The organism is Pseudomonas fluorescens (genome assembly GCF_041354075.1).
In the GTDB taxonomy this organism is placed as follows: domain Bacteria; phylum Pseudomonadota; class Gammaproteobacteria; order Pseudomonadales; family Pseudomonadaceae; genus Aquipseudomonas; species Aquipseudomonas fluorescens_CE.
On sequence record NZ_JARZGC010000004.1, the window covers coordinates 345078 to 399048 of the forward strand.

59 protein-coding genes, 1 tRNA gene and 1 riboswitch (2 of these 61 only partly in view) are annotated in these 53971 nt (G+C 61.1%); of the genes, 24 read left to right on the top strand and 36 right to left on the bottom strand.

Annotated features, from left to right (window positions below; all coding sequences use genetic code 11):
• Positions 1–128, bottom strand: partial view of a cysteine synthase A gene (cysK, locus tag QIW53_RS07580; RefSeq protein ID WP_371049013.1) — the start only. Its footprint begins 847 nt before the window's first position; only the first 128 of its 975 coding nucleotides appear in the window; its start codon is at positions 126–128; the stop codon falls past the left edge of the window.
• Positions 129–256: 128 nt separating this feature from the next.
• Between cysK and QIW53_RS07585 the strand changes: the two genes are divergently transcribed.
• The 3 genes from QIW53_RS07585 (at position 257) to QIW53_RS07595 (ending at position 3546) form a co-directional block, all read left to right on the top strand.
• Positions 257–1333 carry a DUF748 domain-containing protein gene (locus QIW53_RS07585; RefSeq protein ID WP_371049015.1) on the top strand — a complete coding sequence of 359 codons (1077 nt, stop codon included), beginning with the start codon at positions 257–259 and terminating at the stop codon, positions 1331–1333.
• Between the two features lie 163 nt (positions 1334–1496).
• Positions 1497–2342 (top strand): AAA family ATPase, encoded by an 846-nt coding sequence (locus QIW53_RS07590; RefSeq protein WP_260522592.1) that lies wholly within the window; start codon positions 1497–1499, stop codon positions 2340–2342.
• Positions 2343–2367: 25 nt separating this feature from the next.
• Complete coding sequence (locus QIW53_RS07595; protein WP_371049017.1) at positions 2368–3546, top strand: vWA domain-containing protein; 1179 nt, start codon at positions 2368–2370, stop codon at positions 3544–3546.
• Between the two features lie 51 nt (positions 3547–3597).
• Here QIW53_RS07595 and QIW53_RS07600 read toward each other — a convergent pair whose 3' ends face one another.
• The 3 genes from QIW53_RS07600 to QIW53_RS07610 are packed head-to-tail and all read right to left on the bottom strand — an operon-like array spanning position 3598 to position 5459.
• Positions 3598–4143 carry a DUF2937 family protein gene (locus QIW53_RS07600; protein WP_371049018.1) on the bottom strand — a complete coding sequence of 182 codons (546 nt, stop codon included), beginning with the start codon at positions 4141–4143 and terminating at the stop codon, positions 3598–3600.
• A gap of 11 nt (positions 4144–4154) precedes the next feature.
• Positions 4155–4931, bottom strand: coding sequence for a class II glutamine amidotransferase (locus QIW53_RS07605; RefSeq protein WP_371049020.1), 777 nt, complete (start codon positions 4929–4931; stop codon positions 4155–4157).
• Positions 4932–4961: 30 nt separating this feature from the next.
• A complete protein-coding gene (locus QIW53_RS07610) occupies positions 4962–5459 on the bottom strand; it encodes an MFS transporter (RefSeq protein WP_371049022.1) in 498 nt (165 codons plus the stop codon).
• A 208-nt stretch (positions 5460–5667) separates the two neighbouring features.
• Here QIW53_RS07610 and QIW53_RS07615 point away from each other — a divergent pair, with 208 nt between their 5' ends.
• Positions 5668–7722 carry a S9 family peptidase gene (locus QIW53_RS07615; protein WP_371049023.1) on the top strand — a complete coding sequence of 685 codons (2055 nt, stop codon included), beginning with the start codon at positions 5668–5670 and terminating at the stop codon, positions 7720–7722.
• A gap of 88 nt (positions 7723–7810) precedes the next feature.
• A complete protein-coding gene (locus tag QIW53_RS07620) occupies positions 7811–8284 on the top strand; it encodes a Crp/Fnr family transcriptional regulator (RefSeq protein ID WP_371049025.1) in 474 nt (157 codons plus the stop codon).
• On the opposite strand, the gene QIW53_RS07625 is transcribed toward QIW53_RS07620, so the two are convergent.
• Entirely contained in the window at positions 8281–8574 is a 294-nt protein-coding gene (locus QIW53_RS07625; protein ID WP_371049026.1) for a hypothetical protein, read from the bottom strand. The two genes, QIW53_RS07620 and QIW53_RS07625, sit on opposite strands and share 4 nt — an antisense overlap.
• 89 nt (positions 8575–8663) lie before the next feature.
• Between QIW53_RS07625 and QIW53_RS07630 the strand changes: the two genes are divergently transcribed.
• From QIW53_RS07630 to QIW53_RS07645, 4 genes are all read left to right on the top strand, one after another.
• Positions 8664–9350 carry a spermidine synthase gene (locus QIW53_RS07630; protein ID WP_371049027.1) on the top strand — a complete coding sequence of 229 codons (687 nt, stop codon included), beginning with the start codon at positions 8664–8666 and terminating at the stop codon, positions 9348–9350.
• Between the two features lie 48 nt (positions 9351–9398).
• Positions 9399–9770 (top strand): YajD family HNH nuclease, encoded by a 372-nt coding sequence (locus QIW53_RS07635; RefSeq protein WP_007944009.1) that lies wholly within the window; start codon positions 9399–9401, stop codon positions 9768–9770.
• A 195-nt stretch (positions 9771–9965) separates the two neighbouring features.
• On the top strand, positions 9966–10436 hold the full coding sequence (locus QIW53_RS07640) for an RNA methyltransferase (RefSeq protein ID WP_095171660.1): 471 nt from the start codon (positions 9966–9968) through the stop codon (positions 10434–10436).
• 88 nt (positions 10437–10524) lie between these two features.
• Entirely contained in the window at positions 10525–10902 is a 378-nt protein-coding gene (locus QIW53_RS07645) for a YgaP family membrane protein (protein WP_371049028.1), read from the top strand.
• 103 nt (positions 10903–11005) lie between these two features.
• On the opposite strand, the gene QIW53_RS07650 is transcribed toward QIW53_RS07645, so the two are convergent.
• On the bottom strand, positions 11006–12235 hold the full coding sequence (locus QIW53_RS07650) for a hypothetical protein (RefSeq protein ID WP_371049029.1): 1230 nt from the start codon (positions 12233–12235) through the stop codon (positions 11006–11008).
• Between the two features lie 18 nt (positions 12236–12253).
• On the bottom strand, positions 12254–12703 hold the full coding sequence (locus tag QIW53_RS07655; RefSeq protein ID WP_192302264.1) for a YcgN family cysteine cluster protein: 450 nt from the start codon (positions 12701–12703) through the stop codon (positions 12254–12256).
• Positions 12704–12975: 272 nt separating this feature from the next.
• On the opposite strand from QIW53_RS07655, the gene QIW53_RS07660 reads away from it, so the two are divergent.
• Complete coding sequence (locus QIW53_RS07660) at positions 12976–13569, top strand: nitroreductase family protein (protein ID WP_371049030.1); 594 nt, start codon at positions 12976–12978, stop codon at positions 13567–13569.
• A gap of 131 nt (positions 13570–13700) precedes the next feature.
• Here QIW53_RS07660 and QIW53_RS07665 read toward each other — a convergent pair whose 3' ends face one another.
• The 5 genes from QIW53_RS07665 to QIW53_RS07685 all read right to left on the bottom strand — a co-directional run bounded on the left by QIW53_RS07665 (position 13701) and on the right by QIW53_RS07685 (position 19519).
• On the bottom strand, positions 13701–14633 hold the full coding sequence (locus QIW53_RS07665; protein ID WP_371049031.1) for a D-2-hydroxyacid dehydrogenase: 933 nt from the start codon (positions 14631–14633) through the stop codon (positions 13701–13703).
• A 119-nt stretch (positions 14634–14752) separates the two neighbouring features.
• Complete coding sequence (locus tag QIW53_RS07670) at positions 14753–15046, bottom strand: YcgL domain-containing protein (RefSeq protein WP_015093929.1); 294 nt, start codon at positions 15044–15046, stop codon at positions 14753–14755.
• Positions 15043–16176: a ribonuclease D gene (rnd, locus tag QIW53_RS07675; protein ID WP_371049032.1), complete on the bottom strand. Its 1134-nt coding sequence runs from the start codon at positions 16174–16176 to the stop codon at positions 15043–15045. Before rnd ends, QIW53_RS07670 begins: the two co-directional genes overlap by 4 nt.
• A 141-nt stretch (positions 16177–16317) precedes the next feature.
• Entirely contained in the window at positions 16318–17967 is a 1650-nt protein-coding gene (locus QIW53_RS07680; protein ID WP_371049033.1) for a phosphoethanolamine transferase, read from the bottom strand.
• 169 nt (positions 17968–18136) lie between these two features.
• On the bottom strand, positions 18137–19519 hold the full coding sequence (locus QIW53_RS07685; protein WP_371049034.1) for a glutamine synthetase family protein: 1383 nt from the start codon (positions 19517–19519) through the stop codon (positions 18137–18139).
• Between the two features lie 425 nt (positions 19520–19944).
• On the opposite strand from QIW53_RS07685, the gene QIW53_RS07690 reads away from it, so the two are divergent.
• Positions 19945–21129: a cyanate transporter gene (locus QIW53_RS07690; protein ID WP_371049035.1), complete on the top strand. Its 1185-nt coding sequence runs from the start codon at positions 19945–19947 to the stop codon at positions 21127–21129.
• A 124-nt stretch (positions 21130–21253) separates the two neighbouring features.
• Positions 21254–22189, top strand: a complete 936-nt coding sequence (locus QIW53_RS07695; protein ID WP_192302272.1) for a LysR family transcriptional regulator — start codon at positions 21254–21256, stop codon at positions 22187–22189.
• Positions 22190–22192: 3 nt separating this feature from the next.
• On the opposite strand, the gene QIW53_RS07700 is transcribed toward QIW53_RS07695, so the two are convergent.
• The 9 genes from QIW53_RS07700 to dapA form a co-directional block, all read right to left on the bottom strand.
• Positions 22193–22558: a 5-carboxymethyl-2-hydroxymuconate Delta-isomerase gene (locus tag QIW53_RS07700; RefSeq protein ID WP_192302273.1), complete on the bottom strand. Its 366-nt coding sequence runs from the start codon at positions 22556–22558 to the stop codon at positions 22193–22195.
• Between the two features lie 58 nt (positions 22559–22616).
• Entirely contained in the window at positions 22617–23543 is a 927-nt protein-coding gene (locus QIW53_RS07705; RefSeq protein ID WP_371049036.1) for a LysR substrate-binding domain-containing protein, read from the bottom strand.
• 126 nt (positions 23544–23669) lie between these two features.
• Entirely contained in the window at positions 23670–23861 is a 192-nt protein-coding gene (locus tag QIW53_RS07710) for a YegP family protein (RefSeq protein ID WP_371049037.1), read from the bottom strand.
• A gap of 243 nt (positions 23862–24104) precedes the next feature.
• Positions 24105–24812 carry an SOS response-associated peptidase family protein gene (locus QIW53_RS07715; protein ID WP_371049038.1) on the bottom strand — a complete coding sequence of 236 codons (708 nt, stop codon included), beginning with the start codon at positions 24810–24812 and terminating at the stop codon, positions 24105–24107.
• Positions 24813–25083: 271 nt separating this feature from the next.
• A tRNA-Ser gene (locus tag QIW53_RS07720) sits at positions 25084–25173 on the bottom strand.
• Between the two features lie 83 nt (positions 25174–25256).
• Positions 25257–25970: a phosphoribosylaminoimidazolesuccinocarboxamide synthase gene (gene purC / locus QIW53_RS07725; protein ID WP_110966859.1), complete on the bottom strand. Its 714-nt coding sequence runs from the start codon at positions 25968–25970 to the stop codon at positions 25257–25259.
• 28 nt (positions 25971–25998) lie between these two features.
• Positions 25999–26757: an MBL fold metallo-hydrolase gene (locus tag QIW53_RS07730; RefSeq protein WP_192302323.1), complete on the bottom strand. Its 759-nt coding sequence runs from the start codon at positions 26755–26757 to the stop codon at positions 25999–26001.
• A 4-nt stretch (positions 26758–26761) separates the two neighbouring features.
• Entirely contained in the window at positions 26762–27877 is a 1116-nt protein-coding gene (bamC, locus tag QIW53_RS07735) for an outer membrane protein assembly factor BamC (RefSeq protein ID WP_371049039.1), read from the bottom strand.
• A 17-nt stretch (positions 27878–27894) separates the two neighbouring features.
• Complete coding sequence (gene dapA / locus QIW53_RS07740) at positions 27895–28773, bottom strand: 4-hydroxy-tetrahydrodipicolinate synthase (protein ID WP_371049040.1); 879 nt, start codon at positions 28771–28773, stop codon at positions 27895–27897.
• Positions 28774–29099: 326 nt separating this feature from the next.
• Between dapA and QIW53_RS07745 the strand changes: the two genes are divergently transcribed.
• Together QIW53_RS07745 and QIW53_RS07750 are read left to right on the top strand one after the other, a co-directional pair.
• Entirely contained in the window at positions 29100–29660 is a 561-nt protein-coding gene (locus QIW53_RS07745; protein ID WP_371049041.1) for a glycine cleavage system protein R, read from the top strand.
• Positions 29661–29670: 10 nt separating this feature from the next.
• Positions 29671–30144, top strand: coding sequence for a peroxiredoxin (locus QIW53_RS07750; protein ID WP_371049042.1), 474 nt, complete (start codon positions 29671–29673; stop codon positions 30142–30144).
• A 93-nt stretch (positions 30145–30237) separates the two neighbouring features.
• Here the strand turns inward: QIW53_RS07750 and QIW53_RS07755 are convergent, their stop codons facing one another.
• On the bottom strand, positions 30238–31308 hold the full coding sequence (locus QIW53_RS07755) for an AI-2E family transporter (RefSeq protein ID WP_371049043.1): 1071 nt from the start codon (positions 31306–31308) through the stop codon (positions 30238–30240).
• Positions 31309–31339: 31 nt separating this feature from the next.
• The gene (locus QIW53_RS07760) at positions 31340–31579 is read right to left on the bottom strand and encodes a sulfurtransferase TusA family protein (RefSeq protein ID WP_371049044.1); all 240 of its coding nucleotides are present in this window, start codon (positions 31577–31579) and stop codon (positions 31340–31342) included.
• A 98-nt stretch (positions 31580–31677) separates the two neighbouring features.
• Between QIW53_RS07760 and QIW53_RS07765 the strand changes: the two genes are divergently transcribed.
• Complete coding sequence (locus QIW53_RS07765) at positions 31678–33111, top strand: M48 family metalloprotease (RefSeq protein WP_371049045.1); 1434 nt, start codon at positions 31678–31680, stop codon at positions 33109–33111.
• Between the two features lie 78 nt (positions 33112–33189).
• On the opposite strand, the gene QIW53_RS07770 is transcribed toward QIW53_RS07765, so the two are convergent.
• The 4 genes from QIW53_RS07770 to rpoE form a co-directional block, all read right to left on the bottom strand.
• A complete protein-coding gene (locus QIW53_RS07770; RefSeq protein WP_371049046.1) occupies positions 33190–34614 on the bottom strand; it encodes a DegQ family serine endoprotease in 1425 nt (474 codons plus the stop codon).
• Positions 34615–34795: 181 nt separating this feature from the next.
• Positions 34796–35752: a MucB/RseB C-terminal domain-containing protein gene (locus QIW53_RS07775; protein ID WP_371049047.1), complete on the bottom strand. Its 957-nt coding sequence runs from the start codon at positions 35750–35752 to the stop codon at positions 34796–34798.
• An 8-nt stretch (positions 35753–35760) separates the two neighbouring features.
• Positions 35761–36348 carry a sigma-E factor negative regulatory protein gene (locus QIW53_RS07780; protein WP_371049048.1) on the bottom strand — a complete coding sequence of 196 codons (588 nt, stop codon included), beginning with the start codon at positions 36346–36348 and terminating at the stop codon, positions 35761–35763.
• 31 nt (positions 36349–36379) lie between these two features.
• On the bottom strand, positions 36380–36961 hold the full coding sequence (gene rpoE / locus QIW53_RS07785; protein ID WP_003172477.1) for an RNA polymerase sigma factor RpoE: 582 nt from the start codon (positions 36959–36961) through the stop codon (positions 36380–36382).
• Positions 36962–37516: 555 nt separating this feature from the next.
• On the opposite strand from rpoE, the gene nadB reads away from it, so the two are divergent.
• Positions 37517–39133 carry an L-aspartate oxidase gene (gene nadB, locus QIW53_RS07790; protein ID WP_371049050.1) on the top strand — a complete coding sequence of 539 codons (1617 nt, stop codon included), beginning with the start codon at positions 37517–37519 and terminating at the stop codon, positions 39131–39133.
• Here the strand turns inward: nadB and QIW53_RS07795 are convergent.
• Both QIW53_RS07795 and QIW53_RS07800 read right to left on the bottom strand, forming a co-directional pair.
• Positions 39102–39554: a protein YgfX gene (locus tag QIW53_RS07795; protein WP_371049052.1), complete on the bottom strand. Its 453-nt coding sequence runs from the start codon at positions 39552–39554 to the stop codon at positions 39102–39104. The two genes, nadB and QIW53_RS07795, sit on opposite strands and share 32 nt — an antisense overlap.
• Positions 39538–39792: an FAD assembly factor SdhE gene (locus QIW53_RS07800; RefSeq protein ID WP_003184348.1), complete on the bottom strand. Its 255-nt coding sequence runs from the start codon at positions 39790–39792 to the stop codon at positions 39538–39540. The genes QIW53_RS07795 and QIW53_RS07800 overlap by 17 nt, the downstream gene beginning before the upstream one ends.
• 149 nt (positions 39793–39941) lie before the next feature.
• Here QIW53_RS07800 and ygfZ point away from each other — a divergent pair, with 149 nt between their 5' ends.
• Together ygfZ and QIW53_RS07810 are read left to right on the top strand one after the other, a co-directional pair.
• On the top strand, positions 39942–40883 hold the full coding sequence (ygfZ, locus tag QIW53_RS07805) for a CAF17-like 4Fe-4S cluster assembly/insertion protein YgfZ (protein WP_371049054.1): 942 nt from the start codon (positions 39942–39944) through the stop codon (positions 40881–40883).
• Between the two features lie 34 nt (positions 40884–40917).
• Positions 40918–41739, top strand: coding sequence for an HDOD domain-containing protein (locus QIW53_RS07810; protein WP_371049055.1), 822 nt, complete (start codon positions 40918–40920; stop codon positions 41737–41739).
• Between the two features lie 69 nt (positions 41740–41808).
• Here the strand turns inward: QIW53_RS07810 and QIW53_RS07815 are convergent, their stop codons facing one another.
• Positions 41809–43194, bottom strand: coding sequence for a sensor histidine kinase (locus QIW53_RS07815; RefSeq protein ID WP_371049057.1), 1386 nt, complete (start codon positions 43192–43194; stop codon positions 41809–41811).
• Positions 43187–43858, bottom strand: coding sequence for a response regulator (locus QIW53_RS07820; RefSeq protein WP_371049058.1), 672 nt, complete (start codon positions 43856–43858; stop codon positions 43187–43189). The genes QIW53_RS07815 and QIW53_RS07820 overlap by 8 nt, the downstream gene beginning before the upstream one ends.
• Before the next feature lie 408 nt (positions 43859–44266).
• On the opposite strand from QIW53_RS07820, the gene QIW53_RS07825 reads away from it, so the two are divergent.
• The 4 genes from QIW53_RS07825 to QIW53_RS07840 are packed head-to-tail and all read left to right on the top strand — an operon-like array spanning position 44267 to position 48307.
• A complete protein-coding gene (locus tag QIW53_RS07825) occupies positions 44267–45244 on the top strand; it encodes a Bug family tripartite tricarboxylate transporter substrate binding protein (protein ID WP_371049059.1) in 978 nt (325 codons plus the stop codon).
• A gap of 58 nt (positions 45245–45302) precedes the next feature.
• On the top strand, positions 45303–45761 hold the full coding sequence (locus tag QIW53_RS07830) for a tripartite tricarboxylate transporter TctB family protein (RefSeq protein WP_371049060.1): 459 nt from the start codon (positions 45303–45305) through the stop codon (positions 45759–45761).
• Between the two features lies 1 nt (position 45762).
• Positions 45763–47277: a tripartite tricarboxylate transporter permease gene (locus QIW53_RS07835; protein ID WP_371049061.1), complete on the top strand. Its 1515-nt coding sequence runs from the start codon at positions 45763–45765 to the stop codon at positions 47275–47277.
• Positions 47270–48307 carry an AbrB family transcriptional regulator gene (locus tag QIW53_RS07840; protein ID WP_371049062.1) on the top strand — a complete coding sequence of 346 codons (1038 nt, stop codon included), beginning with the start codon at positions 47270–47272 and terminating at the stop codon, positions 48305–48307. Before QIW53_RS07835 ends, QIW53_RS07840 begins: the two co-directional genes overlap by 8 nt.
• 60 nt (positions 48308–48367) lie before the next feature.
• Here QIW53_RS07840 and QIW53_RS07845 read toward each other — a convergent pair whose 3' ends face one another.
• The 3 genes from QIW53_RS07845 to ung form a co-directional block, all read right to left on the bottom strand.
• The gene (locus QIW53_RS07845) at positions 48368–48826 is read right to left on the bottom strand and encodes a hypothetical protein (protein ID WP_371049063.1); all 459 of its coding nucleotides are present in this window, start codon (positions 48824–48826) and stop codon (positions 48368–48370) included.
• A gap of 217 nt (positions 48827–49043) precedes the next feature.
• Positions 49044–49688, bottom strand: a complete 645-nt coding sequence (locus QIW53_RS07850; RefSeq protein ID WP_371049064.1) for a hypothetical protein — start codon at positions 49686–49688, stop codon at positions 49044–49046.
• Entirely contained in the window at positions 49664–50359 is a 696-nt protein-coding gene (ung, locus tag QIW53_RS07855) for a uracil-DNA glycosylase (protein WP_371049065.1), read from the bottom strand. Before ung ends, QIW53_RS07850 begins: the two co-directional genes overlap by 25 nt.
• Before the next feature lie 132 nt (positions 50360–50491).
• On the opposite strand from ung, the gene QIW53_RS07860 reads away from it, so the two are divergent.
• On the top strand, positions 50492–51604 hold the full coding sequence (locus QIW53_RS07860) for an enoyl-CoA hydratase/isomerase family protein (RefSeq protein ID WP_371049066.1): 1113 nt from the start codon (positions 50492–50494) through the stop codon (positions 51602–51604).
• Between the two features lie 54 nt (positions 51605–51658).
• Here QIW53_RS07860 and QIW53_RS07865 read toward each other — a convergent pair whose 3' ends face one another.
• Together QIW53_RS07865 and QIW53_RS07870 are read right to left on the bottom strand one after the other, a co-directional pair.
• Complete coding sequence (locus QIW53_RS07865) at positions 51659–52132, bottom strand: hypothetical protein (RefSeq protein WP_201196167.1); 474 nt, start codon at positions 52130–52132, stop codon at positions 51659–51661.
• Between the two features lie 167 nt (positions 52133–52299).
• The gene (locus tag QIW53_RS07870) at positions 52300–52542 is read right to left on the bottom strand and encodes a hypothetical protein (protein WP_192302349.1); all 243 of its coding nucleotides are present in this window, start codon (positions 52540–52542) and stop codon (positions 52300–52302) included.
• A gap of 281 nt (positions 52543–52823) precedes the next feature.
• A riboswitch (guanidine-I (ykkC/yxkD leader) is annotated at positions 52824–52924 on the top strand.
• A 64-nt stretch (positions 52925–52988) separates the two neighbouring features.
• Here QIW53_RS07870 and QIW53_RS07875 point away from each other — a divergent pair.
• Positions 52989–53971, top strand: partial view of a putative urea ABC transporter substrate-binding protein gene (locus QIW53_RS07875; protein WP_371049067.1) — the 5' portion only. It continues 85 nt past the right edge of the window; the window shows 983 of its 1068 coding nt (coding positions 1–983); its start codon is at positions 52989–52991; its stop codon lies beyond the right edge, outside the window.

Genomic DNA, 53971 nt, shown 5'->3' on the forward strand with positions numbered 1-53971 from the left:
ACCGAGTAACCGGGGTTGCGGCCTTCGATCTTGGCCAGGATGGTCACACCGCGAGGCGCGATGCGGTTGATCTGCACCAGCGGCGTGTTGCCGATGGAGTGAGCGTTGTCAGCAAAAATACGACTCATGACCGGGTCCTTGATGGAGCGTTGAATTAGCCCATCACGGTAAGCCTGTTGCCGGTGCTCGTCCAGTCGGGTCGAACGTCAGCGAGCCGGCACAGTCAATGCAGTACAACGCTGGAGATTTTGCCACCATGAAACGTCGATACAGCTGGCCCCTGTGGATATTTGTCGGCCTCGTTGCCGTGTTGATTGTGCTGCACGTCGCCCTGCCCTATATGGTGCGCGACTACCTGAACGAAAAACTCGCCAACATGGGTGATTACCGTGGCCAGGTGACGGATGTCGACCTCGCCCTGTGGCGGGGCGCCTACAAGATCAACGGACTTGAAATCGTCAAGGTCGACGGCAAGGTCCCCGTGCCGTTCGTCAAGGCGCCGCTGATTGATTTGTCGGTGAGCTGGCCTTCGCTCATCCGCGATCATGCGGTCGTGGCTCAGGTCGAGTTTTTCAATCCCGAGGTGAATTTTGTCGATGGCGGCGCCAACAAGCAGAACTCGCAAACCGGTGAAGGCACCGACTGGCGGGAGCAACTGGGCAAGCTGTTGCCGATCACCCTGGACGAAGTACGCATCAACGACGGCAAGATCAGCTTTCGCAACTTCAATTCCAAACCGCCCGTGAACATGAACGCCACCCAGGTCAACGCCAGCATCTACAACCTGACCAACGTCGTCGACAAGCAAGGCAAGCGCGACGCCCGCTTCGATGGCAAAGCCCTGCTGCTGGGCCACGCGCCGCTTGAAACCACCGCGACCTTCGATCCACTGAGCAATTTTGAAGACTTCGAATTCCGCCTGCGCGCCAGGGACATCGAGCTTAAACGCATGAATGATTTCGCCTCGGCCTACGGCAAGTTCGATTTCAATGCCGGCCACGGCGACGTGGTGATCGAAGCCAAAGCGAAAGACGCCCAATTGACCGGCTACATCAAACCCCTGTTGAAAGACGTCGATGTCTTCAACTGGCAGCAGGACGTCGAGAACAAGGACAAGGGGCTGTTCCGCTCCATTTGGGAGGCCGTTGTCGGCGCGTCCGAAACCGTGCTGAAAAACCAGGGCAAGAATCAGTTTGCAACGCGCGTGGAATTGAGTGGCAACGTGCATCGGCAAGATATCAGCGCGTTCCAGGCGTTTTTGCAGATTCTACGGAACGGATTCGTCCAGGCGTTCAATGCCCGCTATGAACGGCCGAAGCCGGAGGCAGGTTAACCGCCTCTGCCACCGAGACTGAGTCAAGTTGTGACGCTCCATTCAGAGACTGAATAAGCCGTCTGCGTTCACAGTCGCCCGGCCTGCGCGTTATAGTCGAACCCTTGTCTATTGCGACCCGCCCTGCCCTGTCAGGCCGGCTTTACCGTTCGAGGATTCGCAGATGAAATTCGAAGGCACCCAGGCCTACGTCGCCACCGATGACCTGAAGCTGGCGGTCAACGCCGCCATCACCCTGGAGCGTCCGCTGCTGGTCAAGGGCGAGCCGGGCACGGGCAAGACCATGCTGGCCGAGCAACTGGCGGAGTCCTTCGGCGCCCGGCTGATCACCTGGCACATCAAGTCCACCACCAAGGCGCACCAGGGTCTCTACGAATACGATGCCGTGAGCCGGCTGCGCGACTCGCAACTGGGCAATGAAAAGGTCCACGACGTCCGTAACTACCTGAAAAAGGGGAAGCTCTGGGAAGCGTTCGAGTCCGAGGAGCGGGTGATCCTGCTGATCGATGAAATCGACAAGGCCGACATCGAGTTCCCGAACGACCTGCTGCAGGAACTCGACAAGATGGAGTTCTACGTCTACGAGATCGACGAGACCATCAAGGCCAAGCAGCGGCCGATCATCATCATTACCTCCAACAACGAAAAGGAGCTGCCGGACGCCTTCCTGCGCCGCTGTTTCTTCCACTACATTGCCTTCCCGGATCGCACCACCCTGCAAAAGATCGTCGACGTGCACTACCCGGACATCAAGAAGGACCTGGTCAGCGAAGCGCTGGACGTGTTCTTCGATGTGCGCAAGGTGCCAGGGCTGAAGAAAAAGCCGTCGACCTCCGAACTGGTGGACTGGCTGAAGCTGCTGATGGCCGACAACATCGGCGAAGCGGTGCTGCGCGAACGCGATCCGACCAAGGCGATTCCGCCGCTGGCCGGGGCCCTGGTGAAAAACGAACAGGACGTGCAATTGCTCGAACGCCTGGCGTTCATGAGCCGTCGCGGCACTCGCTAAGCACGGGTCAAAGGGGGCTGATGCCATGCTGCTCAACCTGTTCAACGAAATGCGCGCCGCCAAGGTACCGGTCTCGGTCCGTGAGCTGCTGGACCTGATCAACGCGCTGAAACAACGCGTGACCTTCGCCGACATGGACGAGTTCTATTACCTGTCCCGGGCGATCCTGGTGAAGGACGAACGGCATTTCGACAAGTTCGACCGAGCCTTCGGCGCCTACTTCAACGGCCTGGAAAAGCTCGACGACCACCTCCAGGCGCTGATTCCTGAAGACTGGCTGCGCAAGGAATTCGAGCGCTCGCTGACCGACGAGGAGCGGGCGGCAATCCAGTCCCTGGGCGGGCTGGACAAGCTGATCGAAGAGTTCAAGAAACGCCTGGAAGAACAGAAGGAACGCCACGCCGGCGGCAACAAATGGATCGGCACCGGCGGCACCAGCCCCTTCGGTTCCGGTGGTTTCAACCCCGAAGGCATTCGTGTCGGCGATGCCGGCAAACGCCAGGGCAAGGCGGTCAAGGTCTGGGACCAGCGCGAGTACAAGAACCTCGACGACTCGGTGGAACTGGGCACGCGCAACATCAAGGTGGCCCTGCGCCGCTTGCGCAAATTCGCCCGCCAGGGCGCGGCCGAAGAACTGGACATCGATGGCACCATCGACCACACCGCCAAGGACGCCGGCCTGCTGAACATTCAAATGCGCCCGGAACGGCGCAACACGGTGAAGCTGTTGCTGCTGTTCGACATCGGCGGCTCGATGGATGCGCACGTGAAAACCTGCGAGGAGTTGTTTTCGGCCTGCAAGACCGAGTTCAAGCACCTGGAGTATTTCTACTTCCACAACTTCATCTATGAGTCGGTGTGGAAAAACAACATGCGCCGCACCTCCGAGCGCACCTCCACCCTGGATCTGCTGCACAAGTACGGCGCCGACTACAAAGTGATCTTCATCGGCGACGCCGCCATGGCCCCCTACGAAATCACCCAGCCCGGCGGCAGTGTCGAACACTGGAACGAAGAAGCCGGCTACGTGTGGATGCAGCGGTTCATGGAGAAATACAAGAAGCTCATCTGGATCAATCCGTATCCGAAGGACACGTGGGGCTATACCTCATCGACCAATATCGTGCGCGATTTGATCGAGGACCAGATGTACCCGCTGACGTTGCGCGGGCTTGAGGAAGGGATGCGGTTTCTGTCCAAGTAGAAAGGCCAGCGGCTGATTGATCGTTCCCGAGCCCGGAAACGATCAACCCAGTCACTGCAGCCCGCGAACGTCCCGGTCCTCGATCGGTCGGCTCTGGCGCAGGCGTCGGCCACCCAGCACCACCCAGTCGATCAGCCGGAACAGGCACTCGATGCCAAACGACAGCAGCAACGCGCCGCTCATGCCCCAGATCATCGCTTCCGGCGTCAGCAGGATCTGGTAGCTGTAGCCGTTCCAGGTTTCCTTGCGGATATCCGGTTCGGCGGCCAGGACCACCTGCAGGAAGCGGATGTACCACGGCCCCTGCATGGCCTGGAACTGTTTATCCAGGGCCAGCTGTCGGGTCAGCAGGTTGCTCAGGCTGTCGGCGTCGCTGCGAAAGATCGGGTCTTCGCTGGCGCGGTAATGGGCGACCAGCGCCTGCATGTCGCCCTTGAAGAACTGATTGGCGGTGCCCTGGAAACCACTCAGGCTGGTCTGCGCCTCGATCAGATGGGCTTCGACGCGCTTGGCATAGTCGTTGATGAACCCCGGCACCTGGACGCCAATCAACAATCCCGCCGCGAACAGCACCAGCCGTAGATAACTGAGCAACATGAGAGCGTCCTTTAGTCGGTCTTGCCCTGGCGGACGCATTCACCGCGTCGCCACAGGCTCCATTGGCCCGGCTCGTAGCGGGTCCAGGTTTCGTTTTCGGTCAGGGGTTCGGTGGCGATCACCGTCACCACGTCGTTGGGTGTGGTCTCGGCCTGAAAATCGACGATCACGTCGACATCCTTCAGGCGCGCCGGGCCAAACGGCGCGCGACGGGTAATCTGCGCCAGCTTGGTCGAGCAGTAGCAGAACAGCCAGTCACTATCGCTGAGCAGACAGTTGAACACGCCTTTACCGCGGTATTCGGCGCAGGCAGCGACCAGGTCGGGCAACAGCGCCTCGATCTCGACCGGTTCGGGGAACGCGGCGCGCACCCGGTTGAGCAGATCGCAGAACGCCGCTTCGCTGTCGGTATCGCCGACGGGGCGGTAGAAACTCTTGATCGGCTGAAAATCCGCCAACTGGCCGTTGTGCGCAAAACACCAGTTGCGCCCCCACAGTTCGCGCACGAACGGATGGGTGTTGGACAGGCAGACCTTGCCCACATTGGCCTGGCGGATGTGCCCGATCACCACTTCGCTCTTGATCGGATAACGCTGCACCAGGTTGGCGACTTCCGACTCGCTGCTCGCCGCAGGATCCTGAAACAGGCGCAGGCCACGGCCCTCGTAGAACGCAATGCCCCAACCGTCACGGTGCGGACCGGTGCGGCCACCGCGCTGCATCAAGCCGGTGAAGCTGAACACGATATCGGTCGGGACATTGGCGCTCATGCCCAATAACTCACACATGCTCGGACTCTCTGTAAGGCAGGGGCACGGTTACAAACGCGGCTCGACCCGCATGCGCTGCGGGTTGCTCGGGACCGGCGGACGACCGTAGCGGTCATCACCAGCGCCACCGAAGGGCTGGTCGTCCTCGGGTTCGTCGGCGCGGACCGCCGCCTTGGCCGCTTCCGCCCTTTCCCGGCGGGCGCGGGAGGCGCGCTCGATCGGGAAACGGATCGCCACGAACACCAGGTAAACGCCAAAGGCAATCATGCCGTACATGAACAGGTCGGAAATGGCCCGCCAGGCGTTGTTGCCGACCTTGAACGCCAGGTCCAGTGCGGTAATGGCGATGGCCGGGGCGACCTTCTCTTTCACCGGATCGATGATCGTCGGGCTGAACAGCAACACCGCAACCAGCAGCCGCAACGGCTCGCGCAGCCAGCGCCACATCCAGCGGGTAATGCGCATCCATACCAACAGGCAGCCCAAAGCGGCAAAGGCGTAAAGGCCCCAGGCGATCAGATAGTCGTTCTCGGTCATGGTGTCCATGGCAAGGCAGGCAAATAGACGCTTATAGTAACGACTTTTCGCACGTCAGGCTTGTCCCAATACCTGACAGCTACGCCTCACCTGTGGGAGCGGGCTTGCTCGCGAAGGCGTCCTGTCAGCCAACATCGCTCTGGGACAGCGCTTTCGCGAGCAAGCCCGCTCCCACCGGCTGCAAATCCCTCATTCGTACATTGTCCGAGAGCCCTTCATGCCCCAATCCGCCAACGTCACCAGCGCCCCGATTGCCCACAAGGCGCCAGGCACTGACCCGTATGCCTGGCTGCAGGAACGCGACACCGACGCGGTACTCGACTACCTGAAAGCGGAAAACAGCTATCAGGAAGCGCAAACCGCCGATCAGGCCGGGCTGCGCGAAACCCTGTTCGAAGAGATCAAGGGCCGCATCCTCGAAACCGACCTGTCGCTGCCTTCGCCGTGGGGCCCCTATCTGTATTACACGCGCACCACGGCCGGCGACGAATACGCCCGACACTACCGCTGCCCGCGCCCGGACGACGACAGCCTGCAACTCGACGAAACCCGGGAACAGCTGCTGCTGGACCCGAACGAACTGGCCAACGGCGGCTTCTTTTCCCTGGGTGCGTTCAGCATCAGCCCCGACCACCAGCGCCTGGCCTACAGTGTCGACGCCACGGGCGATGAGATTTACACCCTGTTCATCAAGGAATTGTCCGACGGCCGTGTCAGCGAACTGGCGTTCGAGAACTGCGACGGCAGCATGACCTGGGCCAACGACAGCCTGACGCTGTTTTTTGCCGAACTGGACGACACCCATCGCCCGCACAAGCTGTTGCGCTACCGCCTGGACGGCACGGCAGCCGAAGAAGTGTTCCATGAGCCCGACGGCCGGTTCTTCCTGCATTGCTACCGCTCCAGCTCCGAGCTGCAATTGCTGCTGGCCCTGGGCAGCAAGACCACCAGCGAAATCTGGGTGCTCGACGCTTCCCAGCCACAACAGGCCTTCGCCTGCATCGCCCCCCGGGTTGAAGACCATGAGTACGATGTCGACCACGGCGCACTCGACGGCCAGTGGACCTGGTTCATCCGCACCAACCGCGACGGCATCAACTTCGCCCTCTACACCGCCGTCGACACCGGCACAGCGCCTGGCGAAGCGGACTGGCGCAACCTGATCCCGCATCGCGACAGTACGATGATCGATGGCATGAGCCTCAATGCCGGGGCCATGACCCTGAGCCTGCGCGAAGGCGGCCTGCCGATCATCGAAGTGCACCCGCAGGATCTACCCAGCTATCGCGTGCAATTGCCGGATGCCGCCTACAGCCTGCACGTGCAGAACAGCCTGGAATTCGTCAGCGAGCAGATTCGCCTGCGCTATGAAGCGCTGAATCGGCCGGCGCAGATCCGCCAGCTGGAGCTGGTCAGCGGCGAGCAGAAAGTGTTGAAACAAACCCCGGTACTCGGCCCGTTCGACGCCGATGCCTACGTCAGCCAGCGGCTTTGGGCGACCGCGCCGGACGGTACGCAAGTGCCGATCAGCCTGGTGGTCAAGCGCGAAGCGCTGGGCCAACCCACACCGCTGTACCTGTACGGCTACGGCGCCTACGGCCAGAGCCTCGACCCGTGGTTCTCCCACGCCCGCCTGAGCCTGCTGGATCGCGGCGTGGCCTTTGCCATCGCCCATGTGCGCGGTGGCGGCGAACTGGGTGAAGCCTGGTACCGCGCCGGCAAGCAGGAACACAAGCACAACACTTTCAGCGACTTCATCGCCTGTACCGAGCACCTGATTGCCAACGGTTACACCACTTCGCCGCAACTGGCGATCAGCGGTGGCAGTGCCGGCGGTTTGCTCATCGGTGCCGTGCTCAACATGCGCCCGGAACTGTTCGGCGCAGCGATTGCCGAGGTGCCGTTCGTCGATGTACTGAACACCATGCTCGACCCTGACCTGCCGCTGACCGTTACCGAATACGACGAGTGGGGCAACCCTGAGGAGCCGGACGTCTACGAGCGGATCAAGGCCTACGCGCCGTACGAAAACGTCAGTGCGCAAGCCTATCCGGCGACGCTGGTGATCGCGGGCTATAACGACAGTCGCGTACAGTACTGGGAAGCGGCCAAGTGGGTGGCCAGGCTGCGCGCCAGCAAAACCGATGACAATCCGTTGCTGCTCAAGACCGAACTGGGCGCTGGCCACGGTGGAATGAGCGGTCGTTATCAGGGATTACGTGACGTAGCGCTCGAATACGCATTCGTTTTCAAGGTTTTGGGCATCGCCTGAGGAACTTGGCCTCGCGGCCCGGTCTTAAGGCCATAGCGCTCCCACAAAAAGCTGATCAAGACAGACACAACAAAAAAGACCGCACGACATGTCAGAACCGACCTTACTGAACAACGAAATTCGCGACTGGCTGATGGATTGTGGCCTGTTCGCTCAATTACAGCCCGCCGACTTCGCCGCAGCGTCCGGCTATTTCAGCATCAGCACGGTGGCCGAGGGCGAAGAGATTTTCCACGAAGGTGATGCCGGCAGCTTCATGTGCATCATCCACACCGGCCAGGTGGCGGTGCAGAAAACCAACAGCGACGGGCAGCGGGTGACCATGGCCACCCTGCGCAGCGGCCGGGCTTTCGGCGAAATGGCCGTGCTCGACGGCGAGCGCCGCTCGGCCAGTTGCGTGGCCGCGAGCCATTGCCAATTGCTCAATCTGGGCAAGGACTCATTGGAAAAAATGCTCAACGACGCGCCGAAGATCGCCGCCAAGATCATTCGTGCCCTGGCGGTGTCCCTGTCCAAGCGCTTGCGCATGGCCGACGGGCAACTGCTCTCGCAACAGGTCTAGCCACCCGGCGACTTGCTCTTCGGGGTGGTCGGTTCAAGACCTGGCAAGGGCTGATCCCTGGGCGGCGGGCTGGGGACGTCGATCGGTGGCAACAACGGTGGCCCGCCACTGCCCGGGCCAGCCTTGGGCACGCTGTTGGGGGTGATCTGCGGGTAAGGTGTCGGCGTCGCGGTACCGGGCGAACCGGGCAGCGGCGCCGGGCTGGTCGGGATGGTTTGCAGCTCCTGGGCCGACGCTGCAGTTATCGAGAGCGCGGCCAGGGCAATGACCGTTAGAATGGTGCGCTTCATCAGGGCTCCGTTGACAGGTTGTCTGCTTGCAGGCTACTCCCAACGGCGCTTCTTCGCCTCCCCAATGCCAATCTTCTCAAGAGATCTCCATGAAACGTTTCGTCCTGCTCGACACCGCCCCCATCCCCGGCAACGGCGGCGCCTTGTGCCTGTTCGAATACGGCGAAGATTTCGTGATCAAGATCCAGGGCGGCGACGGCGGCCAACTGATGAACACGCGCATGCACGGTTCGGAAGATGCACTGGCCGAAATTCCCTGCCGCAAGGTCGCAGGGCGGCCGAATTCGCGGGTGCTGATCGGTGGCCTGGGCATGGGGTTCACCCTCGCGTCGGCCCTGAAGCATCTGGGCAAGCGCGCCGAGGTGGTGGTCGCCGAACTGGTGCCCGGCGTGGTCGAGTGGAATCACGGGGCGCTGGGCGAAAAGGCCGGCAACCCGTTGCAGGATCCCCGCACAGTGATCCGCATGGAGGACGTCGCCAAGGTCCTGCAAGCCGAGCCGCAAGGGTTCGACGCGATCATGCTCGATGTCGATAACGGCCCCGAAGGCCTGACCCAGCGCGCCAACAGCTGGCTCTACTCGGCGGGGGGCCTGAGCGCCTGCGCCAAGGCCCTGCGGCCAAAAGGCGTGCTGGCCGTCTGGTCGGCCAGCGCCGACCGGCAGTTTTCCGACAAACTGAAGAAGGCCGGATTCAAGGCCGAAGAAGTGCAAGTCTTCGCCCACGGCAACAAAGGCACCCGCCACACCATCTGGATTGCCGAGAAGCTCAAGGGCTGAGCTAAACTGCCCCCATAACCGTCATCAGTCTTTTACAGAGGTGAACCCATGAGTTCGTCCACCCCCACCAACACCTCGAAGCTGGACCGCATCCTCGCCGACAACCAGCGCGACAAGGAAATGGGCTATCGCGACAAGGCCCTGAAGATGTACCCGCATGTGTGCGGCCGCTGCGCCCGCGAGTTTTCCGGCAAGCGCCTGAGCGAACTGACCGTGCACCACCGCGATCACAACCACGACAATAACCCGCAGGACGGCTCGAACTGGGAGCTGTTGTGCCTGTACTGCCACGACAACGAACACTCGCGCTACACCGACCAGCAGTATTTCGGCGAAGGCTCGCTGAGCACGCCGAAGATCGCCAAGGCCACGCACAACCCCTTTGCGGCGCTGGCCGGGTTGATGAAGAAGGAAGACTGAGGCTGTTTTTTTGGGGCCGTTATTGGCCCCATCGCGAGCAGGCTCGCTCCTACACTGGATCCGTTAAACCCATGCCCCCCTGTGGGAGCGAGCCTGCTCGCGATGACGCCGGCACAGACAGCAAAAAAACATCAGGCCCGCCGCCCTGCCCCATTCCCCGTATAATCGCCGTTTTTTCCCGAAGGCACCCCGCTCGTGGCAGACAAACGGTACAGCTGCATTGGTTTGTATAACCCCAAATCACCGGAAAACGTCGGCTCGGTCATGCGCGCCGCCGGCTGCTATGGCGTGGCGTCCGTGTTCTACACCGGCAAGCGTTATGAACGCGCCGCCGATTTCGTCACCGACACCAAGCGCGTGCACTACGACATCCCGCTGATCGGCATCGACGACCTGAAAAAGATCTTGCCGCTGGGCTGCGTCCCGGTCGCCGTGGAGCTGGTCGAAGGTGCCCGCTCGTTGCCCGAATACACTCACCCGGACCGCGCGCTGTACATCTTCGGGCCGGAAGACGGTTCGCTGGATAAAGAGATTCGCGACTGGTGCGAAGACGTGGTCTACATCCCGACCACCGGCTGCATGAACCTCGCCGCCACCGTCAACGTTGTGCTCTACGACCGCATGGCCAAGGGCCTGAACACCCGCTCCGGGCCGAAATTTCGCTGAACCGCCCACATTCGATGGAACAAGCCGCCTGCCTCGGCAGTCAGCTTAAATATCCATCGAAGCAGTCATTTGCGCCAGGAGACAGATCATGAGCCAACTCAAACGCGTGGAGCGTATCGAAACCACTCCGTTCCAGAGCCCTTCCGAGCAGAATGTCCACGGCTGGGAACGCCTCGGCTCTCTGGCGGGCGGCGTGGTGATGGTCGGCAAGGGCCTGCGTCGCGGCGGTATTTTCGGTCTGATCCAGGTGGCCATCGGCGGCGTGGCGTTGGCCCGGGGCATCACCGGCCACAGTTCGGCCAAAAGCCTGCTGGAGAAAAGCCGCCAGGACATGAACAACGTGCGAGCGAAGATCGAACGTGCGGGAGAAGAGTTGGTACGCATGAAGGCGAATGCCGAGGCGGCGACCAGCACGGCGACCGTGACCGGCAATGATTCGTTGAAGTCGCCTAAAGCCGGGGTTTGATTGTAAATTATCTCTGCGGCTGATGACGCCATCGCGGGCAAGCCCGCTCCCACAAGGGTTATTCATACTCTGTGTGAGAGCGAGCCTGCTCGCGATAGCGGTGTTACTGAAGCAACTCGGTATCGAGCACCCTGGATGACTCGCCGATCACGCTCTCGGCGAGTTGCACGAACTCCTTGGTGTCCACCCGTTCCAGCCGCATCGCCCCACGCATCACATCATCGAGCGAGCGCTTGTTGCGTGTTTTCAGGCGAATCTCGCGATCCAGTTCCTGCAGCAACAACACCGCCTTGGCCACCTGCGCCGGGCTGGCCTGGGCGCCACGCAAAGTGGTGACTTTCTGACTGACCTTCACCATCTTGCGATGCAGGTTTTCATAACGTTCATCACTCATCCCACCCGCGCGCCGCACCAACTCGACCGCGTAGTACTCCGCCAACCCTTCGCTGATCCAGTCGCTGCGCTGCGCATCGTTGACACGCCCCAACAGTTGGGCCAATTCGCGGACCAGCGCGCTGCTGCCACTTTCACTCACCAGCGGCAGACGCGTATTGAGGTAGATCGATTCGCGGGCGGCGAGGCTGCCACGCCACATCGGGTCATTGGCGCCGACGATCAACAGTTTGCCGGGATGCCGCGGGAACACCGCCTGCACCTGCGGCCAGACAAACGTCAGCAGGGTCAGCACGTCCATGCGGTGCATGCCCTGCCCCCTCGGCGACGCGACGGTCACCTCGGTTTCCCCCAGTCGTGTGCGACGGCTGCCGAGGTGACCGGCGAGCATCCAGCCCGTGGGCCGGTCGAACAGGCGCGAGACATTGTCGATGCGGAATTTGTTCTTGCCGATGCGCGGCCAGGCGGTTTCGACGCTGTTCCAGCCCTCGGGCAATTCGAACTCCAGGCGTGCCACCAACTCGATGCCGTCCTGCTGATCGAGCCGGGCGGCCGGTACCAGATCGTCGCCGCGCATCAACGCCCAGGCCGGCGTCATGCGCGTTTCGAAGCTGCCATTCTTGCGGTTGTGACTGACGCGAACGCGATAGGTCAGGCTGGCTTTGTCAGCCGCCGGGCGCCAGATGCCACGCGTGGTTTTGCCGGGGGTGAGCTGCCAATTGCCGTCGGCCTTGAAGTCGCTGTAGCGATTGCCGTCACCGAGGTCGAAATCCAGGCTGCGCACCGCCGAACCCTGGGCCAGGGTCAGGCGCACTTCAGCCTGACCGCTTTGCGGCAGCAGGCGCACCTGATAATCCAGATCGACCTTCTTCGCCGCCCACACCGACGAACTCAGGGCCACCAGCCCGATGGCCAGCGCCAGGCGCAATCCCACAGCCATACACGCTCCTTGTCGAAATCAACCTGCGCGGAAAATCAGATGATCTTCCCAATCCTCTTCGGCCACGCTGCCTTCGGCGAGCATGCGCCCGGACTGGGAAATGCGTTCATGGTGCACGGCGTCACGATCACCGCAAACCAGATGATGCCAAAGTGGCAAATCCTTGCCCTCACTGACCAGGCGATAACCGCAGGTCGGTGGCAGCCACTTGAATTCATCGGCCTTGCCGGGCGTGAGTTGAATGCAGTCCGGCACAAATTCGCGACGGTTGGGGTAATCGCTGCACTGGCAGGTCTTCAGGTCCAGCAGCTTGCAGGCGATGCGCGTGTAATAAACGCTGTTGTCGTCTTCATCCTCGAGCTTTTGCAGGCAGCACAATCCACAACCGTCACACAACGATTCCCACTCCTCCTGATCGAGTTGATCGAGGGTTTTGCGTATCCAGAACGGTTCGACTTTGGCGGCCATGGCTCAAGCATCAACATCAGGTGGTGAAAAGGCCGCCAGTCTAGTGCCCGACGCCCCGCCGGCCAAGCATTGGCGACTGCCGGTAGAACGGGACTTGTCAGTTAATGCGTCGCCCAGTAGCTTTGCCAGTCGCAAGGAGCCAGGAACTGCGTGCCATTAACGCTCGACCGCGTTGCATTCAGATGAACGACCAGGCTCACGAAAAACCCATCGCCCAGCCTACCTGTGCCCGCCGGTTTTACATCGACTCTTTGACTGCAAGGAATCTCCGCATGAGTGCCAATCCACGCGTTGCCGATTATGCCATCCACCCGCAATTCACCGATCGCTGGTCGCCCCGCGCCTTCACTGGCGAAGCCATTCCCGAAGAAACTCTGTTGAGCTTCTTCGAAGCCGCACGCTGGGCGCCATCGGCCTACAACTCGCAACCCTGGCGCTTCCTGTACGCCCGTCGCGACACGCCTAACTGGGAGCGTTACCTGGGGCTGCTCAACGAGTTCAACCGCAGTTGGGCGCAACACGCGTCGGCGCTGGTGATCGTGATATCCAAAACCACCTTCATTGCGCCCGGCGGCAGCGAAGAAACGCCGGCCTTGTGGCACACCTTCGACACCGGTTCCGCCTGGGGTCACCTGGCATTGCAGGCGAGCATCAGCGGCTGGCACACCCACGGCATGGCCGGCTTCGACCAGGAGCTGACCCGCAAGGAGCTGAACATTCCTGAAGGCTACGCGCTGCACGCCGCCGTGGCGGTGGGCAAGCTCGGGGACAAGGCGACGCTGGCGGAGTACCTGCAAGCCCGCGAAACGCCAAGCCCGCGCCGGCCGTTGAATGAAACGGTTGCTGAAGGGGATTTCACCCTTTAAAAACATCCGTCCCCCCTGTAGGAGCGAGCATGCTCGCGATGGAGCATAACGATAACGCGGGTTTCCAGGATGTCCGCGTTATCGTTAACGTCCATCGCGAGCATGCTCGCTCCTACAAAGGGACTTGTGAATCAGTACCCTCTATCGAAATCCACTTCCCCGCGCAGCGCCTCGCCCGCCTGATACGCCCGCAGGTTCTCGACAAACAGCTTCACCATCATCGCAGGTGAAGTCGGCGCCGAGCTGTGGCCGGTCAGCAGCAGACCCCAGGCGGTCCAGAACGGATGGCGTTGCGGCAGTGGCTCTTGACGGCACACATCGATCACCGCGCCTGCCAGGTGCCCTTCCTTCAAGGCCTCCACCAGGTCAGCGTCGACCACCGCCACGCCGCGTCCGACGTTGATGAACAGGCCCGTCGACTTGAATTGCTTGAACAGTGCGGCGTCGTACAGGTCATGGGTCGTGGGTGTGTTCGGCAGCAGATTGATCACATAGTCCACTTCACCGACCAGACGCGGCAAATCGGCCAACGCGCCGACTTCGACAAAAGGTGCCTGCGCCCGCGCCTCGCTGGCGATGCCGTACAACTCGACCCCGAACGGCAGCAGAAACTGCGCGACGGCCTGGCCGATATCACCGGTGCCGACGATCAACACCTTGCGCCCCGCCAGACTCTGGCCCTGGCGACTGTCCCACTTGCGCTCGACCTGGCTGACCAGTCGCGGCAGCACCTCACGCTCGTGGCCGAGCATGTAGGTCAGCACGTATTCGGCCATGACCTGACCGAAAATCCCCACCGCGCGCGTCAGGCGATAGTGCCGGGTCAGGCCGTCGGCCAGCAGCGGCGTGATCCCGGCCCAGGTCGACTGCAGCCACTGCGGCTGGTGGCCCTGGCGCAGCAACGTGGCCAGCAGGTCCGGCTGGCCCAGCCAGATGGGGCAATCGGCGGCCTGACGGGCCAGCTCTGCGGAGTCGCCGCTGGTGAGGACTTCCAGCTCGGGCGCTGCCTGGCGCAACAATTGGGCATATACAGCGTGGTCGTGTTCGGCAATCAGAACGCGCATGGTTCAAACCTTTCAAAAACAGTGCAAACGGCCGCCCGGAGAGTCTCGCTCCCCGGCATGGCCATTGCCAAAATCATTCCAGTATTTCACGCCGACTCTGAACGGAGCCTGTCTGCCGCTCAGACCGGGTCGTTGCGCCGCAACAACTCTTCCGGCAAGTGTTCGATGTACTCGTCTTCGGCCGGCGGCATCTGCAGGTGGTAGCCCTGCTTCTCAAGGTTTTCCAGGACCACCGCGATGTCCTCGCGCGACAGCTTGCGCTCGGGGCTCAGCACCAGATCGAACGCGTGGATGGCCTTGCCAAACGCCGCCATCAGCGGTTCTGGCACGCGCTCCAGCGCATCGCTCTTGAGCACATAGAGGTACATCTCGTTTCTCTTCGAACTGCGGTAGATCGAGCAAATACGTTTCAAGGCTGTTCTCCGGGGGTGGCCAGGCTGTCGAGCAGGGCCTGGCCCATCAACTCGCGGCGCCAGCCACGCAGCGAATCGGGCAATTGGTAGGGACCGTTGGGGAAGCCGCTCTTGAGCAGGGCTTCCAGGGTTTTCTTGCGCAGCATCAGTTCCGGCGCAATGTTCAGCCGTTCGGCCTCGGCCTGGCCGAGGGCACGCAATTGCTTGATCAGCGCGGCGGCATCCACGGGCAGCGGCTCGGGCACGGCCGGCGGCCACTGATCGGGCGACACGCTGCCGAAACGCTTGATCAGGTCCAGCAGGAATTCGCCATCCTGACGCACGGTGCGCGGGTGCATGTCTTCGATTTTACCCAGCGCCGTGAGGTTGTCCGGCTGCGTGCGCGCCAGCGGCCACAGGGAGTGCTCACGGATGATGCGATTGCGCGGCAGGTCACGGGCGCGGGCTTCGCGCTCGCGCCAGGCGCACAGTTCACGCAGCACGGCGAGCTGGGCGCGGGAAAGCTTCCACGCCAGCTTGGCGTCGCGATAGACCTCATACGGGTCGATTTCCCGACGCAGGTTGGCCACCAGTTCGGCGCCGTCTTCCAAGACCCAGGCGTATTTGTCGTCAGACAGCTTCGGACGCAGTTGCACGAAAACTTCGGCAAGGTGCAAGGCATCTTCAGCGGCGTAACTGATCTGGGTGTCCGACAACGGGCGTTGCAACCAGTCGGAACGGGTTTCGCCTTTTGGCAGCTCGATACCCAGCACTTCCTGCACCAGCCGCGAATACCCCATGGAAAAACCGAGGTTCAGGTAAGCGGCGGCCAGTTGCGTATCGAACAGCGGCGCCGGCAGGCTGCCGGTCAGGCGCAACAGCACTTCGAGGTCTTCGCTGCAGGCATGCAGCACCTTGACCACCGCCGGGTTTTCCAGCAACGCGGCCAGGGGTTGCCAGGCGTCGATGGTCAGCGGATCGATCAGATAGGCGCGCACGCCGTCGCCGACCTGCAACAAGCCGGCGATTGGATAAAAGGTGTCGACCCGCATGAACTCGGTGTCGAGGGCAACGTAGGGCAGCTGCTGCCACTCGGCACAAAACCGGGCGAGGCTATCGTTGTCGCGGATCCAGTGAATATCGATGGCCACACGGCTCTCCCTTGAAGAATGGCGCGCAGTATATATCGCCCCCGACGATTTCCGCGCATCCACTGACCAAGAGCTGTAGCGAAATTCCTACATAAATGCGCGCAATGTCTGACGAAGAGGGTAATGCACGCTGTGGCAGCCTTATTGATTCGCCAGAACGCCATCGATCACGGCGCCTCGGCACCCCGCGAACATGTCCAGGTCCTGGTTGTAGACCTTGCTGCTGACCTCCAGCAAACCGAGCATCGAATGGAACAGGTTGTCCTGGCTCAACGGCTTGTCACGGCTCAGTTGCAGGCAATGGGTATCGACCGAAAACGACTTCTGATAGCTGTCGGAGAACCAGGCGAGCATGGCGACATGCTTCTGCTGATCGGGCGCCATCATGTAAGGCGTGCCGTGGAGGAACAGGTTGTATTCGCCCAGGGATTCGCCATGGTCGGACAGGTAGACCATGGCCGTATCCACCTTGTCCTGGTTGCTGCGCAGCAGGTCGATCAGCGTCGACAGCACATGGTCGGTGTACACCAGCGTGTTGTCGTAACCATTGATGATGCTTTCGCGACTGCAATTATTCAGGGCATTGCTTTCGCAAACCGGAGTGAATCGCTCGTACTCCTTTGGATAGCGCTTGAAATACTCGGGCCCGTGACTGCCCATCTGGTGCAGCACCAGCACGGTATCCTTGTCCAGGTTATCGATGAAGTGCTGCAAACCCTGCAGGAGAATCTCATCCCGGCATTCGCTGTTGGCGCACAGTGCCGGGTCCTTCAAATTACTGACATCCTCGAGAGTGACCCGATCGCACGTGCCTTTGCAGCCCGACTGGTTATCCCGCCAGATCACGTCGAGCCCTGCACGCTTGAGCACGTCCAGCAGCCCTTCTTCATTCTTTGCCTTGCTGGCGTTGTAATTCTTGCGGCCCATGTTGGAAAACATGCAGGGCACCGAGATGGCGGTTTCCGTGCCGCAGGAATGCACATCGGTGAAGGCGATCAGGCCTGCTTCCTTGTCCAGTTGAGGGGTGGTGTCGCGGTGATAACCCAATACGCCGAAGTTTTCGGCCCGGGCGCTTTCGCCCACGACCAGTACCGTCAAAGATTTACGTCCGTGGACCTGCCACGCCGGATTTCGCTCGGCGTCCTCACCAATCCTGACGAAGGGCTGCCGGGCTGACGCCACCTGCTCACGCAAGTAACTGAACGACGCCCCCATGTAATTGCTGGGCACCAGCATTAAACGCAATTCATGGTGATTGCGAAACAGTGATGAGAGCCCCTGGTAATTAATCAGTGCAACACCACCGATCACCGCCACCGAAGCCACACCCACCAACAACTTGCTGATCAACTCGCGGTGCCAGCGACGACAACTAACCGGTGTTTTCCACAACAACCATGACGGCAGCACACCCAGCAATAGAATATAAGCAAACAATTTAACCGACAGTAAATCGCGCACTTCCGTGACATTGGTCTGCGCGAAGTTACGCAACATCCCGGTGTCCATCAGCACCCCGTATTGGCTCATGAAATACGCCACGCCGGCGCTGATCATGAAGATGACGGTCAACAGCGGTTTCATGACCGGCCGGTACGCCAGGAGCGTCAGCACAAGGTTGAAGGCCGCCAGAATCATCACGCCGAAAGCCACACGCATGACGAGGCCCCTGGCGTCGGACGCAGTGATGTCCAGCAAGTGCTGCCACAGCACCGAGTTGAACCCGATCAACAGAAAGGCGCTGGCAATCAGTGTCACCCACTCCGGGCGCACGGCTTTAAACTTCAACATGATGATGGGCTGTTCCTGAAAAGAAGTGCCGCCCATAAATGTGAAAAACACATTTATCGCGACAGCACTAACTCTAGGCAGGCAACCATCAATTTTTTGTGAAAAAGAAGCCAACGATTAGTTGGCTAAATGGCTTACATGACAACTTTTGGTTGTATTTGAGAACGGTTCAGGCCTGATTCAGGTACCAGCGCCAATCCTGCTCGCCGACCTCCCCCATGAACTGCCGATATTCGGCACGTTTGACGGCCAGGTAAACCCCAAGAAACTCGCTGCCGAAGGCTTCCCGCGCCCAACTTGACGCTTCCAGCGCACGCAAGGTGGTCAGCCAGTCGGTGGGCAGCAGATGCGTGGCCTGGGCGTAACCGTTGCCTTCGACGGGCGCGCCAGGGTCCAACTGCTCTCGAATACCGCGATGGATGCCGACCAGGATCGCCGCAGCGGCCAGGTACGGATTGGCGTCGGCGCCGCAGATGCGATGCTCGATGTGTCGTGAGAACGCCGGGCCGCCCGGAACACGCAAACTCACGGTGCGGTTGTCGACGCCCCAGGTGGCGGCCAGGGGCGCGTAGCTGTTGGTCTGGAACCGTCGGTAGGAGTTGGCATTCGGGCAGAACAGCAACAACGAATCGAGCAAGGTGCTGAGCATGCCGCCCACCGCGTGCCTGAGCAGCGGCGTGCCGTCCGCGGCCTCGCTGGCAAACAGGTTGTGACCGTCGCGGTCGGCCAGGCTGACGTGCATGTGCATGCCGGTGCCGGCCAGATCATCGAAGGGTTTGGCCATGAAGCACGCCGTCATCCCGTGCTTGTGCGCCACGCCCTTGACCAGACGCTTGTAGCGCACGGCCTCGTCCATCGCCTGGAGGGCATCGGTGCGATGCTCGAGGGTGATTTCAACCTGCCCCGGTGCGTATTCGGAGATCGCCGTGCGTGCCGGAATGCCCTGGAGTTTGCAGGCATTGTACAAATCGGCCAGGAATGGCTCGATCTGCTCCAGCTCGCGCAAACCATAGACCTGAGTGCCCCGAGGACGACCGCCATCGACATCCCGCGCCGGCTGCGGCCGGCCGTGGCTGTCGCGCTGCTGGTCCAGCAGGTAGAACTCCAGTTCCGCCGCCATCACCGGGTAATAACCGTCGGCTTGCAGGCCTTCGATCACCTTCGCCAACAAGTGCCTAGGGTCTGCAATCGTCGCCGGCATGCCCTGCGTCGGATGCATGCTGACCTGCACCGCCGCCGTTGGCATCAGACGCCACGGCATGCGCGTCAGGCTGCCGCTGAGCGGGTAGGCCCGGCAATCGATATCACCGACGTCCCAGACCAGCCCGGAATTTTCCACGTCATCACCGTTGATGGTCAGGCCCAGGATGGTGCTGGGCAAGGGGCGTCCGCTTTCGTACACCGCCAGCAATTCATCGCGGTGCAGCAACTTGCCCCGGGGCACACCGTTGTTGTCGAGGATGAACAACTCGAACATCTCGATATCCGGGTTCTGTTGCAGAAAAGTCAGGGCTTCTTGCGGGGTGGCGAAGGATGTCGTGGCACAACTCATGGGAATTCTCTTGTTTCCGCGTCAGGCAAACGCGCAGGGCGCTGCCGATGGGGTCCGGGCGTAGAGCCGAGGACCTGTAAACATCGTTTAACGGGAAAGGCAGGAATCCGGCGGGCGCGCGTGACGACAGTGCCACAACGCCCAGAAGGCAAGTTCGGAAGGGAGTGCGACCGGACAATCGTCCATGGAAAAGACCGCAGTGATCAGATGACCAGCAGCGTCACACGGCGGGATACGGCGTTAAATCGGGATTTGAAGAACTTCGGGTCTGGGTTGGCTAAACATTCAGGGTGCATCGCTAAGCCTCGTGGATAGCGGGGTTTTGTGTGGCCACTATTTAATTTCTAAATAGCACCCCGGACTTTCTGATTTGCGAACTCCGCCCCAGGCACTTGTAATTCCCCCTCGCCCATCGAGGTTCGACCATGGAAAACATCCGCACCCTCTCGCGCCCCGCCCTTCTGCTGATGTGCACCATCATGCTCGTTGCGCTGAACCTGCGCCCCTCCATGGCGGCCGTAGGTCCGCTGCTCAAGACAATACGTGGCGACATCGCCCTGAGCTTCAGCCTGGCCTCGCTGCTGACCATGCTACCGGTGATGGCCATGGGACTGGCGATGTTCTTCGGCCTGCGCATCAGCCAATGGCTGGGCGCACAACGCACCGTGGTGGTGTCGCTGCTGATCATCGGACTGGCGACGGTATCACGCCTGTTCCTCGACTCCGCGCTCGAACTGATCCTCAGCGCCGTGCTGGCCGGCGCCGGCATCGCGCTGATCCAGGCATTGATGCCGGCGTTGATCAAGGCTCGGTTCAGCGAACACGTTGCTGTGTGCATGGGGTTGTACGTGACGTCGATCATGGGCGGCGCCGCGATTGCCGCCTCGTTTGCCCCGCTGGTGATGACGCACACCGATAGCTGGCGCACGGGCCTGGCGATCTGGGCAATATTGGCCCTGGCGGCGTTGCTGTGCTGGTGGGGCCAGCGCTCGACGCTGCCAACGTTGCCCATTCAAACGCAACGAAACGGCTCATTCTTCGCCAGTTCCCGCGCCTGGTTGCTGGCAATCTTCTTTGGCTTGGGGACTGCGTCCTACACCTGTGTGCTGGCCTGGCTGGCACCCTATTACGTGGAAAAGGGCTGGAGTGAACAGAATGGCGGATTACTGCTCGGCTTCCTGACAGCCATGGAAGTGGTTTCAGGTCTGCTAACGCCCATGATCGCCAATCGCAGCCGTGATCGACGCGGGGTGCTGGCCGCCCTGCTGGTGTTGATCATCGCTGGTTTTCTCGGCCTGATCCTCAGCCCGCAACACCTGAGCCTGTTGTGGCCGTGCCTGCTCGGACTGGGCATCGGCGGACTGTTCCCGATGAGCCTGATCGTCTCGCTGGATCACCTGGACAACCCGCAACGGGCAGGTGCCCTGACCGCCTTCGTCCAAGGCATCGGCTACCTGATCGCCGGCCTGTCGCCGCTGATCGCCGGCATGATCCGCGATCGATTGGGCAGTTTCGAATGGGCCTGGTGGTCACTCACCGGCGTCATGCTGTTGATGCTGCTGATGATCCTGCGTTTCAACCCACGGGATTACGCGCGCCACATTCGCTGACCAGTGCGCGCCTGCCAAGACAGCGAAACCCCCTACAGGCCATTCTCTCGGCACCACCGTTCCGCTAGGATCCTTCGCACGAGTTTGCGCTCGGTCAGCGCAAGGATCACAGTGAGAAGAATGGATGCTGAACAGTAACTTGCTTCGAAAACTCGATATGCAGGACCTCATGGTGTTTATCGCCCTGTACGAGCGTAACAGCGTCACCGATGTTTCCGAGGCGCTCTGCATCAGCCAGTCCACCGTGAGCTATTGCCTGAAAAAACTGCGCACCGGTTTTACCGACGAGTTGTTCATCAATACCCGCACTGGTATGCGGCCCACCTGCAAAGCCAGCAGCATGTACACCCACGTGCTGAAGATCCTCGAAAGCATCAACCTGTGCCATGCCCCCGTGCCGGCCTTCGATCCCGCCGGAGGGGTCGCCACCTTTAACCTTTGCGCACCGGAATATTTCGAGCAACTGATCCTGCCATGCCTGTTGAAGCGTTTTGACGCGGCGGCATTACCGGTGGTGATCAATGTGCAAAAACTCGAAAGCGATATCCCGGCCGATGCGTTGCGCGACGGCAGTGTTAATCTGGTGATTGGCTTCGGTCCGAACTTCCATCACCAGCCTCCCGACTTGCACTTCAGGACATTGCTGGAGGACCAACTGGTCTGCGTCTTCGACAAGGATGCGGCGCCCCTTGAACCGCGCTTGAGCCTGCAAACCTTTGCCCAGCGCCGGCACGTGTTTCCGACCCCGTGGATCTCCAGCACCAACATGGTGGACGGCTGGCTGGCAAAACAGGCGCAGGCACGGCACATCGTCGCGCGGGCCAACAGCTACGGGGCGGCATTGAAGTTGATTGTCGGCACCGACTACATCCTTGCGATGCCCCGTCGAATCCAGCGGTTGCTCGCCAGCGAAGGCGCTTTCACTCACCGCGAAGCGCCCGAAGGCCTGCCGGGCTTCACCCTCGACATGCAGTGGAGCCCGCACGCCGAGCAGGACGGTGCCAATACATGGTTTCGCGAGCAGGTCGTGCAGGCCTGCGCCGAGCATCGCCTGCGTTGAAACTCAGTTGTTGATCAGGACCTTGCTGTAGGACTCGCGATCCATGTCGACAATTTCCACTGCCAACTGGACTTCCACACCGGCTGGCCACTGACACAGGTCCTGCAGCACCGCCAGCAGGCTTTCCGACAACTGCTTCTTGATCTGCGGCGAGCGGCCACTCAACAGCGCCAGGTTGACGTACACGAACGCACGCTCGTTCAAGGCAGTCCCGACCTTGAAGGTCTCGACCTTCACCGCGCGGGCCTTGATGTCGGATTCGGCCGCGAACTGACCGGAAGCCACCAGCGCATTGTTGAACCGCAGCAGCGCCACATCGGCATTCAGCTCAGGCAGGTTGGCGGTGTATTCCATGTGCAGGTGAGGCATGACGTGGTTCCTGAGGTAAAGGGGAAAGGTCGTACATATATCACAGAGTTGCCCTGCTCTACTGCGGCATCGGTGCTTGCAACCGCTCACTCATGAAGGCTTCCAGCCGCGAACGCAGCCAGCGCTCGGCAGGATCGGTATCGACATGGCTCAGCCAGACCATGGACAGGTCCAGGGTCGGCGTCTTGAACGGAAAAGGCTCGACGAACAACTGGCCGGAAGCGGCCATCGCCGTGGCGGTGTAATCCGGCAGGCTGGCGATCAGGTCAGTCCCGGCGAGCAGGGCTGGCAACGAACTGTACTGAGGCACGGAAAGCACCACCTGGCGCGTGCGACCGATCTCCGCCAGCCACTCATCGGCGTAGCCGCTGACGTTGGCCGTGTGGGAAACCAGCACGTGGGGGCGTGAGCAATACTCGTCGAGGGTCAGCGGCGTGTCCGACGCATCGGCCCGCAGGATGCTGGGCAGGATATGCCGCAGCAGTTTGCGCTTGGCATTCGCCGGCAGGCCACGGGTCTGGCTGATACCAACGGTGATGTCACCGGCCGCGAGCAAGTCGGGAATCCGCCAGTAATCGACATGCTGCACCACGAACACCACTTTAGGCGCTTCCTGGCGCAGGGCGCGCAACAGCGGCGGCAGCAGGCCGAACTCGACATCGTCCGACAGGCCGATGCGAAAGGTCATGGTGCTGTTGGCAGGGTCGAAATCGTGGGTCAGGCTCAAGGCCACCGACAGCGAGTCCAGGGCGGGTGACAGGTACTGGATCAACTCTTCCGCCCTGGCCGTAGGTTCCATGCGGTGCCCCACCCGGATGAACAGCGGATCGTTGAACATCGCACGCAGGCGATTGAGCGCCGAACTGATGGTCGGCTGCCCCAGGAACAACTTCTCCGCCACCCGGGTCACATTGCGTTCATGCATCAAGGTTTCGAACACCACCATGAGGTTGATGTCGGCCTTGCGTAATTCATTGCGATTCATCCACTGCCCCCGATCTCCTGTCTGCCGACAGTTTAGGTAGCGGGTGCAAGCGGCGTCTATGCGACTGAAGAGGTTTTGCTGACGGAAATGAAGCTGCTTGGATCGAGCAGCTTCGTCGGCACGTGTTCAGATTTCTTTCAGCGGCGTCTGATCGTGGGTGCCCTTGATCAGGTTGATGGCATGGACGCAATCGGCCTTGTTGAGGTACGACTCCCCACTGGCAATCGTCTCATGGTTCGCCGCCCTCAGGCGCCATCGCCATTGGCCCCTGCCAGTCTGGGGGATGCCTCGGGTCTGCCGGTAAATCTCGAAATACATTGTTCGCTCCTTGCGATGGTTGATACGCAGATCCGGGATCTGCGAAACCAGAGTAGATGAGGATTTCCGGCGATGAAGGCTTTGTCTGTCAGGGAATATTTCGCTGAAGAGACGTTGGTGTGTGCGACGCCCAATGAATCGGGGCGTCAGTCATTCCAGCTACCCGTCTGCGTCAGACATACCGGTGGATGCGCTTACTTTTCTTACGCACAAGTGTTGCCGATTCGCACGCAAACAAAGGGGTCAGAACAAACGGCCACTGACCGGCCCCTCCTCCATCGGTTCAATCAATCCAGGCCCCTGGTTCCGCACGTTCCCCACCGCACGATCCACCTTGAACCACTCGAAAGCCTGCGTCGGCTCCCCTTGCAACAGCGCCATGTGCTCCGCCCGCGCCTGCGGAGTGGCCGGGTCCAGCCATTCCCTGGCCAATGCCGGGCTCAGCGTCACTGGCCGTCGATCATGAATGTCCACCATCCCGCCCTCGCTGTCGGCGGTGATGATCACAAAACCATCCTGCTCGCTGGGGCCATGCTCTGCGCTCGGATACCGACCGATCGCCGCGCAAAGGATCGCAGCCCGGTCCCGTCGTCGAATGAGGTACGGCTGTTTTCTCGGACCGCCCTCGTCCACCCACTCGAACCAGCTGTTGATCGCAATGATCGCCCGATGCGGCCAGATCTCGCGAAAGAATGGCCCGTGCGCCACCTTCTCGACCCGCGCATTGATCGGCGCCGCCCGATCCCTGGCCCAATGCGGCCGCCACCCCCAACGCACCCTGTCCGCGTGCAGGTAGCCGTCCTCCTGATGGAAAAGCGCAAGCTGCGTACTCGGCGCCGCGTTGTAGCATTCCAGGGGTTGATCGCCGACGTTGTTGATCAGCGGATTGGGCATGCTCAGCGCGGCAACGAAATCATGAATGCCGTGGTATTGGGTGAGGCGTCCGCACATGGCGTGTACTCCTTCCGGGCACAGGGTCTGTGGCCTGCTTGGAGTTTGGACGTGGATGGCTGGGATTTGTTGCGTTGGATCGCTGCACTGGGGAAGCGCTGTGGGTCAGATCACTGTTACCCGGTCCCCATCACCGGCTAGCGGGTGACTCCAGTTGAATTTGTGCCGGTGAAGACCGACAGCTGAGCGCTTAAAGTTTGCATAACCTGATCAAAAAGCAAAAAAAGAAAAAGCCCCGTAACCTTTCAGCTACGGGGCTTTTTCAATGTAATGGCGGAGAGATAGGGATTCGAACCCTAGGTACCCGCGAAGGTACAACGGATTTCGAATCCGTCCCATTCGGCCACTCTGGCATCTCTCCAACGGCGCGCATCATAACAACACTTTCGCCGGAAGCGAACCCCCTAAGCGAAATTTTTCCGTGCTATCAGATGCTTGCGTCGATTAAAGCGGTACGCCCAGACGGTTGGCGACTTCTTCGTAGGCTTCGATGACGTCACCGAGGCCCTGGCGGAAGCGGTCCTTGTCCATCTTCTTCTTGGTGTCCTTGTCCCAGAGGCGGCAGCCGTCCGGGCTGAACTCGTCGCCCAGGACGATGGAGCCGTCGCTGAACACGCCGAATTCAAGCTTGAAGTCGACCAGCAGCAGGCCGGCGTCGTCGAACAGTTTGCTCAGGATCTCGTTGACCTTGAGCGACAGTTCCTTCATGCGCGCCAGTTGCTCGGCGGTGCCCCAGCCAAAGGCCACGACGTGGGATTCGTTGATGAACGGGTCGCCCTTGGCGTCGTCCTTCAGGAACAGTTCGAAGGTGTAGGGGTTGAGCTTCATGCCCTCTTCGACGCCCAGGCGCTTGACCAGGCTGCCGGCCGCGTAGTTACGCACGACGCACTCGACCGGGATCATGTCGAGTTTTTTCACCAGGCATTCGTTGTCGCCCAGCAGCTTGTCGAACTGGGTCGGCACGCCGGCGGCTTCGAGTTTCTGCATGATGAAGGCGTTGAACTTGTTGTTCACCATGCCTTTGCGGTCGAGCTGTTCGATGCGCTTGCCGTCGAACGCCGAGGTGTCGTTGCGAAACAGCAGGATCAAACGGTCAGCGTCGTCGGTCTTGTAAACCGACTTGGCTTTGCCGCGGTAGAGTTCTTCACGTTTTTCCATGATGGGCTCCGCTTGCTAAGTAGGTGGGCTAGGCGATGTGTCGCCAGTCGAGCCCTGAATCTTGATCGGCCAGTTGCAGCCAGTCCGGGTCGCACCCAAGGGTGTCGACAAAACATTGCCGGGCCAGCTGCGGCAGGTTGTTCTTGCTGCTCAGATGGGCCAGGACCAGGTGTTGCAGGCCTTGCCAGCCCAACTCGGACACCAGGAATGCCGCCTGATGGTTGTTCAAATGTCCCAGCTCGCCGCCCACCCGCTGCTTGAGAAAGTACGGGTAGTGACCGCGAGCCAGCATGTCCCGGCAATGGTTGGCCTCGATCATCAACGCATCGAGGTCACGATAGCCGTCCAGCACCTTGTTGCAATACGACCCCAGGTCGGTCAGCAGGCCGAAGCGGCGCTCACCGTCGCTGAATACGTATTGCGTCGGTTCCTGTGCATCGTGTGCCACGGCAATGACGCCGATGTTCAGGTGACCGATCTGCAGTTGCTCGCCATCTGCCAGGAAACCCGTAGGCTCGATGGGTTTGCGCATCCCGCGCAAGGTCCCGCGACTGAGGTAGACCGGCAGATTGTAGCGCCGAGACAGCAAACCCACGCCATGCACGTGGTCGGCATGTTCGTGGGTCACGAGTATCGCGCTCAGTTGCGCCGGGTTCACACCCAGGCGCAACAGGCGTTTTTCGGTTTCCCGCAGGGAGAAACCACAATCCACCAGCACATACGTATCAGCGCTGGCTATCAGCGTGCCGTTCCCTTGGCTACCGCTGCCGAGAACGGCAAAACGCATGTGATCAGCCCAGGTTGTCCTGAATCACGCTCAACACTTTGCGCGCCACGTCAGCCGGCGCCACGGTGTTGATGTTCTTCTCGACGGTGACCTCGACGTTTTCGCCGACCTTGCTCAGGCGAACCTGATAACGCTCGGCACGCGCTTCGATTTCTTCCTTGCTTGGGCCACTGCCAAACAGGCTGCTGAAGAAACCAGGCTTCTCGTCTTTCTTCTCGGCTTTTTCGGACAGGTTGATGTAGTACAGGCCCAGGCTGCGGTTGATGTCTTCAACACGCCATTCGCCCTGTTCCAGCGCACGACCCACGCTCGACCAGGCACGGTCCAGGTCGTTGCCGACGTTCAATACCGGGTTGCCGCTGCCGTCTTCGGTCAGGCTGACACGGCTAGGCGCATCGAAATCGCGCGAGGCCAGCATGGAAACCGAACCGCCCTTCTCGGAGATACGGCTCATGCTCGCCAGCATGTCGTCGACCAGTGCCGCGTCCAGGCCGGTGTTGACCGAACGGTTGGTGAACGCCACGTCGGCGGTGCTGCCGGCAGGACGCTCGGCGCTGACCACGTAGACTTCACTGGTGTTGCGTTGCACGCCTGGCTCGATACGCACCCGCACGCGGGTTTCGCTGTCGCTGCCGACACCGGCCGCGCTCAGGCGCTTGGCCATGGAAGCAGACAGTTCGTCGGCATGCTGCCAGGTGGTGGTGAATTCACCGGTTTGCGGGCGTTGCTCGTCCAGGCGGAAACCGTTGTCCTGGAAGAACTGCACGGCCACAGGCCAAACTTCGGCCGGCGGGTTCTGGGCCACGATCCAGCTCGAGTCGCCCGTCTTCTGCAGCGAGTAGGGCGAGACGTCGGCAGCGGCGGACAGCGGCTGCGGACGCGGCACGATGTACTCGCCCTTGGCGGTGTCGTCAGCCACGTTACGCGGGATCGGCAACAGCGGATCCAGGTGCTTGGAGGTGGTGACGTCCGGTGGCAGTTGCATCGGGGCAGTCTGTTGCGCTTCCAGGTAATCGCTACCACGGTCACGGAAATAGCCTTCCGGGCCCCAGATCCACCCACAGCCACTGGTGCTGGAGATAATCAAGGCAAGTGCGGAAAGTCCGGCCAATCGCTTCATGCGTAGTGCTTCCTCAATTAAACCAGGACGCCGGACTGGCGCAGGGCCTGCCGCAGCGGTTCGTGACAGGCAGCACTGAGCCAGGTGAGCGGCAGACGGATACCGTCCGGCATCAGGCCCATCTCATGCAGCGCCCATTTCACGGGGATAGGGTTGGATTCGATAAACAGGGTTTTATTGAGCGGCATCAGTTTTTCGTGGATCGCCCGGGCCGTGACCGCGTCGCCTTTGAGGGCGGCGTTGCACAGGTCGGCCATGTCGCGTGGGGCGACGTTGGCGGTTACCGAAATGTTGCCTTTGCCGCCCAGCAGGATCAGTTCCACAGCGGTGGCATCGTCACCGGAGAGCACGATGAAGTCCTTGCTCACGCCATCGAGGATGGCCCTGGCACGGTCCAGGTCGCCGGTGGCTTCCTTGATACCGATGATGTTCTTGACGGTCGACAGGCGGATCACGGTCTCGGCCTGCATGTCGCACGCCGTGCGACCCGGCACGTTGTAGAGGATCTGCGGGATGTCGACGGCCTCGGCGATGGCCTTGAAGTGCTGGTACAGGCCTTCCTGGGTCGGCTTGTTGTAATACGGTGTTACCAGCAGGCAGGCATCGGCGCCGGCGGTCTTGGCGTTGGTGGTCAGTTCGATGGCTTCGCGCGTCGAATTGGCGCCGGTGCCGGCGATGACCGGAATACGCCCGGCCACCTGCTTGACGACGTAACGAATCACTTCGATGTGTTCGTTGACGTCCAGCGTCGCCGATTCACCTGTTGTGCCGACCGCCACGATGGCGTGGGTGCCGTTTTGCAGGTGAAAGTCCACCAGTTTGCTCAGGCTGTCCCAGTCGAGACGACCCTGTGCATCCATGGGTGTGACCAGTGCCACCATACTGCCCGCAATCATGCAACCGCTCCTGCCGGAAAAAGAGAGCCGTAATGGTACTGGCGCCAAGATGCTTGCACAAGCGAAGTACTGCGCTGCCGCCATTCCCCTTGGCGCCGCTTTTCGCTACCCTTCAGACTTTGATTGGTACTGACAAGCTCCCACGCCGGGTTGCAACCTCCATTTTCGGCTTCACGAGCCCCTATCCAGCGTTGCCAGCCCCCGCTCCCGCCATACCGGAGCACGTTGCAACCTTCGGGCTCGGTTTTTCGAATGGGCCTTCACAGGCTCGCCCCGGTCAAAAAGCCCATGGAAGTACCGACCGCTCATCGCTTTAGGAATGCTGCATGTCCACCCCCACAGTTCGCGAACAATTCCTTGTCATCAGTGCCCTCGGCGCCCACCCCATGGAGCTGACGAACGTCCTGTGCCGCGCCAGCCATGAAAACCGCTGCGCCGTGGTCACCTCTCGCCTGACCCGTCACGGTGAATGCAGTGCGCTGGTCCTTGAGGTTTCCGGTAGCTGGGACGCCCTGGCGCGCCTGGAAGGCAGCCTGCCAGTGCTGGCCAAACGGCACGCCTTCACCGTCAACGTGGTGCGCAGTGCCGCCCTGGAAAACCGCCCGCAGGCGTTGCCGTACGTCGCCTATGTCAGCTCGGCCTATCGCTCGGACATCATTAACGAGCTGTGCCAGTTCTTCACGGACCACAACGTCGAGCTTGAAAACCTGACCTGCGACACCTACCAGGCGCCGCAAACCGGCGGCACCATGCTCAATGCCACCTTCACCGTGACCTTGCCGGCCGGCGTGCAGATCAGCTGGCTGCGCGATCAGTTCCTGGACTTCGCCGATGCGCTGAACCTCGATGCCCTGATCGAACCGTGGCGTCCACAAAACCCAATGTAAGGAAGCTTTCATGGCCGTTGCCATCGACCAACCGGTTGCCGACTTCGAAGCGCCTGCCACCAGCGGGCAGACCATCAGCCTCGCCAGCCTCAAGGGTAAGCAGGTGGTGATCTATTTCTATCCGAAGGACAGCACGCCAGGGTGCACGACCCAGGGCCAGGGCTTTCGCGACCAGCTCGACGCCTTCAAGGCGGCCAACACCGAGGTGTTCGGCGTGTCCCGCGACAGCCTCAAATCCCATGAGAACTTCAAGGCCAAGCAGGGCTTCACCTTCGAGCTGATCAGCGACAAGGAAGAAGCGCTGTGCCAGCTGTTTGATGTGATCAAGCTGAAGAAGCTGTACGGCAAGGAATACATGGGTGTCGACCGCAGCACCTTCCTGATCGACAAGGACGGCGTGTTGCGCCAGGAATGGCGTGGCGTGAAGGTCCCGGGTCATGTGAACGCCGTGCTGGCAGCAGCTCAGGCGCTGAACAAGGGCTGATTATTTTGGCGTCCTTTTGGATGCCATCGCGGGCAAGCCCGCTCCCACAGCGTTGACACTGTTCCTGTGGGAGCGAGCCTGCTCGCGATCAAGTCAAAGCAGCGGCGCCACCACCGGCTCCTTGCGCGGCCAGGCATCCAGCACTGCCTTGAACAGAGTCGCCAGGGGAATCGCGAAGAACACGCCCCAGAACCCCCACAGACCGCCAAACAACAACACCGCGCAGATGATCGCCACCGGGTGCAGGTTGACTGCTTCGGAGAACAACAGCGGCACCAGCACGTTGCCGTCCAGCGTCTGAATGATCCCGTAGACCGCCATCAGATAGATGAACTGATCGCTCCAGCCCCACTGGAACAAGGCGATCAGCAGCACCGGCACGGTCACCACCACGGCCCCGACATAGGGCACCACCACCGAGATGCCGACCAGCAGCGCCAGCAGCGCCGCGTAGTTGAGCCCCAGAATGACGAAGGCGATGTAGGTGACTCCACCGCAGATGAAGATCTCGATGACCTTGCCGCGAATGTAGTTGGCGATCTGCCGGTTCATGACATGCGCCACACGGGTGATCAGCGTCCGCTCACGCGGCAGGTAACCGCGCACCCAGTGGCCGATCATTGCCCGGTCCTTGAGAAAGAAGAACACCAGGATCGGCACCAGCACCAGATAGATCATCATGTTGACCAGCAACGGCAGGCTCGACAATGAGAACGTCAGCGCCCACTGGCCGAACTTGCCGATCTCGCCACGCGCGGCTTCAATGGCCTGCAGAACCTGCTCGTCGGACACCAGGTGCGGATAACGCTCGGGCAAGAGCAACAGCAGCGATTGCCACTTGGCCAGCATGCCGGGCAATTCGTTGAACAGCGTGATCAGTTGGTGCCAGAGCAATGGCACCACGACCACGATGAACACCAGCAATACGCCCATGAACAGGGCGAACACCAACCCGACGGCGACGCCGCCCGGGACACGCAGCCGTTCCAGTGTGACCACCAGCCCCTGCATCAAGTACGCCAGGACCATCCCCGCCAGCACTGGCGCCAGCATGCCACCCAGGGTCAGGACGGCGGTGAACGCCAGAAACAACAGGACCGCCAGGACCACCGCTTCCTCATCCGAGAAATAACGCTGGATCCAGTCGCGCAACACTTTGAACATCAATAATCCTTAGATACGAATGCAACAGGTTTCAGGCCTTTTTCAGCCAGTAACGGTAGACACCGGCTTGCTCTTCCTCACGCAGCAGCGTGTGACCGGCCAATCGGGCAAAGGTGCGGAAATCGCGCTGCGAACCGGCGTCCGTGGCGATGACCTTGAGCACCGCGCCACTGGTCATGCGGTTGAGTTCAAGCTTGGCCTTGAGCAGCGGTAACGGGCAATTGAGGCCACTGGCGTCCAGTTCGGCGTCATGGGCTACAGCGTCGGTCATTGCGTTACTCCGGGTCAGGTGAACGAGCGGCTTAGAATATCTGGTCCCAAGCGTACTGTCCGGCTACAGTAAGGACTTTGTCGATTAAGGCTTTGTGCATGACTTTTTTGCGCCCTACCCTGCTGACGCTCGCTTGCCTGCTCGCCTCACCGGGCTTCGCCGACGACCTGCCGTCACTCGGTGACGCCAGTTCTGCCATTGTCTCGCCACAACAGGAATACCAATTGGGTCGGGCCTGGCTCGCGCTGCTGCGCAGCCAGGTGTCCCAGCTCAACGATCCGCAGCTCAAGGACTACGTCGAATCCAGCGTCTATCGCCTGGTGGAAACCAGCCAGGTCAATGACCGGCGCCTGGAGTTCATTCTGATCAACAGCCCGCAACTCAACGCCTTCGCGGCGCCCGGCGGGATTGTCGGGGTCAACGGCGGTCTGTTCCTCAACGCGCAGACCGAAGGCGAATACGCCTCGGTACTCGCCCACGAACTGGCTCACCTGTCGCAACGCCACTTCGCCCGTGGCGTCGAAGCCCAGCAACGCATGCAGGTGCCGATGATGGCGGCGCTGCTGGCGGGGATCGTGATTGCTGCCGCCGGTGCCGGCGATGCCGGGATCGCCGCCATCGCCGGCACACAGGCCGCCGCGATCCAGGAACAGCGACGCTTTTCGCGCCAGAACGAGCAGGAGGCTGACCGCATCGGCATCCTCAACCTGGAAAAGGCCGGTTACGATCCACGCTCGATGCCGACCATGTTCGAGCGTCTGGCCCGCCAGTATCGCTTCGACGCCAAGCCACCGGAATTCCTGCTGACTCACCCGGTGACCGAATCGCGCATTGCCGACACCCGCAACCGCGCCGAGCAGGCCAAACCGGGCGGCATCGAAGACAGCATGCGTTATCAGTTGATTCGCGCACGCGTCCAGCTGATCTACGAGGAAACCCCTGGCCTGGGCGCCAAGCGCTTTCGCGCGCAGCTGGAGGAAAACCCGAAAAACGATGTGGCCCGCTATGGCCTGGCAATTGCGCAGATCAAGGGTGGCCAACTCAACGAAGCGCGGGAAAACCTCAAGCTGCTGTTGGCCAAATCCCCCAACGAGATCATTTACAACCTCGCCCAGATCGACCTCGACATCACCAACAATCGCCTGCCGGACGCCCAGACACGGGTTGACCGCCTGCTCACCCAATATCCGGGCAACTATCCGCTGAACCAGGTGCGTGTCGACCTGCTGCTCAAGCAGAACCGCGCCGCCGATGCCGAGAAGGCCCTGGAAAACCTGCTCAAAAGTCGTCCGGATGACCCGGACGTCTGGTACATGGTCGCGGAAACCCGTGGCCTGTCCGGCAACATCATCGGCCTGCATCAGGCCCGCGCCGAGTATTTCGCGCTGGTCGGTGACTACCGCCAGGCCATCCAGCAACTGGACTTCGCCAAGCGCAAGGCGGGCAGCAACTTCCCATTGTCCTCTCGCATCGATGCGCGGCAACGGGAATTGATGGAACAGGAGCGCATGATCAAGGACATGATGGGCTGACCCGCCTCTGCCACCGAACAGACAGGTATAAAAAAACCGCCTCTTTCGAGGCGGTTTTTCATTCAACCAACAACCGGACTATTCAGCCAGCTTGAAGGTGATGAAGCTTGCGCGATTCTGACGCAGGACACGCATCGATACCGAACGGTTTTTCGGCAGCGCCTTGGCGATGTCGGTGAACTCCTTGGCGGAGCCAATCGCCTGGTTGTTCAGGTGGGTGATGACATCGCCCGGCTGCAGGCCAATCAGCGAAGCTGGGCCGTCCTGAACTTCCTTGATCACCACGCCGCCTTTCAGGTCGTAGGTCTTTTTCTGCTCGTCGGTCAGCTCGGCCACTGACACACCCAGGCGATTGCTGCTGCGCTCGGTGTTGGATTTCGCCAGGGTGGCCTGCTCGTCACCCTCATCGGGGATAGCGCCGACGGTCAGTTCGACGTTCTTGCGCTGACCTTCGCGGATGACTTCCAGCTTGGCCTTGGAACCGGCCTTCAAGGCGCCAACCAGATGCGGCAGATCCGCCGACATGACGATCGGTTGACCGTTCATGCTCAGGATCACGTCACCGACCTGCAAGCCGCCCTTGGCAGCCGGACCGTCGTCCTGGATCTGAGCCACCAGCGCACCGGCCGGCTTGTCGAGACCGAACGACTCGGCCAGGTCCTTGTTCACTTCCTGGATGACTACGCCCAACCAGCCACGGCTGACCTTGCCACCGCTTTTCAACTGGTTGGAAACATCCATGGCCACGTCGATCGGGATCGCGAACGACACGCCCATGAAGCCACCGGAGCGGGTGTAAATCTGCGAGTTGATCCCCACCACTTCGCCCGACAGGTTGAACAGCGGGCCACCGGAGTTACCCGGGTTGATCGGCACGTCGGTCTGGATGAATGGCACGTAGTTTTCATTCGGCAGGCTGCGGCCGACGGCGCTGACGATACCTTGCGTCACGGTGTGGTCGAAACCGAACGGCGAGCCGATGGCGACCACCCACTGGCCGGCCTTCAGGTCCTGGGATTTACCCAGTTTCAGGACGGGCAGGTCCTTGCCTTCGATTTTCAGCAAGGCCACGTCGGAACGTGGATCGGTGCCCACCAGCTTGGCTTTCATCTCACTGCGATCGGCGAGACGCACGAGAATTTCGTCGGCATCGGCGATCACATGGTTGTTGGTGAGGATGTAGCCATCGGACGAGATGATGAAACCCGACCCCAGGGACTGGGCTTCACGCTGACGACCACCGCGCGGCGAACGCTGCTGCGGCATGCCACGCTCGAAGAACTCGCGCAGCATCGGCGGCAAGCCTTCGAGATCCGGCATCTGCTCGCTGACTCGGCGATCAGGGAGCTTCTGCGTGGTACTGATGTTCACCACGGCAGGTGAGGCCTGCTCGACCAGTTGCGTAAAGTCAGGCAGCTCGACTGCCTGAGCTGCAACTGCCTGACCGAGCACCAGTACCGTGGCAAAGATGGAAAGATAGGATTTCAAGCGTGGTATCGACATACGGCTCCCGTTGAGACGAGCATGGTTAAGCGATATGGATCAAGGAACACCGGGAACGATACGCCGGTATTTTTGTTCCGGGAACAACAAACAAGGCCAGAGCCGAGGGGCTCTGACCTATAAGAAAATTCAGGGGTATTTGCAAACTGAAATGCTCACGAAACATTTCGCCTGACGCTCACTACTGGGCTGCAGTGGCATTGGTGCGCATGGACAACGCAATCCGTTCAGCTGTACCTGCGGGAATTTCACCCACCACCGTGACCATCATGTCGCCTTCGGGCGTGGTCAGACGCCGGGAGACCGCGACGGTCGGACCCAATTGCGTGCGAGCATCGGTGACCGGTGCGCCGTTCAACGGTTCCAGGAATACCGAGAAACGCGCCAGACCATCGTCATACATCAGGCTGCTGACCTGAGTCCTGGTCTGTGCGTCCTTGTGCGATGTGCTGCTGGTCAGTTCAAAACCGGCCGGAAGCCAGTCCGAGCGCCAGCTCTGGGCGGCCTTTACGGCAGCCGCCTTGTTGCTGTCGAGAGCGACGGCCTTGCAATCCGGCCCCGCCTGCAATTCGTTTTCGGAGGGGACCCCGGAGGTATCCAGCTGGGTGAACTGAAAACGCTCCAGCAATTGTCCTTTGTCGTTGAGCAACAACGACTTGAGCGGCAGGCCCGTTTCCTTGTCCAGGTGCAGTTCAAAACCGTAGCGGTGTTGATCACGAGGCTTGAGGGACACGATGACTGCCGGACGCCCGGCCACGCGCGACTTGCCAATGACGGCAAGGTCATACCAGTTTTTCAGCTTTTGGGGATCGAGTGCACGAGCGGCGGAGTTGGGAGAGTCCCCAAGCCCCGCAATCAGGATGCCGCTGACGCATTGAGTATGTCCGTCAATGCGCACGACTTCCTGGGCAGAACCGTCGAGCTGCAGGATACGCTCGCGGACTTTGCCATCCTGGACGCGGTGCCAGATGTTGTGGGTAGAAAAACTACCGTTACGCTCGTAAACGAAAGTACCGTGAAAGCTTTGCTGTTGCTCGGCCTGGCCAAGACGGGTCAACCAATCCTGGGCTTCATCGGCGTGGGCTGGAACAATGAACCAGCCACCGAGCAGAAGCGAAAGTAGAGGTATGGCGCGCATGATCCTCCTTAACGGTTTTCCAGGCTTGCCGCACGAGCGTAAGGCAGCGCGCTCTCGGTTCCTTTCATTGCAGCCTGTTGAGCATGTTGACGCAAGTAGCCTGGCAACCGCTGATCGTGCCAGCCTGGCTGACCTTGCAATACGCCGTTGGCCATTGGGCCAGTGGCTTCCGAACTCTCACTGTAGCCTGCCAGTACGGCTGGGCCCTTGACCTGAGGAACGGCCAGACCCGGCTGAGTGGATTGCTGTGCCAGTTCGACACCGGCAATTTCGTCCTGGTTGTACAGGCGAACACCGGCCAGTACGGCAACGGTAACCGATGCGGCGACGGCCAGGCGACCCAGGCTGCGCCAAGGACCACGAGAAGTCTTTGCCGGCACGGCCTCATCAGCCAGCGCAGCGGAAACTGCCGCAGCGATGTCCAGGCGTGGAATCAGCAGATCCTTGTGCATCGCTGCCCGAGCGATCTGATAACGAGCCCAGGTTTCACGGGTTTCAACATCGTCAATGGCATTCAATACCCGACGCAATTCCAATTCGTCCGCTTCGTTATCCATCACTGCGGACAGCGATTCCTGCAGGGCTTCACGACTCATGGCGTTCCTCTCTTGGCTGTCGCCGCTGTCTTTAGTTTTCCTGCAACAACGGCTGCAGGGCTTTGTCGATGGCCTCCCGGGCGCGGAAGATCCGGGAGCGCACGGTACCCACCGGACATTGCATGACGCTCGCAATATCCTCGTAACTCAGACCATCGAATTCACGTAAAGTTAACGCCGTACGCAAATCTTCTGGCAGTTGCTGGATGGTCCGATGGACGGTGCCTTCGATCTCATCCCGCAGCAAAGCCCGTTCTGGCGACTCGAGATCCTTGAGGCCATGATCGCCATCGTAGAACTCTGCATCCTCGGAACTGACATCGCTATCCGGCGGCCGGCGGCCGCGTGAAACCAGGTAGTTCTTCGCCGTGTTGATGGCGATGCGGTAAAGCCACGTGTAAAACGCGCTGTCTCCGCGAAAATTTCCAAGTGCACGGTACGCCTTGATAAAGGCTTCCTGTGCCACATCCTGGGCTTCATGGGTGTCGTGCACGAACCGCACGATCAACCCGAGAATTTTGTGCTGGTATTTCAGCACTAGCAGATCAAAAGCTCGCTTGTCGCCGCGCTGAACGCGTTCGACCAGCTGCTGATCCTCTTCCTGGGTTAGCATGAACTCTCCTCGATAAGCTCGGAGGAAGCTTGCATAACTAAACGACCAGACTTGCAAACATAGACTCGGGCTTTTCGCAAAAGTTCTCCCCTCCAAGCAAGTTTCCTGCGGGCTCGGTTTTGGCACGCACGAAAAGCGCAGCTCGGGATGACCCGGCTGCGCGAATTATCTTGTCATCGGCTTCGACAGGCAGGATCAAAATGCAATCCCGCTCCGGCGCCGACGCTGTCCCTTGATTCAGGCAACGGTCTATTGATCTTGGGCCTTTGGCAAAAGTTCCAAATTTTTGTAACAGTGCATCGCTGACATTGTGCGACCTTGAATGGAAAAATTCTGTTAAATCCACGATACAGTCGCTTTGCCGCCCAACGGGACAAAAAAACACCCGACGAAGCGACAGCTCCATCCTGTCACTGTAGTTTCACAATGCCATACCTGCCCGGCTATTGTGCCGATCCCCCCCTCTATATACTAGTGGGCTGTGTGGTCGCCCGACTCGCCGTGCACAAGTCCGGTACCACCCCCGACCCGGGTCGCTTTGAGCGGAATCCTGAAATGAGCCAACAGTTTCAACACGATGTTCTGGTCATTGGCAGCGGCGCTGCCGGTTTGAGCCTTGCGCTGACCCTGCCTGGTCATTTGCGCATTGCCGTATTGAGCAAGGGCGACCTCGCCAATGGCTCGACTTTCTGGGCCCAGGGTGGCGTCGCCGCTGTGCTGGATGACACCGACACCGTCGAATCCCATGTCGATGACACGCTCAACGCAGGCGGCGGGCTCTGTCACGAAGACGCCGTGCGCTTTACCGTCGAGCACAGCAAGGAGGCGATTCAATGGCTGATCGACCAGGGCGTCCCTTTTACCCGCGATGAACAATCCGGCAGGGAGGACGGCGGGTTCGAGTTTCACCTGACCCGTGAAGGCGGTCATAGTCACCGGCGCATCATCCACGCGGCCGACGCAACGGGGGCGGCCATTTTCAGGACGCTGCTCGACAAAGCCAGGCAGAGGCCGAACATCGAACTGCTCGAACAGCGGGTCGCGGTCGACCTGATCACCGAAAAACGCCTGGGCCTTGAGGGCGATCGCTGCCTCGGCGCCTACGTACTCAATCGCGAGACTGGCGAAGTCGACACCTATGGGGCGCGCTTCGTGATTCTTGCCTCCGGGGGTGCGGCCAAGGTCTACCTCTATACCAGCAACCCTGACGGCGCCTGCGGCGATGGCATCGCCATGGCCTGGCGCTCGGGTTGCCGGGTGGCGAACCTGGAATTCAACCAGTTCCACCCGACCTGCCTGTATCACCCGCAGGCCAAGAGTTTTCTGGTCACCGAAGCCCTGCGTGGCGAAGGGGCACACCTCAAGCTGCCCAACGGCGAACGCTTCATGCAGCGGTTCGACCCGCGTGCCGAACTGGCGCCCCGGGACATCGTCGCCCGGGCGATCGACCATGAAATGAAGCGACTGGGCATCGATTGTGTCTATCTTGACATCAGCCACAAGCCCGAAGCGTTCATCAAGTCGCACTTCCCGACCGTTTACGAGCGCTGCCTGGAATTCTCCATCGACATCACCCGGCAGCCGATCCCGGTGGTTCCCGCCGCGCACTACACCTGCGGCGGCGTAATGGTCGATCAGCAAGGGCGCACCGACGTGCCCGGGCTGTATGCGATCGGCGAAACCAGCTTCACCGGCCTGCACGGCGCCAACCGCATGGCCAGCAACTCCTTGCTGGAGTGCTTTGTCTATGCCCGCTCGGCAGCGACGGACATTCTTGAACAACTGCCGCAGGTCTCGATGCCCGTCGCCCTGCCCGTCTGGGACGCCAGCCAGGTGACCGATTCGGACGAGGATGTGATCATCGCGCACAACTGGGATGAGTTGCGGCGGTTCATGTGGGACTACGTGGGCATCGTGCGCACCAACAAGCGCCTGCAACGGGCCCAGCACCGCGTGCAACTGTTGCTGGATGAAATCGACGAGTTCTACAGCAACTACAAGGTCAGCCGGGACTTGATCGAATTGCGCAACCTGGCCCAAGTCGCCGAGCTGATGATCCTGTCAGCCATGGAACGCAAGGAAAGTCGCGGCCTGCATTACACCCTCGACTACCCGGACATGCTGCCCGTGGCACTGGACACTATTCTGGTGCCGCCCACCTACGTCGGCTGAACCTGAGCCGGACTCGCAGGCGTCGGTGCACGTCCGGCGCCAGCGAGTCCCGTGGCACGCACATCGTGCGGACTCGCCGCTCGCCGCGTAAACGAAAGCGCAGTACCACGATCAACGGCAAGGCCAGGCTGTCCCGACGCAGTTGAACCGCCTGCCAGCCGTGCGCCTGATTCCAGACCTGCCAGCCATCGGCGTCGCGACGCAAGCCGCGAAACGCCTGCGGGTGGGTCAGCAGAATCTGCCGTGGCAACACCCAGGCAGCCTGCGCCAGACAACACAGGACGCCCGACAGGCTGAACCACAAAGGCAGGGCGAGAAGGGACAGGGAACCCAGCGCGAACAACTGGGCCAATCCATACGCCGCCAGCAACTGCCGAGAGGCATGCCAGCGGCATTCGAAGGTATTACTTGGGCTGGACACGATCCAGGATCATGCGAACCATGCGCTGCAGCTCCGGGTCTTCGGACTCGCTGCGCTCCATGAACCAGCCGAACATGTCCTGATCCTCGCATTCGAGCAAACGGACATAGCAGGCACGATCAACCTCGTTGAGGTGCGGGTAAACCTCTTTCACGAACGGCACCAGCAGCACGTCAAGCTCGAGCATGCCGCGGCGGCTGTGCCAGTAGAGGCGATTCAGTTCAACATCTTCGACCATGGAGCGCTCCTCAAATAGGCGGCAAGTATACAGCCCCGGACTGCGTCGAACAGTCGGCTTTGGTCGGTCACTACCGACCTTTTGCGAACTACCCATTTCATGGGCGCCCCCTTATGATGTCCCCCAGACTTTTCACCCTGCGATGTCCCATGGCCGATTCTGCTTTTTTCTGCACCCTGTCTCACGAAGGCGTTCTCGCGGTCCGCGGCGTGGATGCCGCCAAGTACCTGCAAGGCCAATTGACCTGCAACCTTAATTACCTGAGCGAAACCCGGGCGAGCCTGGGCGCGCGCTGCACGCAGAAAGGCCGGATGCAATCGAGTTTCCGCATCCTGCTGCAAGGCGATGGAGTGCTCATGGCCATGGCCAGCGGGCTGCTGGAGCCGCAACTGGCGGACCTGAAGAAGTACGCGGTGTTCTCCAAGTCCAAGCTCACCGATGAAAGCGCCGCCTGGGTACGCTTCGGTCTAGAGAAGGGTGATGCCGCTCTGCTTAGCCTGGGCCTTGAACTGCCGGCCGAAACCGACAGCGTCGTGCGCAATGACCCATTGATTGCCGTGCGCGTGTCGCCGGACCGCGCCGAACTCTGGGTGCCCGCCGATCAGGCTGACGCCGTCAAAGGCAAGCTGTCCGCCCTGTTGGCCGAGGGCGACCTGAACCAATGGCTGCTGGGCCAGGTCCGAGCAGGGATCGGCCAGGTCATGGCGGGCACCCGCGAACTGTTCATTCCGCAGATGCTCAACCTGCAGGCCGTCGGTGGCGTGAGTTTCAAGAAGGGTTGCTACACCGGCCAGGAAATCGTCGCGCGCATGCAGTACCTGGGCAAACTCAAGCGTCGCCTGTATCGCCTGAGCCTTGCGGGCGATCAGCTACCGGAGCCTGGAACCCCCCTGTTTTCGGCGACCCACGCCAGTTCCATCGGTGAAGTCGTGATGGCCGCGCACACCGGGCACAACGTTGAATTGCTGGCCGTGCTGCAAGCTGAAGCAGCGCAAAGCGGTAATGTCCACCTGGGCACACTCGAAGGGCCGGCCCTGCAGTTGCTCGACCTGCCCTACGAGCTGGATCGCGATCGAGAAATCCAGCACTGACGGCAGCATTTTTCGCAACACCTAGAGAAAAGAAATGAGTGAGCTGGCGGATAAGATCCAACAGGATTTGGTTGAGGCCATCGATAACGATGACCTGGTTCTGCCAACGTTGCCGGAAGTGGCCATGCAAATTCGCAAGGCCGCTGAAGACCCGGAAATCAGTGTCAGTAACCTGAGCAAGGTGATCGGCCGTGATACCGCGCTGTCCGCGCGATTGATCAAGGTGGTCAACAGCCCGCTCCTGCGCGCGACCCAGGAAGTCACTGAATTGCACACGGCCATTACTCGCCTGGGTGTCAATTACAGCAGTAACCTGGCGATTGGCCTGGTCATGGAGCAGATTTTCCACGCACGTTCCGAGGTGGTGGAAAAAAAGATGCGCGATGTCTGGCGCAAGAGCCTGGAGATCGCCGGAGTCAGCTACGCGTTGTGCCGCAGCTACACGCAACTCAAGCCGGACCAGGCGGCGCTCGGCGGGCTGGTGCACCAGATCGGCGTGCTGCCGATCCTGACCTACGCCGAAGACCACTATGAGCTGCTGTCGGATCCGGTCAGCCTGAACCACGTGATCGACCACATTCATCCGGTGCTGGGCGAAAAACTGCTGCAGGTCTGGGAGTTTCCGGAAATGCTGGTACAGGTTCCGCGGCTGTACCTGGACTTCAAGCGTGAGTCCGCACACGTGGATTACATCGACCTGGTGCAGGTCGCCAGCCTGTATTGCTACAAGGACACCGACCACCCCATCGCGCGGATCGACCCGTTCAACGTGCCAGCCTTCAAACGGCTGGGGATTGACCCGGAAAACAAGGCAATGTGCAGCGATCTCGAAGAGTCGCGGTCGATGTTCTACTGACAGACCGCATCGCCCCATCGCGAGCAGGCTCGCTCCCACAGAGAACACTGAATCCTGCTCGCGATGGGTCTACCCGGCAATAAAACTCACCCGCACTTTCAACCCGGCCTGTTCGCCGTCGTGCAGACTGATCTGTGCCAGGTGCGCGCGGCAAATCTCGCCGACAATGGCCAGGCCCAGGCCGGAGCCGGCGACTTGCTGGTTGCGCCGGTAAAAGCGCTCGAATACTCGGTCGCGCTCTTCCAGCGGAATCCCCGGCCCATCGTCCTCGACCTCCAGCACCGCCGGCGCCGAAACCCGCAGGATCACGTTACCGCCGGGTGGCGTGTGGGCCAGCGCGTTATCCACCAGGTTGCTCAAGAGCTCGTTCAACAGCGTCGGCTCGCCGCGCAGCCAGACCGGCTCGTCCGCTTCCAGCGCCAGGGCGACGCCACGGGCATGGGCCAGTGGCGCCATGGCCATGCCCAGTTCACGGGCCAACTGGCTCAGGTCCAGCAACTGCGCGCCCCCTTCGGCGATCGCCCGGGCACCGTTCTCGACCCGCGCCAGCGACAGCAACTGGTTGGCGAGGTGGGTCAGGCGGTCTGTGCCTTGGGCCGCGGTTTCCAGGGTGGTGCGCCAGGTCTCGGGCTCGCCCGAGCGCAGGCCCAATTCCAGCCGCGCCTTGAGCGCCGCCAACGGCGTGCGCAGTTCATGGGCCGCATCGGCGATGAACTGGGCCTGACGCTCGAACTGCCCGCGCAGACGCTCGGTAAAGTGATTGAGCGCACGCACCAGCGGCCACAGTTCGTGCTGCACTTCCACCAACGGCAGGGGTCGCAGGTCGTCGGGCTGCCGTTCCTCGACCGCCGTGCGCAAGCGTTCCAACGGACGCAACGCAGCACTGACGGCAAACCACACCATCAGCAACGCACCGACCGCCAGCATGCCCAGGCGCAACAGGGTGTCGGCGGCGAGGCTGCGGGCCATGCTGACGCGCGCTTCATCGGTTTCCGCCACACGGATTTCCGCCATGCCGTTCATGTTCGGCTCGCTGACCGGCTTGAGCAGGCTGACCACTCGCACGTTCTGGCCCTGATACGTCGCGTTGTAGAACCGCGCGAGCGCCGGATAGTCGTCGGTACGCGGCGTGCCCGGCGGTGGCGGCGGCAAGTTTTCGTAACCGGAAATCAGCTTCTGGTTGATGTCGTTGACCAGGTAGAAAATCCGCCCGGCACTGTCATAGGCAAACGTATCGAGGGCCACGTAAGGCACGTCGGCGCTGAGGCTGCCGTCGCGGGACGACACGCCTGCGGCGATGGTTCGGGCGGACGCGAGCAAGGTCCGGTCATAGGCAGTGTCGGCGGCCTCTCGGCCGTTCCAGTAGGCGCTCAAGCCACTGGCCAGCATCAGCACCACCAGCAACAGCGCAAGGTTCCACAGCAACCGCCAACGCAGGCTGCTGGGCTTATGCATCGCGGCTTTCCAGCAGGTAGCCGAGCCCGCGGAACGTCACGATGGCCACCGGGTGCCCATCGAGCTTCTTGCGCAGGCGATGAACATAGATCTCGATGGCGTCGGGGCTGGCCTCCTCGTCCAGGCCGAACACCTGGGCAGCGAGTTGCTCCTTGCTCATCACCCGGCCGGGGCGGGCGATCAGCGCTTCGAGCACCGCCTGCTCACGGGAGGTCAGGGTGAGCAGTTCGTCGTTGAGGGTGAAACGTCGGGTGTCCAGATCGTACGCCAGCACGCCGCAGGTCTGCTGGCGTTCGCCGCCGAGCACGCTGCGGCGCAACAACGCCTTGACCCTGGCCTCGAGCTCGGTCAGCTCGAACGGTTTGGCCAGGTAATCGTCAGCGCCAAGGTTCAGGCCATGGACCCGGTCCTTGACGTCGCTGCGGGCCGTCAGCATCAGCACCGGCAGGTTCTTGCCACGGGTTCGCAGGCGCGCGAGCACTTCAAAGCCATCCATGCGCGGCAAGCCGACGTCAAGGATCGCCATGGCGTACTCCTCGCTACTCAACGCCAGGTCGGCGGCCACGCCGTCATGCAGCACATCCACGGTCAGGCCGGTGCTCTTGAGTGCCTGGGCGACACTTTCGGCGAGCTGCAGGTGGTCCTCGACGAGCAGAACACGCATGGATTTTTACCTCGTTCAGGGATGGTCAACGCCATTGTTGGCGCGGAGTTTACCGCTGCATCGGTCACTGTGAAGCCTGAAAAATCGTGAAAGGCCAATGAAAGCCTGTTGAAAGGTTAGCGAAAGGTTCGCTGGTTAGAGTCAAGTTACGGAATGTTTCAATCTGCCCATTCCACCGTTGCACCCTGCTTTGAATGTAGCGCCCGAAAAACGCCACGAAGCGTTTTCGCCAATAAGAACAATAACCGAGGTACTGCGCCATGCTGTCCACACAGCCCCAGGCTTATACGCCGCCCTCTTCTTTCCCGTTCGAATCGATGTCGCGTGTCAGCGCCGTTTGCGGCTGCGCAACGCGAAACCGTCGCACCTGAAATATCCCCAAAAACAACAACTCCCGTGGAGAAAACCATGAACCGATCACTGCGCCGTTTCGCCCTCGCCGCCAGCTGCATGCTGTTTGCCGGCCAACTGATGGCCGAACCGAAACGTCCGGAATGCATTGCCCCGGCCTCGCCCGGCGGCGGTTTCGACCTGACCTGCAAACTGGCGCAAAGCGCGCTGGTCAATGAAAAACTGCTGACCAAACCGATGCGCGTGACCTACATGCCCGGTGGTGTCGGTGCCGTGGCCTATAACGCAGTGGTTGCCCAGCGGCCGGCCGATGCCGGCACGCTGGTGGCATGGTCCAGCGGCTCGCTGCTGAACCTGGCCCAGGGCAAGTTCGGCCGCTTCGATGAGAATGCCGTGCGCTGGCTGGCGGCCGTCGGCACCAGCTACGGCGCCATCGCCGTCAAAAGCGACTCGCCGTACAAGACCCTGGACGACCTGGTCAAGGCATTGAAGAAAGACCCGAGCTCCGTGGTCATCGGTTCCGGCGGCACCGTCGGCAGCCAGGACTGGATGCAGACCGCGCTGATCGCCAAGGCTGCCGGGATCAACCCCCGCGACCTGCGTTATGTTGCCCTCGAAGGCGGCGGCGAAATCGCCACGGCACTGCTTGGCGGCCACATCCAGGTCGGCAGCACCGACATCTCCGACTCCATGCCGCATATCCAGAGTGGTGACATGCGCCTGCTGGCGGTGTTCTCCGACAAGCGTCTTGAAGAGCCGGAAATGAAGGACATCCCGACTGCCAAGGAACAGGGCTACGACATCGTCTGGCCGGTGGTTCGCGGTTTCTACCTCGGGCCGAAGGTCAGCGATGAAGATTACGCCTGGTGGAAAGAGTCCTTCGACAAGCTGCTGGCTTCCGACGAGTTCGCCAAGCTGCGCGATCAGCGCGAGCTGTTCCCGTTCGCCATGACCGGCCCGGAGCTCGACACCTACGTGAAGAAGCAGGTCGCGGACTACAAAGTGCTGGCCAAAGAGTTCGGCCTGATTCAGTGATCGCCTCTGTCTAGCGGCTGCGCCCCGACTTCACAGGGGCGCGGCCCAGGAGTTCTACATGCTCTTACAACGCATTTTTGCCTCGGTGCTGTTGCTGGCCTGCATCGGCCTGGCGCTGATGGCATGGCCGTATCAGGCGGCTTTCTCCTACGAACCCGTCGGACCGCGCGCCTTTCCGCTGTTGATGCTGGGCCTGATGAGCCTGGCCCTGCTGTACATGCTGGTGCGTCCGACGCCCATCGTGCACAGCGAAGACGACCCGCAACTGGACCGCGAAACCCTGAACAAGATCGGCATCTGCGTGGTGCTGCTGCTGATTTTCGCCGGGCTGTTCGAACCGCTGGGCTTCATCCTCAGCAGCATGCTGATCGGCATTCCGATGGCTCGCCTGTATGGCGGTCGCTGGCTACCGAGTGTGGTGGTGACGACGCTGATGGCGATTGGTCTCTACCTGCTGTTCGACAAGTTGATGGACGTGCCGTTGCCCCTGGGCCTGCTCGACGTTCTGGAGAACTGATATGGATACGCTTGGCTATTTGGGCCAGGGCTTCGGCGTCGCGCTGAGCCCTTACAACCTGGTGACGGCACTGACCGGCACCCTGATCGGCACCGTCGTCGGCCTGTTGCCGGGCCTGGGCCCGATCAACGGCGTGGCGCTGCTGATTCCGATTGCCTTCGCCCTCGGCCTGCCACCGGAGTCGGCGCTGATCCTGCTGGCGGCGGTTTACCTGGGCTGCGAATACGGCGGCCGGATCAGCTCGATCCTGCTGAACATTCCGGGCGAAGCCTCCACCGTGATGACCACCCTGGACGGTTACCCGATGGCTCGCAAAGGCTTGGCCGGCGTAGCGCTGTCGCTGTCGGCGTGGAGCTCGTTCATCGGCGCGTTCATTGCCACCTGCGGCATGGTGCTGTTCGCGCCGCTGCTGGCGAAATGGGCGATTGCCTTTGGGCCGGCGGAATACTTCGTACTCATGGTGTTCGCGATTGTCTGCCTCGGCGGCATGGCCGGCGATCGTCCGCTGAAGACCTTCATCGCGGCGTTGATCGGCCTGTTCCTGTCGACCGTCGGCATTGATGCCAACAGCGGCGTGTACCGCTTTACCGGGGACAACATTCACCTGACCGACGGCATTCAATTCGTGGTGCTGGTGCTGGGCCTGTTCTCCATCAGCGAAATCCTTTTGCTGCTGGAAAAAACCCATCGCGGCCAGGAAGCGGTGAAAGCCACCGGCCGCATGATGTTCAACCTCAAGGAAGCATCGGCGGTGTTCGTGGTGAACATTCGCTGCGGCGTGTTCGGCTTCATCATGGGCGTGTTGCCGGGTGCAGGTGCGACCCTCGCCAGCGCCGTGGCCTACATGACCGAAAAGCGCATCGCCGGCGCCAAGGGCACCTTCGGCCAGGGCGACATGCGTGGCCTGGCTGCACCGGAAACCGCCATCGGCGCTTCGGCGTGCGGCGCGCTGGTGCCAATGCTGACCCTGGGCGTTCCGGGTTCGGGCACCACAGCCGTGATGATCGGCGCCCTGTCGCTGTACAACATCACCCCCGGCCCGCTGCTGTTCCAGCAGCAACCGGACATCGTCTGGGGCCTGATCGCCTCGTTGTTCATCGCCAACATCATGCTGGTGATCCTCAACATCCCGATGATCCGCATCTTCACCCGCATCCTTGCCGTGCCGAACTGGGCGCTGGTGCCCGTGATCGCGATCATCACCGGGATCGGTGTCTACGCGGTGCATGCCACCACCTTCGACCTGTTCCTGATGGTCGGTATCGGTATCTTCGGTTACATCCTGCGCAAGCTGGATTTCCCGCTGTCGCCGGTGTTGCTGGGGTTCATCCTCGGTGGCCTGATGGAGCAGAACCTGCGCCGCGCCCTGTCGATTTCCAACGGTGCGCTGGAAATCCTCTGGTCGAGCCCGATCACCCTGGGCGTCTGGGTACTGACCGTGTTCATGCTGTCGCTGCCGCTGCTGCGGATCTGGCGCAAACGTTCGCTCGCTCGTCGCGCGGTAGCCGATGTCTGATCGAACACCGTTCAACGCCTGGTGGGGGACGCCGCTGGTGGGCGCGCTGGGCGGTTACCTGGCCAGCCTGGTTGGCTGGCCGCTGCCCTGGATGGTCGGCTCTTTGCTGGCGATCATCCTGGTGCGCTGCCTGACGCCGTGGCAACTGGCGGAAATCCCTGGCGGCCGCAAGTGCGGCCAGTGGATTGTCGGCATCGGCATCGGCCTGCATTTCACCCCGGTGGTGATGGAGCAGGTGCTGAGCCACTTCGGCCTGATCTTCTTCGGTGCGTTGGTCACCAGCCTGTCGGCCGTGGTCGGCGTCTGGTTGATGCGACGCACCGGCGAGGATCGCGCCACCGCCTTTTTCTCCAGCATGCCAGGCGGCTCCGGCGAGATGGTCAACCTCGGCGCGCGCAATGGCGCGGTCCTCAGCCGCGTCGCGGCGGGCCAAAGCCTGCGGGTGCTGGTGGTGGTGCTGTGCGTGCCGGCCGCTTTCAAATACCTGCTGGGTGATGGCGCGCCGATCTTTCATCCGGCGGCCGTCGACTGGCGCTGGCTGGCCCTTCTGTTTCCGGCAGGTGCTCTGGCCGCCTGGCTGTGGGAACGACTTCGTCAACCCAACCCATGGCTGTTCGGGCCTTTGCTGGTCAGTGCAGCGGTGAGCATTGCCTGGGACCTGCACATCAGTCTGCCCAACGGCGGCAGCCAGATGGGCCAATGGCTGATCGGCAGCGGCCTGGGCTGTCATTTCAACCGGCAGTTTTTCCGGCGCGCGCCTTCCTTCATGGGACGGACCCTGATGGGCACCGTGCTGACGATGTTGATCGCCACGGCGGCGGCATTGGGCTTGAGTGCGCTGACGCATCTGGATTTGCGTTCGCTGACCCTGGGCATGATGCCGGGCGGCATTGCGGAGATGAGCCTGACGGCGGAAACCCTGCAATTGTCGGTGCCGCTGGTGACCGCAATGCAGGTGATGCGCTTGCTGTTCGTGCTGTTTCTGGCGGAACCGTTGTTCAAATATTGGGACAGGACCGCCGAGCGTTAACACGCCATCGTCAATCTGAAACAAAGGCCCCGGCGCAGATCATGCAACGGGGCCTTTCTTTTATTGACCGATCGGCGAAATCTTGAAGTTGCCCAGATAGACTTCTACCAATTCACCGGTGCTTTCCCGGCGCGCCACGAAGCGAAAGTCCGAGGCATCGAATCGGGCCGAGGGAAAATAGGTGGTGAGATTGATTTCACCGCTGACCGCGCGGTAATACTCGACTTCAGCATCTGCATCTGCCCGAACATGGTATCGAACTTCAATACTCCCTGGCCCCAGAGAGTGCACGCCACTTTGGGTGCCCGCCGCAATCTCGAAGACGATCGAGCTGTGGTAGGGAGGTTGATCCACTATCGCAAATGCCTGATACGCCTCGAGATCCTCGGAATAGGCGCCCACCTCTGCGGTGTCGAAGGTGCTTCGCGGATCGGACGGATCCCAGCGTCGGGTTTTCGCAAACAGGTGACCGGATCCTTTGGGCAAGGCCTTGATCTGCTCGAATTTTAACTCTGGCATGACAAACTTCCTTTTCCTGATGGCCCGGCACGCCCGAGTGCGTGCAGGTCAATCGATTAGGCAAAGGGCTGGCCGTGCTTGTCTACTGACAGAAATAACAGGTTGGCAGCGGAATCGGACGAACGGCTACGCCTCAATCGCGCTTGCCGACGCTCGCCCGAAGCACGGTGGAGAGAAATACACGCCCCGGCCATCAATCGGGTCGAGGCGTGCGTTTTTAACCAAAAGCCGAGATTTTGAAATTGCCCAGATACACTTCCACCTGTTTTCCCAAGCCTTCGCTTTCAGCCACGAAACGGAATTCCGAGGCCTCGAACGTGGCCGTCGCGAAGTTCGTGGTGAGTTTTATTTCGCCCCGAATGGCGTAGTAGAACTCGATCCCCTCCCCCGCATCGACGTAATAGCGCACGGCAATACCCGATGGACCGAGCGGATAGGTGCCATTGGCGGTGCCCGCCTTGATCTCGAAGGTGATCCCGCTGTAGTAGCCGGGTTCTTGCACGACAGCGTGCACGCTGTAGGTTTCCGGATCATCGGAATAGACCCCCACTTGCCAGGCGTCGAAGGTGCTGCGCGGATCCTCCGGAGGAAAGCGGCGGGTTTTCGCGAAGAGGTGGCCGGCGCCCTTGGGCAGGGCCTTGATTTGCTCCAGTGCAGCTCTGGCATGACGAGTCTCCCTTTCTCTGATGACCCGGCACGCGTGGGTGCGTGCGGGCATTTGATTAAGCGAGGGAGTCGCCAGGCTATCTACTGTCAGAAATAACAGGTTGCCGCCACCTTCAGACGAACGGCGGGTCGCCAGGCGGCCTGTTTCTTGAACAGGATTGCCGTGGACGTTTACACGACTGGCGGCAAGCGCCACTCGATCGGCGTCTCGCCATTCTGCTCAAGGAACTTGTTGGTGCGACTGAAGTGCCCGCACCCGAGGAAGCCGCGGTAGGCCGACAGCGGCGACGGATGCACCGAGGTCAACACCAGGTGTTTGGTCGCATCGATCAGCTTCTGTTTGCTCTGAGCATGGGAGCCCCAGAGCATGAACACCAGGTGCGGCTGCTGTTGGCTGACCACTTCGATGATCCGATCGGTGAAAAACTGCCAGCCCTTGTCCTTGTGCGCGTTGGCATTGGCACGCTCGACCGTCATGGTGGTGTTGAGCATCAATACGCCCTGGTCGGCCCAGCTTTGCAGGTAGCCGTGATTGGGAATGTCGATGTTCAGGTCGCGCTTCAACTCTTTATAGATGTTCACCAGCGAAGGCGGCGCCGGTACCCCCGGCTGCACCGAGAAACACAGGCCATGGGCCTGGCCCGGACCGTGATAGGGATCCTGGCCGAGGATCACCACCTTGACCTTGTCCAGCGGCGTGGAATTGAGTGCGTTGAAAATCAGCGGGCCCGGTGGATAGATCTCCTTGCCGGCCGCACGCTCCTGTTGCAGGAAATTGCGCAACTCTGCCATGTAGGGCTGGTCGAACTCAGCACGCAGTGCCTCCTTCCAGCTCGGTTCGAGTTTGATACGGTCGTCAGCAGTCATGGTTACACCCGGCAAAAACAATGGGGCGAACCCTAGGAAAGCCCATCACGCTTGTCAATTGATCTGACGCAGATCCGGCACTTTCCCACACAGCGATCATACTGAACGCTCAAATTCCCGATCGAGGTCACGATGAATCTGCACTTCGAAGAACTGATCGGCACCGACGGCGCCCGCATCGCAGTCGCCAGCCTGGATGCCGAAAAGTCCCTGAACGCCCTCTCTCTGCCGATGATCAACGCCCTGCGCGATCGGCTCGACGCCTGGGCCAAGGATCCACAGGTGGTCTGCGTGCTGTTGCGCGGCAACGGGGCCAAGGCCTTTTGCGCCGGCGGCGACGTGCGCAGCCTGGTGGAAGCGTGTCGCGCACACCCCGGCGAAGTGCCGCCACTGGCGGCGAACTTCTTCGCGGCGGAATACCGCCTGGACTTCTACCTGCACACCTACCCGAAACCGCTGATCTGTTGGGGCCATGGCTATGTACTGGGCGGTGGCATGGGCCTGCTGCAGGGCGCCAGCATCCGCATTGTCACACCCAGCAGCCGCCTGGCGATGCCCGAGATCAGCATCGGTCTGTACCCGGACGTCGGCGCCAGCTGGTTCTTGTCGCGCCTGCCCGGCAAGCTCGGTCTGTTCCTCGGCCTGACCGGCGCGCACATGAATGGCCGGGATGCGCTCGATCTGGACCTGGCCGACCGTTTCCTGCTCGATGAACAGCAACAGGCCTTGATCGAAGGTTTGCTGCAATTGAACTGGCAGGAACAGACGCCGGTGCAACTCAACAGCCTGCTCAAGGCCTTGCAACAGGAAGCCCTCGCTCAGATGCCCGATGCCCAGTGGCTGCCGCGACGCCAGCAGATCGACGAACTGCTGGATGTCAGCGACGTGCGTTGCGCCTGGCAGGCCATCAGCCAGCAGCGCGACAGCAGCGACCTGCTGCTCAGCCGCGCCGCTCACACCCTGAGTGAAGGCTCGCCACTGACCGCGCATCTGGTGTGGGAACAAATCGTCCGCGCTCGCCACCTGTCTCTGGCGCAGGTGTTCCAGATGGAATACACCCTGAGCCTCAATTGCTGCCGTCACCCGGAGTTCAGTGAAGGCGTGCGGGCGCGCTTGATCGACAAGGATCAGCAGCCGCACTGGCATTGGTCGGACATCAACCACGTGCCGCAGGCGGTGGTCGAGGCGCACTTCCAGAAAGCCTGGGAGGGGCGGCATCCATTGGCGGATCTGCAGGATCACTGAACGAACGTGGGAGCGCTTTTGCTCGCTCCCACTCGGTTTGGCGTTTCACTCAAATCAGCGTCGGCCACCGCGGCCATCATGGTCACCGCGACCATTGTGGTCGCCTCTTCCACCCCGGCCATCGCGACCGCCATGGCCTCCCCGGTAATCGTTGTTCCAGCCTCCACGGTTGCGACCATCCCAGCCGCTGCGGCTGTGGTTGTCCCAGCCGCGATTCTGATGGGCCCGGTAATCGCCCCGTGGCGATGGTTGGTAATAACGCGGCGCTGGTTGATAAACCCGCGGCTGGTAGTAGTAGCGCGGGGTGGGCTGGTAATACCGGGCCGGTGGCGAGTAGTAGCGGCGTTGCGAGCTGTAGTAGCCGCCGTTTGAATAGTAGGCCCCGCCACCGGAATAGTACGGCGCCGGGGACGAATACACCTCGGAACTGTAATAGCTGCCCCCATCGGCGTAGGGCACGCACGCACCGATGGTCAAACCCGAGACAGCAATCAGAAGAATTCGACGTAGCTGCTTTAGACAGTGCATGGCGGCCTCCTGGACCGCGAGTGAGCCACACCAGCGACGCTGGCGAGCGACAGTCAATTATTAGGAGACTGTCGAAAGATCAGACATCGAATCCGAAATCTGGTGCGGTCTTGCAACAAGTTGAAACATCTCGCCGATGAAAGGTTTTTCATACATTCATGCGCGGGTTAATGGTGCCCTCCCCGATATCCACCGCCGTAATAACGCGGCGCGTGCCCTCCCCAATAGTAGTAGCGATAACCACCGTAAAAACGCGGGCCGTAGTAATAGCGCGGGCCGTAGTAGTAGGAGTAAGGCGCGTAGCCCGGGGAGTAATAAGGCGAGGAATACACGTCGTACGAACCGGCGTAGTAGTAGCAGCCGGACAGCCCGACACCGAGCACGACACCCAGCAACAGTCGACGAAACATGGCGGCCTCCTGAAAGACCTGCAGCCGATACAGGAACAGCTGACTCATCTATTGACTGTTTTTTGATCAGCGAGTGCAAGGCCTGCGGCGACCTTCGGATCGGCGGCCGACGATGCTGCAAACCGGTGCGTTCGTGCACCATCACGACGCAACCAACGCCGACCTGCGGCCTGCCCTTGCACATCGATCCCCCGGCGCAGAGGGCCTGGAGCGACTTGGCACGCCTCTCGCTTTAACAACCCCGTGCAGGAGTCATCACAGGTTCGCGGCACCACAATTTGCAAATGGCTGACTAGGGTTCCGGCTCGCAATCGCGAGTGGCTGGTCCGAGAGTTGGCGACCTCCAGTTGAGGTTACACGGCGGGACAAAAGCCCGGGAGACAAGCCACCGCTAGCGGTGCCGCATTGACTCCTGTCCGCCCCTGATCAACTGGAGAACCCGAACCATGTCTCGACTACGTTTCCCCGCCCTGCTCGCCGCCGCGTTCGCCGCGTTGCTCAGCACCCAATCCCAGGCTGCACAAAAAGACCACTTCAGCGTCTGCTGGACCATCTACGCCGGCTGGATGCCGTGGGAGTACGCAGGCAGCCAGGGCATCGTCGACAAATGGGCGAAGAAGTACGGCATCAAGATTGATGTGGTGCAGCTCAACGATTACGTCGAATCCATCAACCAATACACCGCCGGCCAGTTCGACGGCTGCACCATGACCAACATGGACGCGCTGACCATCCCGGCCGCCGGTGGCGTGGACAGCACCGCGCTGATCGTCAGTGATTTCTCGAACGGCAACGACGGCGTCGTGCTCAAGGGCGAAGGCAAGACCGTCAGCGACCTCAAGGGCATGGACGTCAACCTGGTCGAGCTGTCGGTGTCCCACTACCTGCTGGCCCGCGCGCTGGACTCGGTGGATCTCACCGAGAAAGACCTGAAAGTGGTCAACACCTCCGACGCCGACATCGCTGCGGCCTTCAACACCGCCCAGGTCAACGCTGTCACCACCTGGAACCCGATGCTCTCGGACATCAAGGCCAAACCCGGCGTGACCGAGGTTTTCAACTCCAGTCAGATCCCCGGCGAAATCATGGACATGATGGTGGTCAACAGCGCCACCCTCAAGGACAACCCGGCCCTGGGCAAGGCCCTGACCGGCGCCTGGTTCGAAGTGGTCGCGCTGATGAACGCGAAGAACGGCGCCAGCCAGGCCGCGCTCGAGCACATGGCCAAGGCCTCCGGCACTGACCTCGCGGGTTTCCAGGCGCAACTGGACACCACCAAGCTGTTCGCCACGCCACAGGAAGCCCTCGCCTTCGCCACCAGCACGCAATTGCCGGAAACCATGCGCCGGGTGGCCGAGTTCTCGTTCCAGCACGGTTTGCTGGGTGAAGGCGCCAAGGACACCAGTGCGGTCGGCATGGCTTTCGCGAA

What these genes read in the sequence shown, in the direction of transcription:
- QIW53_RS07650 (WP_371049029.1), bottom strand. Translation starts at nt 12,235, where the DNA reads ATGGCTGTGGGATTGCGCCTGGCGCTGGCCATCGGGCTGGTGGCCCTG.
- QIW53_RS07860 (WP_371049066.1), top strand. Translation starts at nt 50,492, where the DNA reads ATGAATCTGCACTTCGAAGAACTGATCGGCACCGACGGCGCCCGCATC.
- QIW53_RS07590 (WP_260522592.1), top strand. Translation starts at nt 1,497, where the DNA reads ATGAAATTCGAAGGCACCCAGGCCTACGTCGCCACCGATGACCTGAAG.
- QIW53_RS07750 (WP_371049042.1), top strand. Translation starts at nt 29,671, where the DNA reads ATGGCCGTTGCCATCGACCAACCGGTTGCCGACTTCGAAGCGCCTGCC.
- QIW53_RS07665 (WP_371049031.1), bottom strand. Translation starts at nt 14,633, where the DNA reads ATGCGCGTTCTGATTGCCGAACACGACCACGCTGTATATGCCCAATTG.
- QIW53_RS07615 (WP_371049023.1), top strand. Translation starts at nt 5,668, where the DNA reads ATGCCCCAATCCGCCAACGTCACCAGCGCCCCGATTGCCCACAAGGCG.
- QIW53_RS07870 (WP_192302349.1), bottom strand. Translation starts at nt 52,542, where the DNA reads ATGTTTCGTCGACTGTTGCTGGGTGTCGTGCTCGGTGTCGGGCTGTCC.
- QIW53_RS07810 (WP_371049055.1), top strand. Translation starts at nt 40,918, where the DNA reads ATGAGTGAGCTGGCGGATAAGATCCAACAGGATTTGGTTGAGGCCATC.
- QIW53_RS07730 (WP_192302323.1), bottom strand. Translation starts at nt 26,757, where the DNA reads ATGCGTTTTGCCGTTCTCGGCAGCGGTAGCCAAGGGAACGGCACGCTG.
- ung (WP_371049065.1), bottom strand. Translation starts at nt 50,359, where the DNA reads ATGACTGCTGACGACCGTATCAAACTCGAACCGAGCTGGAAGGAGGCA.
- QIW53_RS07695 (WP_192302272.1), top strand. Translation starts at nt 21,254, where the DNA reads ATGCTGAACAGTAACTTGCTTCGAAAACTCGATATGCAGGACCTCATG.
- QIW53_RS07595 (WP_371049017.1), top strand. Translation starts at nt 2,368, where the DNA reads ATGCTGCTCAACCTGTTCAACGAAATGCGCGCCGCCAAGGTACCGGTC.
- QIW53_RS07865 (WP_201196167.1), bottom strand. Translation starts at nt 52,132, where the DNA reads ATGCACTGTCTAAAGCAGCTACGTCGAATTCTTCTGATTGCTGTCTCG.
- QIW53_RS07630 (WP_371049027.1), top strand. Translation starts at nt 8,664, where the DNA reads ATGAAACGTTTCGTCCTGCTCGACACCGCCCCCATCCCCGGCAACGGC.
- QIW53_RS07780 (WP_371049048.1), bottom strand. Translation starts at nt 36,348, where the DNA reads ATGAGTCGTGAAGCCCTGCAGGAATCGCTGTCCGCAGTGATGGATAAC.
- QIW53_RS07815 (WP_371049057.1), bottom strand. Translation starts at nt 43,194, where the DNA reads ATGCATAAGCCCAGCAGCCTGCGTTGGCGGTTGCTGTGGAACCTTGCG.
- QIW53_RS07660 (WP_371049030.1), top strand. Translation starts at nt 12,976, where the DNA reads ATGAGTGCCAATCCACGCGTTGCCGATTATGCCATCCACCCGCAATTC.
- QIW53_RS07690 (WP_371049035.1), top strand. Translation starts at nt 19,945, where the DNA reads ATGGAAAACATCCGCACCCTCTCGCGCCCCGCCCTTCTGCTGATGTGC.
- QIW53_RS07820 (WP_371049058.1), bottom strand. Translation starts at nt 43,858, where the DNA reads ATGCGTGTTCTGCTCGTCGAGGACCACCTGCAGCTCGCCGAAAGTGTC.
- QIW53_RS07755 (WP_371049043.1), bottom strand. Translation starts at nt 31,308, where the DNA reads ATGTTCAAAGTGTTGCGCGACTGGATCCAGCGTTATTTCTCGGATGAG.
- QIW53_RS07620 (WP_371049025.1), top strand. Translation starts at nt 7,811, where the DNA reads ATGTCAGAACCGACCTTACTGAACAACGAAATTCGCGACTGGCTGATG.
- QIW53_RS07800 (WP_003184348.1), bottom strand. Translation starts at nt 39,792, where the DNA reads ATGGTCGAAGATGTTGAACTGAATCGCCTCTACTGGCACAGCCGCCGC.
- dapA (WP_371049040.1), bottom strand. Translation starts at nt 28,773, where the DNA reads ATGATTGCGGGCAGTATGGTGGCACTGGTCACACCCATGGATGCACAG.
- ygfZ (WP_371049054.1), top strand. Translation starts at nt 39,942, where the DNA reads ATGGCCGATTCTGCTTTTTTCTGCACCCTGTCTCACGAAGGCGTTCTC.
- QIW53_RS07760 (WP_371049044.1), bottom strand. Translation starts at nt 31,579, where the DNA reads ATGACCGACGCTGTAGCCCATGACGCCGAACTGGACGCCAGTGGCCTC.
- QIW53_RS07770 (WP_371049046.1), bottom strand. Translation starts at nt 34,614, where the DNA reads ATGTCGATACCACGCTTGAAATCCTATCTTTCCATCTTTGCCACGGTA.
- QIW53_RS07845 (WP_371049063.1), bottom strand. Translation starts at nt 48,826, where the DNA reads ATGCCAGAGTTAAAATTCGAGCAGATCAAGGCCTTGCCCAAAGGATCC.
- QIW53_RS07835 (WP_371049061.1), top strand. Translation starts at nt 45,763, where the DNA reads ATGGATACGCTTGGCTATTTGGGCCAGGGCTTCGGCGTCGCGCTGAGC.
- QIW53_RS07655 (WP_192302264.1), bottom strand. Translation starts at nt 12,703, where the DNA reads ATGGCCGCCAAAGTCGAACCGTTCTGGATACGCAAAACCCTCGATCAA.
- QIW53_RS07600 (WP_371049018.1), bottom strand. Translation starts at nt 4,143, where the DNA reads ATGTTGCTCAGTTATCTACGGCTGGTGCTGTTCGCGGCGGGATTGTTG.
- purC (WP_110966859.1), bottom strand. Translation starts at nt 25,970, where the DNA reads ATGGAAAAACGTGAAGAACTCTACCGCGGCAAAGCCAAGTCGGTTTAC.
- nadB (WP_371049050.1), top strand. Translation starts at nt 37,517, where the DNA reads ATGAGCCAACAGTTTCAACACGATGTTCTGGTCATTGGCAGCGGCGCT.
- QIW53_RS07605 (WP_371049020.1), bottom strand. Translation starts at nt 4,931, where the DNA reads ATGTGTGAGTTATTGGGCATGAGCGCCAATGTCCCGACCGATATCGTG.
- QIW53_RS07830 (WP_371049060.1), top strand. Translation starts at nt 45,303, where the DNA reads ATGCTCTTACAACGCATTTTTGCCTCGGTGCTGTTGCTGGCCTGCATC.
- QIW53_RS07625 (WP_371049026.1), bottom strand. Translation starts at nt 8,574, where the DNA reads ATGAAGCGCACCATTCTAACGGTCATTGCCCTGGCCGCGCTCTCGATA.
- QIW53_RS07700 (WP_192302273.1), bottom strand. Translation starts at nt 22,558, where the DNA reads ATGCCTCACCTGCACATGGAATACACCGCCAACCTGCCTGAGCTGAAT.
- QIW53_RS07840 (WP_371049062.1), top strand. Translation starts at nt 47,270, where the DNA reads ATGTCTGATCGAACACCGTTCAACGCCTGGTGGGGGACGCCGCTGGTG.
- QIW53_RS07715 (WP_371049038.1), bottom strand. Translation starts at nt 24,812, where the DNA reads ATGTGCGGACGCCTCACCCAATACCACGGCATTCATGATTTCGTTGCC.
- QIW53_RS07635 (WP_007944009.1), top strand. Translation starts at nt 9,399, where the DNA reads ATGAGTTCGTCCACCCCCACCAACACCTCGAAGCTGGACCGCATCCTC.
- QIW53_RS07705 (WP_371049036.1), bottom strand. Translation starts at nt 23,543, where the DNA reads ATGAATCGCAATGAATTACGCAAGGCCGACATCAACCTCATGGTGGTG.
- QIW53_RS07710 (WP_371049037.1), bottom strand. Translation starts at nt 23,861, where the DNA reads ATGTATTTCGAGATTTACCGGCAGACCCGAGGCATCCCCCAGACTGGC.
- rpoE (WP_003172477.1), bottom strand. Translation starts at nt 36,961, where the DNA reads ATGCTAACCCAGGAAGAGGATCAGCAGCTGGTCGAACGCGTTCAGCGC.
- QIW53_RS07775 (WP_371049047.1), bottom strand. Translation starts at nt 35,752, where the DNA reads ATGCGCGCCATACCTCTACTTTCGCTTCTGCTCGGTGGCTGGTTCATT.
- QIW53_RS07680 (WP_371049033.1), bottom strand. Translation starts at nt 17,967, where the DNA reads ATGTTGAAGTTTAAAGCCGTGCGCCCGGAGTGGGTGACACTGATTGCC.
- QIW53_RS07645 (WP_371049028.1), top strand. Translation starts at nt 10,525, where the DNA reads ATGAGCCAACTCAAACGCGTGGAGCGTATCGAAACCACTCCGTTCCAG.
- QIW53_RS07585 (WP_371049015.1), top strand. Translation starts at nt 257, where the DNA reads ATGAAACGTCGATACAGCTGGCCCCTGTGGATATTTGTCGGCCTCGTT.
- QIW53_RS07610 (WP_371049022.1), bottom strand. Translation starts at nt 5,459, where the DNA reads ATGGACACCATGACCGAGAACGACTATCTGATCGCCTGGGGCCTTTAC.
- QIW53_RS07765 (WP_371049045.1), top strand. Translation starts at nt 31,678, where the DNA reads ATGACTTTTTTGCGCCCTACCCTGCTGACGCTCGCTTGCCTGCTCGCC.
- bamC (WP_371049039.1), bottom strand. Translation starts at nt 27,877, where the DNA reads ATGAAGCGATTGGCCGGACTTTCCGCACTTGCCTTGATTATCTCCAGC.
- QIW53_RS07825 (WP_371049059.1), top strand. Translation starts at nt 44,267, where the DNA reads ATGAACCGATCACTGCGCCGTTTCGCCCTCGCCGCCAGCTGCATGCTG.
- QIW53_RS07745 (WP_371049041.1), top strand. Translation starts at nt 29,100, where the DNA reads ATGTCCACCCCCACAGTTCGCGAACAATTCCTTGTCATCAGTGCCCTC.
- QIW53_RS07685 (WP_371049034.1), bottom strand. Translation starts at nt 19,519, where the DNA reads ATGAGTTGTGCCACGACATCCTTCGCCACCCCGCAAGAAGCCCTGACT.